At 58.6% G+C, this 57,671-nt stretch carries 46 protein-coding genes and 1 pseudogene (1 of these 47 running past the window's edge); 29 read left to right on the forward strand and 18 right to left on the reverse strand.

The window, feature by feature from the left end:
- Both ACP7A4_RS16915 and ACP7A4_RS16920 read right to left on the reverse strand, forming a co-directional pair.
- Positions 1–98: pseudogene (locus ACP7A4_RS16915) on the reverse strand (Hcp family type VI secretion system effector); the annotation flags it as partial.
- A gap of 397 nt (positions 99–495) precedes the next feature.
- Positions 496–1,890: a PhoH family protein gene (locus ACP7A4_RS16920; RefSeq protein ID WP_048363238.1), complete on the reverse strand. Its 1,395-nt coding sequence runs from the start codon at positions 1,888–1,890 to the stop codon at positions 496–498.
- Between the two features lie 599 nt (positions 1,891–2,489).
- Here ACP7A4_RS16920 and ACP7A4_RS16925 point away from each other — a divergent pair.
- A complete protein-coding gene (locus tag ACP7A4_RS16925) occupies positions 2,490–2,810 on the forward strand; it encodes a hypothetical protein (protein WP_059761893.1) in 321 nt (106 codons plus the stop codon).
- A gap of 42 nt (positions 2,811–2,852) precedes the next feature.
- Here the strand turns inward: ACP7A4_RS16925 and ACP7A4_RS16930 are convergent, their stop codons facing one another.
- Positions 2,853–3,980 (reverse strand): polysaccharide deacetylase family protein, encoded by a 1,128-nt coding sequence (locus tag ACP7A4_RS16930; protein ID WP_426247832.1) that lies wholly within the window; start codon positions 3,978–3,980, stop codon positions 2,853–2,855.
- A 230-nt stretch (positions 3,981–4,210) separates the two neighbouring features.
- Between ACP7A4_RS16930 and yaaA the strand changes: the two genes are divergently transcribed.
- From yaaA to ACP7A4_RS17005, 15 genes are all read left to right on the forward strand, one after another.
- Entirely contained in the window at positions 4,211–4,990 is a 780-nt protein-coding gene (gene yaaA / locus ACP7A4_RS16935; protein WP_048363235.1) for a peroxide stress protein YaaA, read from the forward strand.
- Between the two features lie 703 nt (positions 4,991–5,693).
- Positions 5,694–7,010 (forward strand): nucleotide sugar dehydrogenase, encoded by a 1,317-nt coding sequence (locus ACP7A4_RS16940; RefSeq protein ID WP_048400125.1) that lies wholly within the window; start codon positions 5,694–5,696, stop codon positions 7,008–7,010.
- 90 nt (positions 7,011–7,100) lie between these two features.
- Positions 7,101–8,582 carry a mannuronan synthase gene (alg8, locus tag ACP7A4_RS16945; protein WP_048363233.1) on the forward strand — a complete coding sequence of 494 codons (1,482 nt, stop codon included), beginning with the start codon at positions 7,101–7,103 and terminating at the stop codon, positions 8,580–8,582.
- Between the two features lie 35 nt (positions 8,583–8,617).
- Positions 8,618–9,787: a PilZ domain-containing protein gene (locus tag ACP7A4_RS16950; RefSeq protein ID WP_426247833.1), complete on the forward strand. Its 1,170-nt coding sequence runs from the start codon at positions 8,618–8,620 to the stop codon at positions 9,785–9,787.
- A gap of 2 nt (positions 9,788–9,789) precedes the next feature.
- Positions 9,790–11,295: an alginate biosynthesis TPR repeat lipoprotein AlgK gene (gene algK, locus ACP7A4_RS16955; RefSeq protein WP_426247834.1), complete on the forward strand. Its 1,506-nt coding sequence runs from the start codon at positions 9,790–9,792 to the stop codon at positions 11,293–11,295.
- Positions 11,292–12,764, forward strand: coding sequence for an alginate export family protein (locus ACP7A4_RS16960; RefSeq protein WP_203303910.1), 1,473 nt, complete (start codon positions 11,292–11,294; stop codon positions 12,762–12,764). Before algK ends, ACP7A4_RS16960 begins: the two co-directional genes overlap by 4 nt.
- Before the next feature lie 26 nt (positions 12,765–12,790).
- Positions 12,791–14,362: a mannuronan 5-epimerase AlgG gene (gene algG, locus ACP7A4_RS16965; RefSeq protein ID WP_059761896.1), complete on the forward strand. Its 1,572-nt coding sequence runs from the start codon at positions 12,791–12,793 to the stop codon at positions 14,360–14,362.
- Between the two features lie 11 nt (positions 14,363–14,373).
- Positions 14,374–15,822: an alginate O-acetyltransferase gene (locus ACP7A4_RS16970; protein WP_059761897.1), complete on the forward strand. Its 1,449-nt coding sequence runs from the start codon at positions 14,374–14,376 to the stop codon at positions 15,820–15,822.
- A gap of 8 nt (positions 15,823–15,830) precedes the next feature.
- The gene (locus ACP7A4_RS16975) at positions 15,831–16,949 is read left to right on the forward strand and encodes a mannuronate-specific alginate lyase (RefSeq protein ID WP_059761898.1); all 1,119 of its coding nucleotides are present in this window, start codon (positions 15,831–15,833) and stop codon (positions 16,947–16,949) included.
- Between the two features lie 163 nt (positions 16,950–17,112).
- Positions 17,113–18,552 carry an MBOAT family O-acyltransferase gene (locus ACP7A4_RS16980; RefSeq protein WP_059761899.1) on the forward strand — a complete coding sequence of 480 codons (1,440 nt, stop codon included), beginning with the start codon at positions 17,113–17,115 and terminating at the stop codon, positions 18,550–18,552.
- Between the two features lie 12 nt (positions 18,553–18,564).
- Complete coding sequence (locus ACP7A4_RS16985) at positions 18,565–19,743, forward strand: alginate O-acetyltransferase (RefSeq protein ID WP_203303913.1); 1,179 nt, start codon at positions 18,565–18,567, stop codon at positions 19,741–19,743.
- A 31-nt stretch (positions 19,744–19,774) separates the two neighbouring features.
- Positions 19,775–20,431 (forward strand): alginate O-acetyltransferase AlgF, encoded by a 657-nt coding sequence (locus tag ACP7A4_RS16990; protein ID WP_059761943.1) that lies wholly within the window; start codon positions 19,775–19,777, stop codon positions 20,429–20,431.
- A gap of 108 nt (positions 20,432–20,539) precedes the next feature.
- Positions 20,540–21,991, forward strand: coding sequence for a mannose-1-phosphate guanylyltransferase/mannose-6-phosphate isomerase (locus ACP7A4_RS16995; protein WP_059761901.1), 1,452 nt, complete (start codon positions 20,540–20,542; stop codon positions 21,989–21,991).
- A gap of 147 nt (positions 21,992–22,138) precedes the next feature.
- The gene (locus tag ACP7A4_RS17000; protein WP_203303914.1) at positions 22,139–22,603 is read left to right on the forward strand and encodes a multidrug transporter; all 465 of its coding nucleotides are present in this window, start codon (positions 22,139–22,141) and stop codon (positions 22,601–22,603) included.
- Positions 22,604–22,630: 27 nt separating this feature from the next.
- Positions 22,631–23,455: an SDR family oxidoreductase gene (locus ACP7A4_RS17005; protein WP_426247835.1), complete on the forward strand. Its 825-nt coding sequence runs from the start codon at positions 22,631–22,633 to the stop codon at positions 23,453–23,455.
- Between the two features lie 14 nt (positions 23,456–23,469).
- Here the strand turns inward: ACP7A4_RS17005 and ACP7A4_RS17010 are convergent, their stop codons facing one another.
- Positions 23,470–24,354 (reverse strand): LysR family transcriptional regulator, encoded by an 885-nt coding sequence (locus tag ACP7A4_RS17010; protein WP_426247836.1) that lies wholly within the window; start codon positions 24,352–24,354, stop codon positions 23,470–23,472.
- Between the two features lie 109 nt (positions 24,355–24,463).
- On the opposite strand from ACP7A4_RS17010, the gene ACP7A4_RS17015 reads away from it, so the two are divergent.
- On the forward strand, positions 24,464–25,666 hold the full coding sequence (locus ACP7A4_RS17015) for an MFS transporter (protein WP_203303917.1): 1,203 nt from the start codon (positions 24,464–24,466) through the stop codon (positions 25,664–25,666).
- Positions 25,667–25,680: 14 nt separating this feature from the next.
- A complete protein-coding gene (locus tag ACP7A4_RS17020; protein WP_203303918.1) occupies positions 25,681–26,076 on the forward strand; it encodes a DUF4440 domain-containing protein in 396 nt (131 codons plus the stop codon).
- Between the two features lie 82 nt (positions 26,077–26,158).
- Here the strand turns inward: ACP7A4_RS17020 and ACP7A4_RS17025 are convergent, their stop codons facing one another.
- The 4 genes from ACP7A4_RS17025 to ACP7A4_RS17040 all read right to left on the reverse strand — a co-directional run bounded on the left by ACP7A4_RS17025 (position 26,159) and on the right by ACP7A4_RS17040 (position 31,054).
- Entirely contained in the window at positions 26,159–27,043 is an 885-nt protein-coding gene (locus tag ACP7A4_RS17025) for an efflux RND transporter periplasmic adaptor subunit (protein ID WP_048363219.1), read from the reverse strand.
- A gap of 10 nt (positions 27,044–27,053) precedes the next feature.
- Entirely contained in the window at positions 27,054–27,254 is a 201-nt protein-coding gene (locus ACP7A4_RS17030; protein WP_016781859.1) for a DUF1656 domain-containing protein, read from the reverse strand.
- Entirely contained in the window at positions 27,244–29,430 is a 2,187-nt protein-coding gene (locus ACP7A4_RS17035; RefSeq protein WP_426247837.1) for an FUSC family protein, read from the reverse strand. Before ACP7A4_RS17035 ends, ACP7A4_RS17030 begins: the two co-directional genes overlap by 11 nt.
- A 112-nt stretch (positions 29,431–29,542) precedes the next feature.
- On the reverse strand, positions 29,543–31,054 hold the full coding sequence (locus tag ACP7A4_RS17040; protein ID WP_426247838.1) for an efflux transporter outer membrane subunit: 1,512 nt from the start codon (positions 31,052–31,054) through the stop codon (positions 29,543–29,545).
- A gap of 220 nt (positions 31,055–31,274) precedes the next feature.
- Here ACP7A4_RS17040 and ACP7A4_RS17045 point away from each other — a divergent pair, with 220 nt between their 5' ends.
- Positions 31,275–32,207: a LysR family transcriptional regulator gene (locus ACP7A4_RS17045; protein WP_059761910.1), complete on the forward strand. Its 933-nt coding sequence runs from the start codon at positions 31,275–31,277 to the stop codon at positions 32,205–32,207.
- Between the two features lie 112 nt (positions 32,208–32,319).
- On the forward strand, positions 32,320–33,309 hold the full coding sequence (locus ACP7A4_RS17050; protein ID WP_203303920.1) for a 2-hydroxyacid dehydrogenase: 990 nt from the start codon (positions 32,320–32,322) through the stop codon (positions 33,307–33,309).
- A 45-nt stretch (positions 33,310–33,354) separates the two neighbouring features.
- Here the strand turns inward: ACP7A4_RS17050 and ACP7A4_RS17055 are convergent, their stop codons facing one another.
- Together ACP7A4_RS17055 and ACP7A4_RS17060 are read right to left on the reverse strand one after the other, a co-directional pair.
- A complete protein-coding gene (locus tag ACP7A4_RS17055; protein WP_426247839.1) occupies positions 33,355–39,804 on the reverse strand; it encodes an NEL-type E3 ubiquitin ligase domain-containing protein in 6,450 nt (2,149 codons plus the stop codon).
- Positions 39,805–39,889: 85 nt separating this feature from the next.
- The gene (locus ACP7A4_RS17060; RefSeq protein ID WP_426247840.1) at positions 39,890–40,795 is read right to left on the reverse strand and encodes a DMT family transporter; all 906 of its coding nucleotides are present in this window, start codon (positions 40,793–40,795) and stop codon (positions 39,890–39,892) included.
- 134 nt (positions 40,796–40,929) lie between these two features.
- Here ACP7A4_RS17060 and ACP7A4_RS17065 point away from each other — a divergent pair, with 134 nt between their 5' ends.
- A complete protein-coding gene (locus ACP7A4_RS17065; protein WP_059761914.1) occupies positions 40,930–41,805 on the forward strand; it encodes an AraC family transcriptional regulator in 876 nt (291 codons plus the stop codon).
- Positions 41,806–41,838: 33 nt separating this feature from the next.
- Here ACP7A4_RS17065 and ACP7A4_RS17070 read toward each other — a convergent pair whose 3' ends face one another.
- The 3 genes from ACP7A4_RS17070 to ACP7A4_RS17080 form a co-directional block, all read right to left on the reverse strand.
- Complete coding sequence (locus tag ACP7A4_RS17070; RefSeq protein ID WP_426247841.1) at positions 41,839–44,274, reverse strand: TonB-dependent siderophore receptor; 2,436 nt, start codon at positions 44,272–44,274, stop codon at positions 41,839–41,841.
- 178 nt (positions 44,275–44,452) lie between these two features.
- Complete coding sequence (locus ACP7A4_RS17075; RefSeq protein ID WP_426247842.1) at positions 44,453–45,442, reverse strand: FecR family protein; 990 nt, start codon at positions 45,440–45,442, stop codon at positions 44,453–44,455.
- The gene (locus ACP7A4_RS17080; RefSeq protein WP_203303925.1) at positions 45,439–45,993 is read right to left on the reverse strand and encodes an RNA polymerase sigma factor; all 555 of its coding nucleotides are present in this window, start codon (positions 45,991–45,993) and stop codon (positions 45,439–45,441) included. The genes ACP7A4_RS17075 and ACP7A4_RS17080 overlap by 4 nt, the downstream gene beginning before the upstream one ends.
- Before the next feature lie 184 nt (positions 45,994–46,177).
- On the opposite strand from ACP7A4_RS17080, the gene ACP7A4_RS17085 reads away from it, so the two are divergent.
- From ACP7A4_RS17085 to ACP7A4_RS17100, 4 genes are all read left to right on the forward strand, one after another.
- Positions 46,178–46,666, forward strand: a complete 489-nt coding sequence (locus tag ACP7A4_RS17085; protein WP_059761918.1) for a sigma-70 family RNA polymerase sigma factor — start codon at positions 46,178–46,180, stop codon at positions 46,664–46,666.
- The gene (locus ACP7A4_RS17090; RefSeq protein WP_426247843.1) at positions 46,663–47,628 is read left to right on the forward strand and encodes a FecR domain-containing protein; all 966 of its coding nucleotides are present in this window, start codon (positions 46,663–46,665) and stop codon (positions 47,626–47,628) included. Before ACP7A4_RS17085 ends, ACP7A4_RS17090 begins: the two co-directional genes overlap by 4 nt.
- A 110-nt stretch (positions 47,629–47,738) precedes the next feature.
- Positions 47,739–50,075, forward strand: coding sequence for a TonB-dependent Fe(3+) dicitrate receptor FecA (gene fecA / locus ACP7A4_RS17095; RefSeq protein WP_203303927.1), 2,337 nt, complete (start codon positions 47,739–47,741; stop codon positions 50,073–50,075).
- Between the two features lie 203 nt (positions 50,076–50,278).
- Entirely contained in the window at positions 50,279–50,707 is a 429-nt protein-coding gene (locus ACP7A4_RS17100; protein ID WP_426247844.1) for an HPF/RaiA family ribosome-associated protein, read from the forward strand.
- 77 nt (positions 50,708–50,784) lie between these two features.
- Here ACP7A4_RS17100 and ACP7A4_RS17105 read toward each other — a convergent pair whose 3' ends face one another.
- A complete protein-coding gene (locus tag ACP7A4_RS17105; RefSeq protein WP_048363205.1) occupies positions 50,785–51,285 on the reverse strand; it encodes a phosphate-starvation-inducible protein PsiE in 501 nt (166 codons plus the stop codon).
- 257 nt (positions 51,286–51,542) lie between these two features.
- Here ACP7A4_RS17105 and ACP7A4_RS17110 point away from each other — a divergent pair, with 257 nt between their 5' ends.
- The 3 genes from ACP7A4_RS17110 (at position 51,543) to ACP7A4_RS17120 (ending at position 52,916) form a co-directional block, all read left to right on the forward strand.
- Positions 51,543–51,800, forward strand: coding sequence for a YebG family protein (locus ACP7A4_RS17110; protein ID WP_048363204.1), 258 nt, complete (start codon positions 51,543–51,545; stop codon positions 51,798–51,800).
- 78 nt (positions 51,801–51,878) lie between these two features.
- Complete coding sequence (locus ACP7A4_RS17115) at positions 51,879–52,454, forward strand: NAD(P)H-dependent oxidoreductase (protein ID WP_426247845.1); 576 nt, start codon at positions 51,879–51,881, stop codon at positions 52,452–52,454.
- 36 nt (positions 52,455–52,490) lie between these two features.
- Positions 52,491–52,916 carry a MerR family transcriptional regulator gene (locus tag ACP7A4_RS17120; RefSeq protein ID WP_082706736.1) on the forward strand — a complete coding sequence of 142 codons (426 nt, stop codon included), beginning with the start codon at positions 52,491–52,493 and terminating at the stop codon, positions 52,914–52,916.
- Between the two features lie 85 nt (positions 52,917–53,001).
- Here ACP7A4_RS17120 and ACP7A4_RS17125 read toward each other — a convergent pair whose 3' ends face one another.
- The 4 genes from ACP7A4_RS17125 to hmgA form a co-directional block, all read right to left on the reverse strand.
- Positions 53,002–54,024, reverse strand: coding sequence for a Glu/Leu/Phe/Val dehydrogenase dimerization domain-containing protein (locus tag ACP7A4_RS17125; RefSeq protein WP_426247846.1), 1,023 nt, complete (start codon positions 54,022–54,024; stop codon positions 53,002–53,004).
- A 216-nt stretch (positions 54,025–54,240) separates the two neighbouring features.
- Positions 54,241–54,879: a maleylacetoacetate isomerase gene (gene maiA / locus ACP7A4_RS17130; protein ID WP_426247847.1), complete on the reverse strand. Its 639-nt coding sequence runs from the start codon at positions 54,877–54,879 to the stop codon at positions 54,241–54,243.
- Positions 54,880–54,891: 12 nt separating this feature from the next.
- Complete coding sequence (gene fahA, locus ACP7A4_RS17135) at positions 54,892–56,196, reverse strand: fumarylacetoacetase (protein WP_059761924.1); 1,305 nt, start codon at positions 56,194–56,196, stop codon at positions 54,892–54,894.
- Positions 56,197–56,198: 2 nt separating this feature from the next.
- Positions 56,199–57,503 carry a homogentisate 1,2-dioxygenase gene (gene hmgA / locus ACP7A4_RS17140; protein WP_059761925.1) on the reverse strand — a complete coding sequence of 435 codons (1,305 nt, stop codon included), beginning with the start codon at positions 57,501–57,503 and terminating at the stop codon, positions 56,199–56,201.
- A 164-nt stretch (positions 57,504–57,667) separates the two neighbouring features.
- Here hmgA and ACP7A4_RS17145 point away from each other — a divergent pair, with 164 nt between their 5' ends.
- Positions 57,668–57,671: the 5' portion of an IclR family transcriptional regulator gene (locus ACP7A4_RS17145; RefSeq protein WP_059761926.1), read on the forward strand. 791 nt of this gene lie beyond the right edge of the window; only the first 4 of its 795 coding nucleotides appear in the window; its start codon is at positions 57,668–57,670; its stop codon lies beyond the right edge, outside the window.

Raw genomic sequence — 57,671 nt, forward strand, 5'->3', positions numbered from 1 at the left:
TCCTGATAGGTATTGCCCACTGAGTCCGCGGTAAACGCACCGGCAGTGATCAGACCCTGTTTGGTGCCCGTGATGGACATATACGCTGGCGTCGCCATGGATGCTCTCCTTGCTGAAAATGTGCTGACAAATAAGCACTTGGCACGACCCAATGCCGCCCAAGTACTGATTAGACACATCAAGGTTCGTGCCACAGCGTAGAAAAGCCATTAAGGACAAAGAGTTAACTCAATCATGGCGTCTGGAAGACTGATTTACAGGTAGGAAACATCGACAAAGTGCGCAAGAAGTTGCGCAGTACTGCGCAACTTCTTGCGCACTCGCCTACAGACCAATAGCTCTATGAGCTACACAAATGTATGCACAGGTTTATCCACAGATGAGTGCGCAACTTCTTGCGCATAATGGCCATAGGCTGCTATCCGTTGATGCTTGCGACCTCACACACAAAACGGGCGGCTCAAGGCCGCCCGGATCAGAGGTGTAAACGCAGGTTTAAAGGTGCGATTCGGCGTACTCGGCGAGTATCGAACGCGGCACCCCTTGCAGGGCAATGTGAACACCGTTCGGGAAGTCTTTGAAACGCTCCGTCAGGTACGTCAACCCAGAACTGGTGGCTGACAGGTAGGGTGTATCAATCTGCGCCAGGTTGCCCAGACACACGACTTTGGAGCCCGCCCCCGCACGGGTAATGATGGTTTTCATCTGGTGCGGCGTGAGGTTCTGGCACTCGTCGATCAAAATCAAACTCTGCTGGAAGCTACGGCCCCGGATGTAGTTCAGGGATTTGAACTGCAATGGCACCTTGCTCAGGATGTAGTCGACGCTGCCGTGGGTGCTTTCATCCTCCATGTGCAACGCTTCGAGGTTATCGGTGATGGCGCCCAGCCAAGGCTCCATTTTCTCGGCTTCGGTGCCGGGCAAGAAGCCGATTTCCTGGTCCAGCCCTTGCACACTACGGGTACAAATGATGCGCCGGTAACGTTTGCTGACCATGGTTTGTTCAATCGCCGCCGCCAGCGCCAGGATGGTTTTACCCGAACCCGCCGCACCCGACAGGTTGACCAGATGAATGTCCGGGTCGAGCAAGGCATACAACGCCAGCCCCTGGTAGATATCGCGAGGTTTAAGCCCCCAGGCTTCCTGATGCAGCAACGGTTCCTGATGCATGTCGAGGATCAGCAGGTGATCTTTACGCACCTCTTTGATCCAGCCGACAAACCCCTGTTCATCAATGATGAATTCGTTGATATGCACCGAGGGCAGGTTCTCGATCATCTGCACTTGATGCCAGGTACTGCCATGGCCCTGACGGGTTTCCACCTTGCTGACACGGTCCCAGAAGGAACCGGTCATCGTGTGGTAGCCACGCGACAGCATCGACACATCATCGACCAACTGGTCGGTGCTGTAGTCCTCGGACTCGATCCCGCACGCGCGGGCTTTGAGGCGCATATTGATGTCTTTGGTCACCAGCACCACCTGAATTTCAGGCGAGCGGGCATGCAAATCAATCAACTGGTTGATGATGATGTTGTCGTTAAGGGTTTCGGGCAGCAGCGCGTTGGGTTCTCGGCGCTTGTTCATCAAAATCGACAAAAAGCCTTTAGGGCCACTTTTACCGCGCTGAATGGGCACGCCCTTTTCAACGTTTTCCGGCGAAGCCACGCCCAGCACCTGGTCAATCAAACGAATGGCCTGACGGCATTCGGCGGCGACCAACAGCTTGCCGGTTTTGAGTTTGTCGAGTTCTTCAAGCACCGTCATCGGGATTGCGACGTGGTGTTCCTCGAAGTTGAGCATGGCATTTGGATCGTGAATCAGAACATTGGTATCGAGTACATAAAGGATTGGCTGGTTGGAAGAAGGAGTGCGTCCGTGATCATCCATACTCGGTCACCTTTGTGGGAGCCATTCGACGCAATACCGCAACAGTGCTGCGCCTCGATGTGACTGCCGGCTCATCTGCCCATGTCAGATGAATCCCTGCCCGATGGGTCTTGGAAGACGCCACCTGTGTGGCAGGTTTCGGCGGTCTGTCTTCGTAATACTCCAAAACGTGTGACAAGAAAAAGTCTTTTTAGCGGTTTGGCACTATTTTTTTCTGAATGACGAACAGCCCTTGGCGCAATGCCAAACCGCTACTAGGCTGAGGGATCAACCTGTAACAAAAAAGTATCAAAACCGATTAAACACACACACCGCAAGCTTGCAGTCCCCCCCAAAACAAAGCGTTGAATTCTCGCTACCAAAGACCGGCCCGCGCCGACAGCAAGCAAAGATCCGACCTACACCCCCGTCCTTTTGCCCGCACTAAGCTTCACCTCGCACCTGCCAAGAGTGCGCAATGCGCCACGCCGTGGTGGTTGTGCCGACACAGGCCCGTGCAACAACTTTCATTTATGACCGTATTCGTGTCGTGACATGCCCTGCAAAAACACAGGGTACGCGCCAATACGCCGACCGCGCTCATACAAAAGGACGACGCTATGACCCCTATTTCCAAAACGCTCGAACAGATGCTGCTGGAGATCTATAAAGACGACAGAGTTTCATTTACCGAGTTCAGGCAACTGCGCGACAGTGCCGACGAACGTATGGACAGGGTTATCGAACACTTTGGTCAACACAACAATATGACGGCCTTTCAAAAGTCGATGGACGTGACCATGCAACTGCTGCAACTGTCGGTCATTGACGCTAAAAACGGCAAACTGTCTGACACCGGCGAAGCCATCGTCAAAGACGCCATCACCGCCCAGGTCGAATACCTGCGTGCAGGCAGCGAACTGGCGCTGCGGCTTTTGTAAGACTCTTCACTGCCCGCCCTGATCCAGTGCGGGCTATCGACGCTACGGCTGAGCCAGCGCCGAACACTCCTGCCACCCCAGCCCGCTTTGCGCAGTGGCTTTCATCAGCCAGGGCAAAGCGCTACGCACCTTGCTTTGAGTGTCGTGAAAACTGATCACGCCGTGGCGCCATAACAGCATCAGGCTCAATACGCGTTGCGCAGACTGTTCAGCACTCAGGCTGCCGGCCAAGTCCTGGGAGTCAATGTTCCACAGCGCCACCTGCATGCCCTGGGCCTCAAAAAAAGCCCCGCTGTCGGCGCGGCGATGCCCGTAGGGCGGCCGGAATAAAGGCACGTAATTGTCGGGCAATACTTTTTTGACCAGCGCCGAGCTGCGCACAATCGAATCTTGCCAGTCGGTCCAATGGCTATGCGAGCGGTACTCCCAGCCTTGCACTCCTAAGCATTGCCCTTTGTAGAGCGCTTGCAGTGCCTGCACGGACTGTTTGTCCAACCGCGCCTGAACGCTGTTACCCAAGACAAAAAACGTCGCACTCACCGATTGCTTGCGCAGATAGTCAGTCAACCAATCGGTGGTGCCTGGCAGCTGAGTAGGACCACTGTCGAAGGTCAGCATAAACAGTCGGTCATTCATACCGCCGCCATTGAACTCACGGTCGCTGAACAGCTCGATTTCGCTGCCGATTTGCGGGAACAGCGCAGCAAGGCGCAACTGCTCATCCAGGTAGCGGCGGTGAAACTCGGCACTCGGTTCAGCCCAATCGACGTAGAACGAGTCAGGGGCGATTTCAAACTTGCCTGCTTGCTCACGCAAGCTGTCCATGCCGTCCACGTAATAACAGAACGAGGCATCCTGATCGCAGCTTTGCTGGGCGAAGTTGTAATTGGCCAGCAGACGCTGCCACATACGCTGACGGACCGTATCAACCGCGTCCATGTTGATGATTTTCAAGCCCAGCCGCTGGCTGAGCGCACGCTCGTCCAGCGCTTCACTGCTCAACAGGGCATGGGCGAAGGTCAGAATTTCTGCCCGTGACGCCACATCAAACAGCGCCGGGCTGATCAATTGCTCGGGCCATGTGCTGCGATCCAGCGTCGCTGGCTCAGTGGGCGCAGCCACCGCGCTCAGGCACACCAGCCAGGCCGACAAAAAAAGAGCAATACGCACGGGTCAATCTCCCTGTAAAAACTGTGCGCACTATAACCTGCAACCCGGAAAATACCTGTAGTCGCTGCCGCAGGCTGCGATAGCGCAGCAAAACCTGCTGCCATCCATCGCAGCCCCGCCCCTCGACGGCGACGACTCAATCGCGCGGCATACGTGCTATCAGCGTGATAGGTGGAGTCAAACCGCCCAACCCCCTAGAATCCCTCCCACGCTAAAAGGAGACGATACCCATGCTGATGGTGATTTCACCCGCTAAAACCCTCGACTATGAGACGCCGCCGGCCACCCAGCGCTTCACTCAGCCGCAATACCTGGATCATTCCCAAGAGCTGATCGGGCAACTGCGCGAATTAAGCCCGCAACAGATTGGCGAGCTGATGCACCTGTCCGACAAGCTGTCCGGCCTTAACGCCGCACGCTTTGGCTGCTGGACCCCGGCCTTCACGCCCGACAACGCCAAGCAAGCATTGCTGGCCTTCAAGGGCGATGTGTACACCGGATTGAATGCCGTGGATTTCAGCGAAGCGGACTTTGACTACGCGCAAACCCATCTGCGCATGCTCTCCGGGCTATATGGCCTGCTGCGCCCGCTGGACCTGATGATGCCTTATCGCCTGGAAATGGGCACCAAGCTGCAAAACCCGCGCGGCAAAGACCTCTATGCCTTTTGGGGCACGCGCATCAGCGACTGGCTCAATGAAGCACTGGCCGAGCAAGGCGATGACGTGCTGCTCAACCTGGCCTCCAACGAGTACTTCTCGGCGGTCAAAAAGTCAGCCTTGAACGCGCGCATCATCAACACCGAATTCCGGGACTTTAAAAACGGCCAGCACAAAATCATCAGCTTTTACGCCAAAAAAGCGCGCGGCATGATGAGTCGTTTCGTGATCAAGGAACGCATCAACGACCCTGAGCAGCTCAAGCAATTTGACGCCCAGGGTTACTACTACAGCGCCGAACACTCCAAACCGGACCTGTTGGTCTTCTTACGCGATCACACCCCCGAATAAACCCCCGCCTTTTTGACGCCCTCGGCCTGATCGAGGGCGCGTCGCGCTGTGAACCCCTTCACACTCTCGCCCGAACAGCCAAATAATTGACGCCAAAAATACGACTTGAAATTTCCATGAACATAAATTCACTCGACAAATGTGACTTTTTTTCATAGTGGCACCTAATTTTTTTATCAGTAGTGGCACTTAACTATCTACGCCGACGAACGCCCTTAAATTAAAGGACGAAACCTTAAGTGCTATCAATATGGAACCAGTGCCATCTTTTTCCATTTTGTTAATTTTCGTCGAAAACGGGATAAACGGCCCGGAACTATGTTTGGTACGACCGCTCATACAACCCGTAACGATTCTTACAGAGTTTGTGAGACATCACTTACAACGATAAACCTAACTTTCAGGTTTTATCCGCTGCACTCAGGCCCAGGCAAAGGTGATCGAAATCCAGCTATAACCCTTTGTTTATAAAGGCTAAAAAATAAGAAACATCGCGGCGCACAGCGCCCGCCCAAGGCCGTCCCCATCATCTGACATGCCTTAGTAATAGTGATGAGCTGCACTTTAACTGTGCAACTTTCAACAACTTGAAACTTAACGATGCCTGCACTGGGCATTGCGGCTTATATGCGCCGTAGTTCCCTGTGCGCCCACACTTTAAGTCCGGTCATTAATTGGCCTATACACGACAGAGGTAATTGCGATGCGCATCAGCATATTTGGTTTGGGTTACGTCGGTGCAGTGTGCGCCGGTTGTCTTTCCGCTCGCGGCCATGAAGTCATCGGCGTTGACATCTCACAAGACAAGATCGACCTGATCAACCTCGGCAAGTCGCCCATCGTTGAACCGGGGCTTGGCGAACTGCTGGCCCAAGGCATCCAGAACGGCCGCCTGCGAGGCACCACCAACTTTGCATCGGCCATTCGCGAAAGCGACCTGTCGATGATTTGCGTCGGTACGCCGAGCAAGAAAAACGGCGACCTGGAGTTGAACTACATCGAAGCCGTGTGCCGCGAAATCGGCGCCGTACTGCGCGATAAAACCTCGCGCCACACCATTGTGGTACGCAGCACCGTGTTGCCGGGGACCGTGAAAAATGTGGTGATCCCGATCCTCGAAGAGTGCTCGGGCAAAAAAGCCGGCGTCGACTTCGGCGTCGCGGTCAACCCTGAATTCCTGCGTGAAAGCACGGCCATTGCCGACTACGACCAGCCGCCGATGACCGTGATCGGTGAACTCGACACAGCCTCGGGCGATGTCCTGCAATCGCTGTACGAAGAACTCGACGCGCCGATCATCCGCAAGGACATCGAAGTGGCCGAGATGATCAAGTACACCTGCAATGTGTGGCACGCCACCAAAGTTACGTTCGCCAACGAGATTGGCAACATTGCCAAGGCCGTCGGCGTTGATGGTCGCGAAGTCATGGAGGTGGTGTGCCAGGACAAAACCTTGAACCTGTCGCAGTACTACATGCGCCCCGGCTTTGCCTTTGGCGGCTCCTGCCTGCCCAAAGATGTGCGTGCCCTGACTTACCGTGCCAGCTCGCTGGACGTGGACGCCCCGTTGCTCAACTCGCTCATGCGCAGCAACGTGTCGCAAGTGCAAAACGCGTTCGACATCGTCGCCAGCCATGACAAACGCAAAGTTGCCCTGCTCGGTTTGAGCTTCAAGGCCGGGACTGACGACCTGCGCGAAAGCCCGCTGGTGGAACTGGCCGAAATGCTGATCGGCAAGGGTTTTGACCTGAGCATCTACGACACCAACGTCGAGTACGCCCGCGTTCATGGTTCGAACAAAGACTACATCGAATCAAAAATCCCCCACGTCTCCTCCCTGCTCAATTCGGATTTCGACGCGGTGATCAACAACAGCGACGTGATCATTTTGGGTAACCGCGACGAGAAGTTCCGCGCACTGGCCCAAAACGCGCCGCATGGCAAACAGGTCATCGACCTGGTGGGCTTCATGTCCAAAGCCACCTGCACCGTAGGCCGTACCGAAGGCATCTGCTGGTAACACGCCGCCCACTGCAGGCACTGGCGCAGGCTGCGCCAGTGCCTGCAGAGCTTGTGCACCACAGCCTTCATGCTCACACGGAACCTCATTATGCTCAGGCTAAAACACGGCCTTCTTCAAGCCGCCGGTTGGCTGTTTTACCTCACGTTGTTGATGGGCCTCGCGCTGGCGCTGCCAACATCGACCTTCGACGCCGAGTCGAAAAACTTTATTTTCCTGATTGGCGCCGTGGGTATCTGGCGCTACTCAATGGGTGCCACGCACTTTTTGCGCGGCATGCTGTTTTTATATGTGGTGTACCCGCATCTGCGACGCAAGGTGCGCAAACTGGGCAAGGCCGCTGACCCTTCCCATGTATTTTTGATGGTCACCAGCTTTCGTATCGACGCACTGACCACCGCTCAGGTGTACAGCTCGGTCATTCGCGAAGCCATTGACTGCGGCCTGCCCACCACCGTGGTCTGCTCGCTGGTTGAGATGTCCGATGAGTTGCTGGTCAAGAGCCTGTGGGAGCGAATGAACCCGCCAGAGCGGGTCAAACTCGACTTCGTGCGTATCGCCGGCACCGGCAAACGCGACGGTCTGGCCTTCGGTTTTCGCGCCATCTCACGCCATATGCCGGACAGCCGCGCCGTGGTTGCCGTGATCGACGGCGACACCGTGCTGGCACCCGGCGTAGTACGCAAAACCGTGCCCTGGTTCCAGTTGTTCGGCAACGTCGGCGGCCTGACCACCAACGAATTCTGCGAAGTGCGCGGCGGCTACATCATGAGCGAGTGGCACAAACTGCGCTTCGCCCAGCGCCACATCAACATGTGCTCGATGGCCCTGTCCAAACGCGTGCTGACCATGACCGGACGCATGTCGGTGTTCCGCGCCAACGTGGTGACTGACCCCGACTTCATCGCCGACGTCGAAAGCGATTCGTTGCAGCACTGGCGTCTGGGCCGTTTCAAGTTTTTGACCGGCGACGACAAATCCAGCTGGTTCAGCCTGATGCGCCTGGGCTACGACACTTTTTATGTGCCTGACGCAGCCATCCACACCGTGGAGCACCCGCCGGAAAAAAGCTTCATCAAGGCCAGCCGCAAACTGATGTTCCGCTGGTACGGCAACAACCTGCGCCAGAACGCCCGCGCCCTGGGCCTTGGGGTCAAACGCCTCGGCCTGTTCACCAGCGTGGTGCTGTTCGACCAGCGCGTGTCGATGTGGACCTCGTTGCTGGGGCTGACGGTTGCACTGATTGCCAGCCTCAAATACGGCATCACGTTCCTCATCGCTTACCTGCTGTGGATCGGCATTACCCGCCTGATTCTGACCCTGCTGCTGGCCTGCTCGGGACACACCATCGGCCCGGCCTACCCGGTGATTCTTTATTACAACCAGATCGTCGGTGCGCTGGTGAAGATCTACGTGTTCTTCCGCCTCGACCAACAGTCCTGGACCCGTCAGGACACCAAATTGACCCGTGATCTGGCCAGCTTTCAACGTTGGTTCAACACCTGGTCGTCTCGAACCATGACCTTCTCAGCCGCCAGCATCTTTGTGGCCGTGCTGCTGACGATGGTCTGAACCGACACGATCGAATTAACCAGGAACAAGACCTTATGAACACTCAAGTAAACACCAACGTTGTCCACGAATCCGAAGCCCAGCGCCAACACGCACGGGTCAAAATCCCGGCCAAATTACGCTTTACAGGCAAAGACCGCACGCCGATGGACGTCAACATCATCGACCTGTCAGCGGGCGGCCTGAGCTTCTACGCGGCCAATCAGCCACTGAACGTGGGCGAAGTCCATAAAGGCCGCTTGCAGTTTGTGATCGACAACCTCGGTCTGGCGATGGACGTCGATCTGCTGGTGCGCAACGTCGACCGACAGTCCGGGCGGGTCGGCTGCCAGTTCCAGAACCTCGACCAGCAAGACATCTCGACCCTGCGTCACCTCATCACCTCGCACCTGAGCGGCGACCTCGTGACGATGGGCGACGTGCTCGCCACCTTGCAGCGCGATAACTTCACCAAGGCGCGCAAGGTCAAGGACGGCGGCAGCGGTATGACCCCGTTCGGGCGCATGAAAGCCGTGGTGTTGAGTGCGGGCGTATTTGTCGTCGGTCTGGTGGCGTTCGGGTTTGTCGTCAAATCGGTGTACGGCCTGTATTTCGTCACCCACGCGCAGTCGGCGCTGGTCAGTGTGCCGGGCATGAACATCACCATGCCGCGTGACGGCACCGTGCAAAGCCTGGTCAAGGACGACAATCTGGCAGCCAACGGCGCGCCCATTGCCACCTTCAGCACCAGCATGCTGGACGTGCTCAAAGGCCATCTGGACGAAAACCAGTTGCAGCCGGCCAATATCGAAACGCTGTTTGGCAAGCAAATGACCGGCACCCTGACCTCGCCGTGTGACTGCGTCGTCGCCGAGCAAGTGGTTGCCAACGGCCAATACGCCAGCAAAGGTGACGTGATCTTCAAACTGGTGCCGCGCACCAGCGAAGCCAACATCGCCGCGCGCTTCAGCTATCGCCAGTTTGACAACGTACTGCCCGGCACCCCGGTCAACTTCAAAGTCGCCGGTGAAGACTACCTGCGCACCGGCAAGATCATCAGCAGCACCAGCCTCAACAGCGATGACCTGTCCTCGGACATCCGCGTGCAGATCAAGCCCGATGCACCGCTGGACAGCGCCCTTGCCGGCCGCCCGGTGGACGTGCGCAGCGACCGTGGCCCGTCGATGAACTGGCTGATCAGCAAAGCCTCGGCGGCAGGTCTGTAACCATGAAAAACTCATTCCCGGTAGTCGCTGGCGCAGGCTGCGATCCCGAGCCAGGCGCTCGCCAACCACGCGACGGTTTTTTTCGCATTCACAGCGGTTTCGCAACCGCTCGCAGCCTGCGGCAACGACTACAAGGGCCAGCGCTTTGCTTGTTGTCCCTCGCACTCGCCGGTTGCGCGGGCCTGCCCGATCAGCGGCTGGCCAATGAAGCCTTGAAAAACGGCGACACCGCCACCGCACAGCGTAACTATCAGGCACTGGCGGATTTGGGTTACACCGAAGCGCAGGTGGGGCTGGCCGATATCTGGATGCAAAGCCCGGACGCCGAGCAGTTGAAACAGGCCGAAGCCACGTACCGTGAAGCCGCAAAAACCTCGCCCCGCGCTCAAGCGCGCCTGGGGCGTCTGCTGGCCAGCAAACCCGGCGCTACCGAGGCCGAGTTGCACGAAGCGCAAGCCCTGTTGCAGCAAGCCTTTGCCAATGGCGACGCGAGCAGCCTCACGCCGCTGGCGATGCTGTATTTGCAACACCCGCAAAGCTTCCCCCAGATCAATGCCCAGCAGAAAATCAGCCAGTGGCGCGCCGCAGGTTATGCGCAAGCAGGCCTGGCCCAAGTGGCGCTGTACCGCCTCGACGGTACGTACGATCAGCATCTGGATGAAATCGCATCCATCTGCCGTCAGGCGCTGTCCGCCAACGACAGTTGTTACGTCGAGCTGGCCACGGTGTATCAGAAACAAGGCAACACCCAACAGCAGGCCGAGCTGATCCAGCAACTGCAAAGCGCTTACAGCCGTGGCAGCGCCTCGGCGCAAAAGGTCGATGGCGTGGCCCGCGTGCTGGCCGATGCCACCTTGGGCACCCCCGACCCGGACACCGCCAAGTCGCTGCTGGAACGCATTGCACCGGCCTACCCCGCAGCTTGGGTCAGCCTTGCGCAGCTGCTCTATGACTTTCCCGATCAGGGCGACGTCGCGCAGTTGCAGGAATACCTGGACAACGGTCGCGCCGCCGACCAGCCGCGCGCCGAACTGTTACTGGGCAAGCTCTATTACGACGGCAAATGGCTGACCCCGGACGCGCAAAAAGCCGAAGCGCACTTCCTGCGCGCCGTGGACCAGGAAGTGGCTGCCGATTACTACCTTGGCCAACTCTACCGTCGCGGTTACCTGGGCCAGGTGTACCCGCAAAAAGCCCTCGACCACCTGCTCAAGGCCGCGCGCAACGGTCAGAACAGCGCCGATTTCGCCATCGCCCAGTTGTTCTCGCAGGGCAAAGGCACGCAGCCCAACGCCATGAACGCCTACGTGTTCAGCCAACTGGCCACGCTGCAAAACACCCCGCAAGCCAACGAACTGGCCGCCCAACTCGACGAGCAATTGCCCGCAGAGCAACGCGCTGGCGCCCAGCGCCTGCTGCAAAAAGAGCAAGCCTTGCGCGCCACCCTGAGCCAGAACGCCGTGGCCGTACAGGCACTGCAAGCAGAAAACGGCGAGGAAGCCCTATGACCCTCAATCCTTTTGTAAAAGCCGGCATCGGCCTGACTTTCGCATTGCTGTGGTCATGCCCGACCCTCGCGGCCCTGACCGATGAAAAAAACTTCGGCCTTGAAACCAAAATCACTGCGCAATCGGAAGACGACCGTGACCTTGGCACCCGCGATGGCGGCGACGTCAACGGCATCGGTCTGGACCTGCGCCCGTGGGTGTACGGCGAACGGGGCAACTGGAGCGCCTACGCCATGGGCCAGGCCGTGACCTCCAGCGACATCATCGAAACCGACACCTTGCAACAGTCCGACCTTGAGCAAAACAGCAGCAGCGATGCGCGCAAACAAGACAAAAGCTACCTGGCCCTGCGCGAGTTCTGGGTCGGCTACAAAGGCTTTACCGCCTACCCCGGCGAACAGCTCAAGTTCGGTCGCCAACGCCTGCGCAATGACGACGGCACGTGGCGCGACACCAACATCGAAGCGCTGAACTGGACCTTCGATACCACCCTGCTCAAGGCCAATGTGGGCGCGGCTGAACGTTTTAGCGAGTACCGCACCGACCTGACCGAACTGGCCCCGGACGACAAAGACCGGCTGCACCTGTTTGGCGATATTGCCGCGCAATGGACACCCGGCCAATGGGTCGGCCTGCGCGCCCACCACAGCCAGGACGATGGTTCGCTCAAACATCAGGGCGAAGAAGTCGATGCGCTGGACAAAACCCAAAACGGCGACCTGACCTGGCTCGGTATCGAAGCCAACAGCGACGCCTACAACTACCGCAACACCCACACCGTGAATTACTGGGCCAGCGTCACCGGCATGAGCGGCACGCGCGACAAACTCGCCACCTCAACCGTGGGCGGGCGCAACATCGCCGGAGCCAAAACCCGTGACGATGTGGATGGCTGGGCCACCGATCTGGGCGTGCGTTTGCGCCTCGATCCCAACTGGCAAGTCGGCGCTGCCTATTCGCGCGCCAGTGCCAACTATCAGCAGACCGGACTTGAGAGCAACCGCTCCAACTTCACCGGCACGCGCTCGCGGGTTCACCGTTTTGGTGAGGCGTTTCGTGGCGAAATGCAAAACATCCAGAGCGCCAGCCTGTTCGGTTCATGGCAACTGCGCGACGACTACGACGCCTCGCTGGTCTACCACAAGTTCTGGCGGGTCGATGCCAGCAAGCCGATTGGCAGCAACGGCATCAATGCCGTGCAAAACAACGAAGACCCTACCAGCGGCCTGCTCTCCAGCACTTCATTACCGATGATGGATGGCAAAAAAGACCTCGGTCAGGAGATGGACCTGGTCGTCACCAAGTACTTCAAGCAAGGCCTGTTACCGGCCGCGCTGAGCCAGTCCATCGACGAGCCTTCAGCGCTGGTGCGCTTTCGCGGCGGGGTATTCAAGCCCGGCGATGCCTACGGTAAAGGCGTGGACTCATACATGCACCGCGCGTTCGTTGACGTGATCTGGCGCTTTTAATGACAACGCCAACGGGAGTGCGTGACATGAATCATCCTGCCTATCGCGGCGCGATCAGCCTGCTGGCCGGCGCGCTGCTGCTGGCCAGCGCCCCGGCGTTTGCCAGCGCCGAACCGGTAAAACCGAGCGTGGCCAAAGAACTGCAACACGCCAAAACGTACACCGTCAGCACAGCGCCCACCGCCCCGCTGAATATCGCGAAACCGGCGTTGCCCGACCTCTCGGGCTACACCGCCGAGGCGGCAGCGGCCAAGATCGTGCGCAGCACCGCAGGCAAGGTCAGCGTGCGCCGCATGATGCAAGAAAACGCGCTCAAGGACTTTATCGGCGGCGACAACAAAATGGCCGAATGGGTGGTGCGCCAAGGAGGCATTCCGCAGGCGATTTTCATCGACGACGGCTATGTGAACCTCAAGGATTTGGCCAAGCGCCTGCCCAAACAGTACTTCAGCGAAACCGCGCCGGGCGTTTACCTGGCACGCTTGCCGATTGTGGTCGGGCACAAGGGCATTCTGGAAATCGACGCCAGTACCCAAGAGTTGCGCTTGTCCCAGGAAGCCGGTTCGTTTCTGGTCAACGATGGCCAGTTATTCGTGCGTGATACCCGCGTCACGGGCTGGCGTGAAAAAGCCAACGGCCCGGCGACCTTTCGCGATGCCAAAGAGTTTCGCCCGTTCCTGCTGTCGTGGGGCGGCACCGAGACGTACATCATCAACAGCAAAATGGCGAGCTTCGGCTATGCCAACAGCAAGTCGTATGGGGTGAGTATTTCCCAGTACACGCCCAACATGGCCAAGGTGGTCAAACGTGACGAACCCACCGGCTGGATTGTCGGCTCCGAGTTCTCGGACATGTGGTACGGCTTTTACTGCTACGAAACCCGCGACTTCGTGGTCAAGGGCAACACCTACCGCGACAACATCGTCTACGGCATCGACCCGCATGACCGTTCCCACGGCCTGATCATTGCTCAAAACGACGTGTTCGGTACTCAGCGCAAACACGGGATCATTATTTCCCGTGAGGTCAACGACAGCTTCATCTTCAACAACCGCAGCCACGACAACAAACTCTCGGGGCTGGTGATTGACCGTAACAGCGTCAACAACCTGATCGCCGACAACGAGATTTTCCAGAACCACACCGACGGCATCACCCTCTATGAGAGCGGCGACAACCTGCTGTGGGGCAACAAAGTCATCAACAACCGTCGTCACGGTATTCGCGTGCGCAACAGCGTCAACATTCGCCTTTACGAGAACGTGGCGATGGCCAACGGCCTGACCGGCGTGTACGGCCACATCAAAGACCTGACGGACACCGACCGTGACATTGACCTCGACCCGTTCGACGCCGAGGTGTCGCTGATCATGGTCGGCGGTGAGCTGGCCGGGAATGGCAGCGGCCCGCTGGCGATTGACTCTCCGCTGAGTATCGAGCTGTACCGGGTGTCGATGCTGGCCCCGACCAAATCCAGCGGCATCAGCTTCAACGGCATTCTGGGTGAGCGTCAGGACGAAATTCTCGACCTGATGGTGCGCCAGCAAAAAGCCGTGCTGATCGACCCCGTTGAACGCCAGACCGAATTGCGCCACTGAGGATGACTGTTATGCCCCCCCATCTGATCAAGATCTTGAGCCTGTCGGGCCTGACAGCCGCCATCCTCGGCGCAGCCGCAGGCGCACAGGCAGACGCCATTCAAGCGCCAGCCTTTACCGCCCAGGCGTGCTGCAACCTGTGCCCCGAAGCCCACGACGCCAAAAACTACACCACGCGCTATCAGCAGAACTTCACCACCCTGGTGCAGGCTGAAGGCGACTGGTTGTTCCGCACCCAAGAAGACCTGCGCACCGAGTTTGACACCACGCCTGCCGGATACAAACGCATGCAGCAGTTGCACGACGCCTTCAAAAGCAAAGGCGTGGAACTGGTGGTGGTGTACCAACCGACTCGCGGGCTGGTCAATCGCAACAAACTGATGCCCACCGAACGCGATAAGTTCGACTACGACAGCGCGCTGAAAAACTACCAGGCCATGCTCGGGCGCTTCGCCAAGATGGGCTACTACGTACCCGATTTGTCGCCCCTGACCGATGAGTCTGATGCCACGGGCAACAGCGCCCACGATTTCTACTTTCGCGGCGACCAGCACTGGACACCCTACGGTGCCCGGCGCACGGCGAAAATCGTGGCGCAGACGGTAAAAAAAGTGCCGGGCTTTGCCGACATCCCGCAGCGTGAATTCGAAACCAAAATCACCGGGCGCATGGGCAAAACCGGCACCTTGCACAACATGGCCGGCCAACTGTGCGGCACCAGTTACGCGGTGCAGTACATGGACCAGTTCAGCACCGAGCCAAAAGGCGAAGCGGCTGACGGTGACCTGTTCAGCGACGCGGGCAACCCGCAAATCACCCTGGTGGGCACCAGCCACAGCGGAAAGAACTACAACTTTGCCGGTTTTCTGGAGCAATACATCGGCGCTGACGTGCTCAACGTCGCCTTCCCCGGCGGCGGCCTGGAAGGCTCGATGTTGCAGTACCTGGGCAGCGACGAATTCCAGAAAACCCCGCCCAAAGTATTGATCTGGGAGTTTTCGCCGCTGTATCGCCTCGACCAGGAAACCATCTACCGCCAGATGATGGCCCTGCTCGACAACGGTTGCGAAGGCAAGCCTGCGCTGATGAGCAGCAGCACCACGCTCAAACCGGGCGCAAACCAGATGCTGGTCAACAGCAGCAACAAAGACCTGCGCAACGCCAATCACCAAATCGACATCCGCTTCGCCGACCCGTCGGTGAAAACCCTGCAAGCCACGCTCTGGTACATGAACGGTCGGCACGAAGATTTGAAAATCGACAAACCGACCACGTCCGACACAGACGGGCGCTTCGCCTTTGAACTGCGTACCGATGAAGACTGGGCCAGCCAGAACCTGCTGGCCATTGAAATTCAAGGCCCGCAAGACGCGGGCGACGTACAAAAAGTCGACGCCAAAATCTGCAAACGCAACGTTTTCCCCACCTCTGCGCAGCTCAATGCGCAGGCCGGACGATGAGGTTTCTGATGCCTACTGCACCGATCAATTTGCGCACCTTGCTGGCGCCGACGTTGCTCGGCCTGGCGATGTTTGCCAGCACCGCCCATGCCGCCGCGCCCTTGCGCCCGCCCCAGGGCTACTACGCCCCGGTCGAAGCCTTCAAGACCGGCGATTTCAAAAACGACTGCGAGTCGATGCCCCAGCCGTACACCGACAAGCTGGAGTTTCGCAGCAAGTACGAAGGTTCGGACAAAGCCCGCTCGACCCTCAACGTGGCCTCGGAAAAAGCCTTTCGCGACGCAACGTCCGGCATCACCACGCTTGAGCGCGGCACCAGCAAACGCGTGATGCAGTACATGCGTGACGGGCGCCCGGAGCAGCTCGACTGCACCCTGAGCTGGCTGACTGCGTGGGCACAGGCCGACGCACTGATGAGCCAGGAGTTCAATCACACCGGTAAGTCGATGCGCAAATGGGCGCTGGGCAGCATGGCCTCCTCGTACTTGCGCCTGAAATTCTCCGCGTCGCAGCCATTGGCGCACCATGCGCAGCAAGCCCGCGAAATCGAAGCCTGGTTCAGCAAAATGGCCGACCAGGTGGTCAGCGACTGGGACAACCTGCCGTTGGAAAAAACCAACAACCACTCGTACTGGGCTGCGTGGTCGGTGATGGCCACGTCCATCGCCACCAACCGTCGCGACCTGTTCGACTGGTCGGTAAAAGAGTTCAAGGTCGGCGCTCATCAAGTCGACGCCCAAGGCTTTTTGCCCAACGAACTCAAGCGCCAGCAACGCGCCCTCGCCTATCACAACTACGCCCTGCCGCCCTTGGCGATGATCGCCAGCTTTGCGCAGGTCAATGGTGTGGACCTGCGCAACGAAAACAACGCGGCATTGAAACGCTTGGGTGAGCGCGTGTTGAGCGGGGTGAAAGACCCTGAAACGTTTGAAGCTAAAAACGGCAAAGCACCAGACATGACGGATTTGAAGATCGACGCCAAGTTTGCCTGGCTGGAACCGTTCTGCACGCTCTACACCTGCGCGCCCGAGGTGATTGAAATGAAGCGCGGCATGCAGCCGTTCAAAACCTTTCGACTGGGCGGGGACCTGACCAGGGTCTACGACCCGGCGCACGAAAAAGGCTGAAAGCGTCCCCACCCCTGACCTCTTCCGCAGGCTCAGGGGTGGGGTGAGGGTCGATCAAACGACACCCAAACCGCAAAAGATAGACGTACACCTCCCCACTTTTTCTCGGGGGGGGGTTGGGGGGGCTGAGCCCTTTATTGTTGGTCCACACGGAGAGGTCAGGATGGTTTTTTCATCCAATGTGTTCCTGTTTTTATTCTTGCCGGTGTTTCTCGCCCTGTATTACTTGAGCGGGCAACGCTATCGCAACCTGTTATTGCTCATCGCCAGCTACGTGTTTTACGCGTGGTGGCGCGTGGACTTTCTGGCGCTGTTTATCGGGGTCACGGTCTGGAACTACTGGATCGGCCTCAAAGTCGGTGCCGCAGGTGTTCGCACCAAACCCGCGCAGCGTTGGCTGCTGCTGGGGGTCATCGTCGACCTCGCCATTCTGGGCTATTTCAAGTACGCCAATTTCGGCGTCGACAGTATCAACGCGATGATGGGTTCGGTCGGTCTTGACCCCTTCATCCTCACCCACGTGCTGTTGCCGATCGGGATCTCGTTCTACATCTTCGAGTCCATCAGCTACATCATCGACGTGTACCGCGGTGACACCCCGGCCACCCGCAACCTGATCGACTTCGCCGCCTTTGTCGCGATCTTCCCGCACTTGATCGCAGGCCCCGTGCTGCGTTTTCGCGACCTCGCCGATCAGTTCAATAACCGCACCCATACCCTCGATAAATTCAGCGAGGGCGCCACGCGGTTCATGCAGGGCTTCATCAAGAAGGTGTTTATCGCCGACACCCTGGCGGTGGTTGCCGATCACTGTTTCGCGCTGCAAAACCCGACCACCGGCGATGCCTGGCTCGGTGCGCTGGCGTACACCGCGCAGCTGTATTTCGACTTCTCGGGTTACAGCGACATGGCCATCGGCCTGGGCTTGATGATGGGTTTTCGCTTCATGGAAAACTTCAAACAGCCTTACATCAGCCAGTCGATCACCGAATTTTGGCGGCGCTGGCACATCAGCCTGTCGACCTGGCTGCGTGACTACCTCTACATCACCCTGGGCGGCAATCGCAAAGGCACGCTCATTACTTACCGCAACCTGTTCCTGACCATGTTGCTGGGCGGTCTGTGGCACGGCGCAAACATCACTTACATCCTGTGGGGCGCCTGGCACGGCATGTGGCTGGCCATCGAAAAAGCACTGGGCCTTAACACTAACCCGCGGGCGCTGAACCCGATCCGCTGGGCACTGACCTTCTTGATCGTGGTCATCGGCTGGGTGGTTTTCCGCGCCGAAAACCTGCACGTAGCCGGGCGTATGTACAGCGCCATGTTCAGCTTTGGTGAATGGTCGCTGTCGGAACTCAACCGCGCCAACCTCACCGGTTTGCAAGTCGCCACGCTGGTGGTGGCCTACCTCACGCTGGCGTTCTTCGGCCTGCGTGATCTGTACCGCAAGCCCACAGAACTGGACCTGAGCAAGGATCAAACACTGCCCGCTGACTGGTCACGTTATGCACTGCGCAGCGTGATCGGGCTGTTGTTTGTGGCCTCGATTTTCAAACTCTCGGCGCAAAGCTTCTCGCCGTTCCTGTACTTCCAGTTCTAAGGGGAGCCGACCATGAACCGAACATTACGCATCGTCTACGTCACCAGCTTCTGCGGCCTGCTACTGGGTTTGGGCGCGGTCTCGCTGCGCAGCTTTATCGGCTTTGACACGCCAGCGCAAACCACTGTGCTTAATGGCCATTGGAGCAAAGCCGTCGAAACCCATTACGACGACGAGTTCCCGATCAAGCGCCTGGGCACCAATCTGTGGGCCGCGCTGGATTTCACCCTGTTCAACGAAGGCCGTCCCGGCGTGGTGCTGGGCCGCGATCAATGGCTGTTCAGCGACGAAGAGTTCAAACCGTGGCCCAACGCGCAGCAGAACGTGGCCGACAACTACGCGCTGGTCGAAGGGGTGCGTAAAACCCTCAAAGAACATGGCGTGAAACTGGTGATGGCGGTGGTGCCGTCCAAAGTGCGCTTGTACCCCGAGCACATGGGTGAGCAGCGCCCTGCCCGCATTCATGCCGATCTGTACCGCGACTTCCACGCGCAACTGGCTGCCAGCCAGATCATCGCCCCCGACTTGCTTGGCCCGCTGCAACAGGCCAAACAGGGCGGCGCGCAGGTGTTTTTGCGCACCGATACGCACTGGACGCCAGACGGCGCGCAAGTCGCGGCCCAGCAACTGGCCGCGGCGATTGGCAGCCAGTTCCCGCTCAGTGGCGAACCGCAGCAATTTGTCACCCAAGCTCAAACAACCGAACAGCACAACGGCGACCTGGAGCGCTTCCTGCCGCTGGACCCGTTGTTCAGCCACCTGCTGCCACCGCCCGAGCCGCTGGAAAAACGCAACACCCGCGCCGCCGATACGGTCGCCGACAGTCAAGACGCGCTTTTCGCCGACAGCGAAGTGCCCGTCACGCTGGTGGGCACCAGTTACAGCGCCAACCCGAACTGGAACTTCGTCGGCGCGCTGAAACAAGCGCTGCGCAGCGACGTGATCAACGATTCCAAGGACGGCCACGGGCCGATCCTGCCGATGCTCGCTTACCTGAAAAGCGATGCCTTCAAGAACACCCCGCCCCAAGTGCTGATCTGGGAGTTTCCCGAGCGTTACCTGCCCGTGGACAACGAGATCGGTGACGCCGACCCCGCGTGGGTCGCCACCTTGAAAGAAGCGGGCGCACGCCAACCGCAACTTGCACAAAACACTGCGAAATCCGAGACGCCCAACCGGGCGCAAAACTGAAAGAGAGGTTCGACTAATGACTATTAAAACCCTGCCGTTCACACCTGCTCCACGTCGTCTCGCCAAATCCTTCGCGCTGATCGCCGGCATGAGCCTGCTGTCACTGCAAGCGTGGGCCGGTGGCGATGCCGCCCTGTACGGCCCCACCGCACCAAAAGGCTCAAGCTTTGTGCGCATGTTCAACGCCAGCAATCAGCAAGTCAGCGCCACCGTGGGCAATACCGCCCTCAACGACATCGCGGCGCAAGGCAGCAGCGATTTCAGCTTCCTGCCACAGGGCGATTACAGCGCCAAAGTCGGCAGCCACAGCCTGCCCGTCAAACTAAGCGCCGATCACTACTACACGCTGGTCAACACCAGCAGCGGTCAGCCGCAACTGATCGAAGAACCGCCGTTCAAGAACAAGCAGAAATCATTGGTACGGGTGCAGAACCTGACCGACAAGGCGCTGACCTTGAAGACTGCCGACGGCAAGACCGACGTGGTCAAGGCCGTGGCCGCTCAAGGCCGTGGCGAGCGTGAAATCAACCCGGTGAAAGTCAGCTTCGCGCTGTTCGAGGGCGACAAAAAAGTCAGCGACCTCAAGCCGGTAGCTCTTGAGCGCGGTGAGGCGGCGGTGCTGTACGTCACCGGCAGCGGCAGCAACGTGTCACCGACCTGGGTCAAGCGCCCGGTTTCGACCCGCTAACCCTTTTTTGCTCTGTAGCCGCCAAGTGCTTTCAAGATCAAGAGATCGCAGCCTTGGGCGGCGCCTACAGGGAAGCCAGCAACCCATTTCAGTTTTTGGAGAGACATCATGATTCCGGTAATTCTTTCAGGTGGTAGCGGTTCGCGTCTGTGGCCTTTGTCGCGCAAGCAGTTCCCCAAGCAGTTTCTGGCCCTGACCGGCGATCAAACGCTGTTCCAGCAAACCCTGGAGCGTTTGGTGTTTGACGGCATGGACGCACCGATTGTGGTGTGCAACAAAGAGCACCGTTTCATCGTCAACGAGCAGTTGGCCAACCGCAACCTCGACACCCAGCGCATCCTGATGGAGCCGTTCGGCCGCAACACCGCACCCGCCGTGGCACTGACCGCGATGATGCTGATCAATGAAGGCCGCGACGAGCTGATGCTGGTGCTGCCGGCCGACCACGTGCTGGAAGACCAAAAAGCCCTGCAACGCGCACTGGCACTGGCCACCGTGGCAGCTGAACGCGGCGAAATGGTGTTGTTCGGCGTGCCTGCGCTCAAGCCTGAAACCGGCTATGGCTATATCAAGTCCACTGCCGATGCCTTGCTGCCCGAAGGCGTGAGCCGCGTGGCTTCGTTTGTCGAAAAACCCGATGCCAAGCGGGCCGCCGAATTCGTGAAAAGCGGCGGTTATTTCTGGAACAGCGGCATGTTCATGTTCCGCGCCAGTCGCTTCCTCGAAGAGCTGAAAAAGCACGACCCGGACATCTACGACACCTGCCTGCTGACCCTTGAACGCAGCCAGCAAGACGCCGACACCGTGGACATCGACGACGCCACCTTCGCCTGCTGCCCGGACAATTCCATCGACTATGCCGTGATGGAAAAAACCCAGCGTGCCTGCGTGGTGCCGTTGACGGCGGGCTGGAGCGACGTGGGTTGCTGGTCGTCGTTGTGGGATGTGAACGAAAAGGACGCCAACGGCAACGTCAGCAAAGGCGACGTGGTGATTCAGGACAGCACCAACTGCATGATCCACGGTAACGGCAAACTGGTGTCCGTGATTGGCCTGGACAACATCGTGGTGGTGGAAACCAAAGACGCGATGATGATTGCCCACAAGGACAAGGTTCAGGGCGTCAAACAGATGGTCAACACCTTGAACGCACAGGGCCGCAGCGAAACCCAGAACCACTGCGAGGTGTATCGCCCGTGGGGCTCGTACGACTCGGTGGACATGGGTGGGCGCTTTCAGGTCAAACACATTTCGGTCAAACCGGGGGCTTGCCTGTCGCTGCAAATGCACCACCACCGCGCCGAGCACTGGATTGTGGTATCGGGCACGGCAGAAGTGACGTGTGACGAAAATGTGTTTTTGCTGACCGAAAACCAATCCACTTACATTCCGATTGCCTCGGTACACCGCCTGCGCAACCCTGGCAAAATCCCGTTGGAAATCATTGAAGTGCAGTCCGGTAGCTACTTGGGCGAGGACGACATCGAACGCTTTGAAGATGTGTACGGTCGCTCGACGCCGATTGAGCGCGGCATTTCAATCAAGACCATTGCCCAGTAAACAGGTGATCGGGTGTGGCTGACTGTTGACCCAACCCTCGCCCACAGGGAGAGGGTTGGGTAGGGGCCGCACCTGGCGCATCACCAATTCGCCATTCCCACCTAAGCTTGAGTAGGATGTCCCTCCACTCTTTGCGAGGCGAGCGTCATGCTTATCGGCGTTCTACTGATCATCACCTGGCTGGTTCTTCTGTTGCGCTACCCGTCCAAGGCGTTGCCGGTTTCAATGGCCGCACTGGTGGGACTGGGCCTCGTGGCCGCCTCGGTCGCCTGGCTCGATCACCGTGAAGCCCAGCAACTGGCCCGCCTTGAGCTGCGTATGGTCTACGCGCCCGACCAATGCCCTGCCGATCGCCCCCTGCGCCTGACCCTGCGCAATGGCAACGACGTGCCGCTGCTCGCACTCGGCTGGCGCGTGGCCGCTTATGCGCCGGGGGACACGGTCAACCTCGCTGACAATTTGTACACCGCCCCGCGTTACCGTGGGCCGGGTGAACTGCAAGCAGGCGGCGTGTGGCAAGACTGTCTGCCAGTGCCGCCCCTGCGCGCCGGTTACCGCCCGCAAACCCTCGAATTTCGTGCTGAGCGCCTGCAAGGCAGCTTTTCCAACTGATTTTTTTGCTTTATCAAGGATGTTTTGATGCCTCTCGTGTTGATTACTGGCTGCTCCAGCGGCATTGGCCGCGCCCTTGCCGATGCCTTCAAACAGGCCGGTTACGAGGTATGGGCCACGGCCCGTAAAACGGCCGATGTGGCACAGCTCAGGGCCGACGGCTTTGTGGCGGTGCAATTGGACGTGAACGACAGCCTTGAGATCGACCGTTTGAGTGCGCGGCTCAAGCAGCATGGCAAAGGCCTGGATGTGTTGATCAACAATGCCGGCTATGGCGCGATGGGGCCCCTGCTCGATGGCGGCGTGGCGGACCTGCACATGCAGTTTCAAACCAATGTATTTTCCGTGGTCGGCCTGACACAGGCGTTGTTTGAACCGCTGCGCAGCAACCGTGGGTTGGTGGTCAATATCGGCAGCGTTTCCGGTGTGCTGGTGACGCCGTTTGCCGGGGCCTACTGCGCGTCCAAAGCCGCCGTGCATGCCTTGAGCGAGGCAATGCGCATGGAGCTGGCTCCCTTTGGTGTGCGGGTGATGGAAGTGCAGCCAGGCGCCATTGACACCTGTTTCGCGAAAAACGCCAGCGCTCAGGCCGAAGTGCACATTGGCCAAGACTCGCCCTGGTGGCCCATGCGCGAGGGGATTCGCGCACGCGCCAAGGCCTCGCAAGACAACCCCACGCCGGTCAGTGCGTTTGCCAACGCAGTGTTCAAAGCCACCCAAAAAGCCCGCCCGCCTGCACTGTTGCGCTACGGCAATGGCAGCCGCGCCATGCCGCTGCTGGCTGCGCTGTTGCCGCGCACGTTGCTGCAAAAAATCTTGATGAAACGCTTTGGCCTGAACACGCCCGCATAACGCCCCTACGTTGATCAGGCATGGCGTTTCATGAAGTCGATAAACACCCGCACTTTGAGCGGCAGGTGACGGGTGTCGGGGTACAGCGCGTAAACCCCTTGGCGGGTGAAGTGCCAGTGGGGCAGCAAACGCAGCAGTCGCCCTGCGCGCAGGTCGTCTTCAATCAGCCAGTCAGGCAGGATCGCCACGCCCTGACCGGTCAGTGCAAAAGCACGCAGCACCGACGAGTTATCGGCCTTGATCCGTGCCCTGCCCGGATTGGGCTGATAAGGCCGCACGCTGGTCGTGCCGACCTCGGTCACACTCAACTCCCCGACGCGCCCATGTTCAAGCCACGGCGTTTGCTCAAGGGCATGCACGCTGTCGATGGGCGGCTGGCCCTGCACAAAGCCCGGTGAGGCCACGGGCACAATCTCGAATGTACTTAACTGCACGGCGCGATGGCTGGAGTCCAGAATGCGGCCCAAACGCAGGGCCACGTCAAAGCGCTCGGAGATCAAGTCGGCGTGGGTCGATGAGGTCGAGAGGTGCACATTGAGGTCAGGGTGCAGGGTACGAAACACCTCCAGCGCTGGCACCACTTTGGCCAGCGCATATTCCACCGTGGTGGTAATGCGCAGCGTGCCCTTGAGTTCGGTGTGCTCGCTGCGCGCCTCGTCAATGGCGAGTTGCGCCGCTTCAAGCATGCTCAGGCAGCGCTGATAAAACCGCTCGCCCGCTTCTGTCAGGGCCAGCCTGCGGGTGTTGCGCGTGAGTAAAGTAACGCCCAGCTCAGCTTCCAGGCGTTTGATATTGAAGCTCACCACCGCCCGGGTTTGCCCCAACAAATCGGCGGCCGCAGTGAGGGAACCGGCCTCGACCACGGCTTTGAAGGTGTCGAATCGGTCCAGACTGACCATGCTGAATGCCGCCCATTGTCAAAATAATTTTGACAATCTAGCAGCGTCGGCGCCGTTCCTCCATTCGCAAAACCCACCTACTGTGCGGCTTCGTATCAAGGAGCCGGTCATGGCCTATCGCAACAAAATCGCAGGGGTGTACCTGTTGGGCTATGCGCTGGATCTGGTGAACATGTTTGCCGTTTCGATTGCCTACCCACAGATCGGCCTGGAACTGCACGCCTCTGTCACCCAACTGGCCTGGATCGGCAATGCCTACATGCTGGGTCTGATCGTGGTTATTGTGCCCAGCGTGTGGCTGGCGGCGGCGGTGGGTGAAAAACGCCTGCTGCTGATTTCACTGCTGCTGTTCACGGCGGCCTCATGGGGGGTGGCACAGGCCGCGTCGATTGAAACGCTGATTGGCTGGCGCTTGCTGCAAGGGCTGGGGGGCGGGTTGTTGATCCCGGTGGGGCAAGCAATGGTGTATCGCGAGTTTCGCCCCCATGAACGCGCTCGCCTGACCTCAGTCATTTTGCTGGTGGCGCTGCTGGTGCCCGCCCTTTCGCCTGCGCTGGGCGGCTGGGTGGTTGAGGCGCGGTCATGGCGCTGGGTGTTTTACGCCAATGTGCCGCTGGCCCTGCTTGCGTTGCTGCTGGCGCAGTGCTGGATCAGGGCGAAGGGGCAATCAACGCGCCCCACCCCCGTCAAATTCAGGCAAATGGCTCAGTTGCTCAAAAGCCCGTTGCTGCGCATTGCGATGCTGACGTACCTGTTTATTCCGGGGGTTTTTATTGGCACCCAACTGGTGAGTATTTTGTATTTGCATCAGTTGGGTTACACCCCTGCACAAACGGGTGCGCTGATGTTGCCGTGGGCATTGGCTTCGGCCCTGGGCATTGGCCTGAGTCGCTATCAATTCAACCGGGTGGGCCCCAAGCCGTTATTGCTGCTGGGCATGAGCGCTCAGGCGCTGGGCATCGCGCTGTTAATGCAGCTGGAGGCGGGGCACACGCTGCTGCCGATGGCGCTGTATGCCTTGATGGGGTTCGGTGGCAGCCTGAGCAGCAGTACCGCACAAAGCACCGCCTTTATTGATGTACCTGCCGAGCACATGACCCACGCCAGTGCCGTGTGGAACCTCAATCGGCAGTTGAGTTTTCTGCTCGGCCCGGCGTTGATGATGGCGCTGTTCGCGGCCTTGACCGCGATCACCTCGACGCCCCACGCCTTTGCCCTATGCTTTGCCATCGGATGCGCGTTGACGCTGGTGCCGCTCATGCCTGCGTTACGCCTCGATACTCCACGCGTGCTGGCCTTGCTGGCACCCTGACTCAAGAGAAAGTGATGACTGATTATTCGCGCTACTTCGACCTTGTAAAAGAAACCCATGTCGAGATTGAAGGCTGGTTCAGCGGGCTGCAACCGGGGATATTGCCGACGTTGCTGGCCCGTTTTTCAGCGCAATTTACGATGATCACGCCCCACGGCAAGGTCCTGGACATCGACGGTGTAGAACGCCTGTTCGAACCACTGCGCGGTGCCCGGCCGGGTCTGGCCATTACGCTCAGCGAGTTCAACGGCATTGCCCTGCACGCAGGCGGCGCGGTGGTCAGTTACCGCGAGGTGCAAGAAGAACACAACGGCAACCGTACTGATCGGCGTGCGACCGTGGCATTTGAAGTGGACGCGGCAGGCAACGTGCTATGGCGCCATTTGCATGAAACCTTCTGCGCGGTTTGATCCTGCACCGCAGTTGTCGCTGAGATGCAGCGCGAGGCGGCGATCTTCCACTGGTGATCGCCGCCTCGTTCCTCGACAGCGACTACAAAGAATGTCCCGGATGCGCGTCAACTTCATCCTGCTGCACGATCACGGTGCAGGTGGTGCCCGCCGCCAGCAAGAAGCCGTCCGGAATTTCGTCGATGTGGATACGCACCGGGACCCGCTGCGCCAGACGCACCCAGTTGAATGTCGGGTTGACGTCAGCCACCAGCTCGCGGCTCTCAGGGTTATCACGGTCATAAATGCCCCGCGAGATGCTCTCGACGTGACCTTTCAACACTTCGCCACTCATCATTTGCAGGTCAGCTTTGTCGCCCACGCGGATATGCGGCAACTTGGTTTCTTCGAAGAAGCCGTACACCCAGAACGAGTCTTTATCGACCACGGCCATTTTCGGGTCACCGATGCGCGCATAGTCACCGCGATGCACATTGAGGTTGGTGACGTAACCATCGACCGTCGCCAGCACACGCGTGCGCTTGAGGTTGAGCTGCGCGCCATCCAGTTGCGCCAGTGCGTGCTGGTAATCGGCCAATGCGGAGTCCGCGATGTTGCTCGCGTCGTCACGGTTTTCTTTGGAGATGACCAAGTTGTCCAGGTCCGCCCGGCGATGGGCATTGAGCTTGCGCATCTCCCACGTGGCCTTGCGTGAGGCCACCAGCGACTGAGCCTGTTTGACCGCAATTTCGTAGTGCTCGGGGTCGATTTCCAGCAGCACGTCGCCCTTTTTCACCAGTTGGTTGTCTTTGACCGGCACGTTGACCACGTAGCCGTTGACGTCGGCCGCCACGTTAATGATGTCGGCACGCACGCGGCCGTCGCGGGTCCAGGGGGTGTTCATGTAATGCACCCACAGGGTTCGGCCGATCCATATCGCAAGGGCCAAAACCAGCAAGGTGGCAAGCAGGCTGAAGAACTTTTTCATCGGATCGGTCTCAACGGTAAACAGTGAGCGCCATGGCGCCAAAAAGACAAGCAAACAGGCTCAGGCGCAGCAGCGCCGGGTGCCAGAAGAAGCGGTACAGGTCGTAGCCGGAAAACAGTCGGTCAAAGCCCCACGCCAACCCCGCCGCGATAAAAAACATCAGGGTCATGGTGGGCATATAGACGCCGTGGAAGGCGATTTCACGAGGCATGGTTCAGTCCTTGCGGCTGCGCGTAGGCCGCCAGTGGCGATTGCGGGTCAAGCAGTGAGGTACGAATGAAGTGCAGGTAGCTTTGCACCCGCACCAGCGCCGAGGTGTCGAAGTTGCGGGCAAAGGGTTCGTCGGTGGCCTGCACGCGGCTGATGGCGTGGTCAACGGCGATCAGGGCGCGTTCAAGGTTGCTTTCGCCGGGGCTGATAAACAGTCGCACCAGGGCGCGGCCCATGACGCGGATCGCCTGTCGCCAAGGCTGAGATTCGGCATAGGCTGGGTGAATCGGCAGAATCGCCTGCTCTTTGCGCAGCTCAATAATCGCGTGGCCCACTTCCAGCACGACAAACATCCAGCGCAGCAGCTCGCGTTGCACCTTGGGCTGACCAGCGGCCAAGCCATACGCCTGGTTCATCAGGTCGCGGGTGCGGCTTTCAAGGGTGGAACTCAAACCTTTGAGCTTGCCGCTGATGGCGTACACCACTTGCTCACGCAGGTCTTGCTCCAGGCGGCTCCACAACCAGCGGCTGTTGGGCGGCAGGATGATTGCGCCCGCGGCGGCGCACACCAGCATGCCAATCACCATGGCGATGTAGTCATTGATGAACTGGTACGGGTTGTAAATAGTCAGGTTGTCCGGCACCGAACCGGTGCTGAAAAAGATCAACAACCCCAGCCCCACGCCCGCGTAGTTGGCCCGCGAGGTCAAGAATGAGCCGAACATGATCACCGGCGTCAGCACCAGGCACAGCAACGGGAAGCCGTCGATGTGCGGCAAGACGAAGAACATCTCGAAAAAACCCACCAGCGCACCGATGAACGTGCCGCAGGCCATTTGAAAGGCCATGCGTTTAGGGTTTGGCGTGGCGGCAGACAGGCCCACCGTCGCCGCCGCAATCAAGGTCATGGTGGCGCCGCTCGGCCAGGCGGTCATGACCCAGTACGTGCCCAGCACCACCAAAATGAACGACGCGCGAATACCCGACGCTGCCGCCGACCACCAGTTGGTTTGCGAAATAAACGGCTGGTCCCAGCGCTCCCGTTCGTGAGTGTGGTCGGCCAGCGAGGCATGGGTCAGCGCGTAGCTGTGCATGTCGTCGACAAACCGGTACAGCAGTTCATAAGCGGTGTTGAAGTCCAGAAAGTCCGAAGGGCTTGGCTCGGTTTGCAGAAATTCAACGCGCAAACTGCGCACATGCTCGGGCAGGCCCGCTTTGAACGCGGCCAATTGCTCGGCCAGTAAGGCGGCGTCTTTGTCCGTGAGCGAGCGCGCGTTGTAGGTGTCGAGCAGTTGCGCCAGCAGTTCCAGCTCTGGCTCGATGGCAGACACCACTTGCACCACGCCCCGGCTGCGCAACCGCGCGAGCAACTGGTGCAAGGCGTTGAAGCGTGTGGTGATGGCCATGAACTCACTGTTGAGGCGGCTCAGGCGACCGCTGCGCCGACGCATGTGCGGGTCTTCAAACACGGTCACGCTGCGCATGCCTTCAAGGCCCACGCTTTCACCGATAAAGCGCACGTTGCTGGCTTCGTAGTCTTCCTGGGACGACTGGCCGCGCAAACCCTGGGCCACAAAACCGGCGAACACGCCGAAGCGCTGGTACAAGGCGTTGTGCATGGCCGCGCCTGCGGTTTTGGGCAGGATCGCGGCACTGATCACCGTCGAACAAAGAATGCCGAGGGAGATTTCCAGCACCCGCCACACCGCCGCCATGAATGCGCCATCGGGATGCGCCAGCGCAGGCAAGCCCACCATCGCGGCGGTGTACCCGGCCAACACAAACCCATAGGCACGAAAGTTACGGCAGCGCGCCGCACCGGCCGAACAGAGACCGACCCAGATCGCCATTGAACCGAGAAACAGCACCGTGTTTTGCGCGAACAAGGCGATCAGCGCCACCATCACTGCCGAGCCGGTCAGGGTGCCTAAAAAACGGTAGAAGCTTTTGGCGAACACCTGGCCGCTTTGCGGCTGCATCACGATGAACACAGTGATCATCGCGGTACGCGGTTGCGGCAATTCCAGGCGCATGGCCAGCCACAGGGTCAAGAACGCTGCGACCAGCACTTTGAAGATATGCACCCAGGTCACGCCATCGCTGCGGACCCAGTCAAAAAAGCCCCGGCGCCATTCCAGCGAATACAGCCAGCGTACCGGGGCGGGCAAATGGTTCATCTACAGGCTCTCAAAATTAGCCATCAGGGGGTATGGGCTGTTGCAGGCCGGGATCCAAGCATAAAAAGATCGCAGCCAGCGCCAGCGCCTACGGGGGTTCTTCATCCGATCGTTAAGGGTTGAAAATCGCCATCACGGCGGGCGGTTTGTCCGGCACGTAACGGTCGTCTTTGGGCACATCGTTGCCTGCCCCCAGACCGCCACCCAACGCCGTCACCAGTTCAGCGTGAGCACTCAGGCGCGCTGCCTGCACCTGCTGCTCAATTTGCTGCTGCTTGAACAACAGGGTTTGGGCGTTGAGCACGTTGAGGTAATCGGTCAGGCCGCGCTGAAAGGCGACCATGGCGATGTCGTAGGTTTTTTGCGCTGCTTGCACCGACTCAACGGCGAAGGCCTGCTGTTTTTCCATCGACTCACGCTTGATCAATTGATCGGAAATGCCCTTGAGCGCGGTGACCAGGGTTTGGTTGTACTTGGCCACGGCCATGTCATAACCGCCTGAAGCCACGCCCAGTTCAGAGCGCAGTCGACCGCCGTCGAAGATCGGCAACGAGATGGCCGGGCCGACGTTGTAGTTAAGCTTTTTACCCGTCAGAAATGACAGTGCGCCGCCACCCGTGGCCATAAAGCCGATGCTGCCCACCAGGTCGACGTTGGGGTAAAAACCGGCGTGGGCGACGTCAATTCCGCGCGCTTGTGCGGCCACTTGCCAGCGGCTGGCGACCACGTCAGGGCGCTGACCCAGCAGCTCGGCCGGCAAGGACGAGGGCAAATTGAGGGCGGTGCCCAGCGCCAGCGTTGGACGCTTCAAGCGCGCACCTTCACCCGGCCCTTTACCCGCCAGTGCTGACAATTGGTTACGGGTCAGGGCGATTTCTTCTTCCTGAGCGTCGATCTGACGATGAATTTCGGGCAACGGCGCCTGCGCCTGGCTGACTTCAAAGTGCGTACCGATGCCGCCGTCCAGACGTTTTTGCGCCAGGTCGAGGATCTGTTCCTGCTGGTGCAGGGTCGACTCAATGATATCAAGCTGGGCGTAATGCAGCGACAACTGGATATAGGCGCGCACCACGTTGTTCTGCAATTCGAGCTGGGCCTGACGCGCTTCGGCGGCGCTCATGTGGGCCATGTCCACGGCCTGTTCGGTGGCATTGCTTTCGCGGCCCCACAGGTCGAGGGCAAAGCTCAAGCCCAGCGCGGCGTTGTTATCCCAGGTCGTGGAGTTGTCGAGTGCGCCCGGCCCATAAAACTGATCGGACGGCCAGTTATGGCGTTTGAGCGTGGCGTCAGCATTGATCTGCAACGACTCGGCAGACTCGGCCACGCCCGCCATCGCCTTGGCCTGACGCACCCTGGCGGCGGCCATGGCCATGCTCGGGCTGCCCTGCACCGCGAAGCTGATCCAGGCATCCAGCTGGGGGTCGCCATAGGCATGCCACCATTGGGCTTTGGGCCAGTTTGCGTCTTTCGCGGCGCTTGCAATCGCCTCGTCAGTGGCCAACGTATTGGCGGTCAACATCTGGCTTTTGGGACCGATGCCACCAAAACCGATACAGCCGTTTAATGCTAACGATAAAGCCAGAACACTGAGGGCTTTAAGCTCTCTGCTGATGCGACGCGGCACTGCTGCAAATTCCTGCATGAGGGGAAGGAGGCTTGAGTCGGATAAGTCTATGGGTTGGCAGGCGCAACGATAAGCTGGCATAACTGTGAATCTTTATTACCGTTATCAGGATAATCCGTTGGTCGAATGCATAACCCTCGGTAAACACTGAAACTTCATGTCACAATTTGTTGCTGTCTACTTTGTTGCTGTCCCTTTTATTGCCCTCTGAGAGCACCCCATGGACACCTTGCAAAACATGCGCGCGTTCAGTTGCGTGGCCGAAGCCGGAAGTTTTACGGCCGCCGCCGCCATGCTGGATACCACCACCGCCAACGTGTCGCGCGCGGTCTCAAACCTTGAGGCCCACCTGCAAACTCGACTATTGAACCGCACCACCCGGCGCATCGCTTTGACTGAGGCCGGTAAACGTTATTTGCTGCGTTGCGAGCAGATTCTGGCTTATGTAGAAGAAGCCGAAGCCGAGGCCAGCGACGCTCATTCGCGTCCTGCCGGGCAGTTGAAAGTACACACCATGACCGGCATCGGTCAGCACTTTGTGATCGACGCCATTGCGCGCTATCGCAAGACCCACCCGGACGTGACGTTCGACCTGACCCTGGCCAACCGCGTGCCGGACTTGCTCAACGAAGGCTATGACGTGTCCATCGTGCTGGCCAGCGAACTGCCGGACTCGGGTTTTGTGTCCCAGCGTCTGGGCATTACCTACAGCATCGTGTGCGCCTCGCCGGGTTACGTAAAAGCCAACGGCACCGCCACCAAGCCCAGCGACCTGCTCAACCACGCCTGCCTGCGGCTGGTCAGCCCGGTGATTCCGCTGGATAAATGGGTGTTCGACGGCCCTGAAGGTCAAGAAATGGTGTTGATCAACACCTCGCCGTTTTTGGTCAACTCGGCGGACGCGATGAAAACCGCGATCACCAGTGGCATGGGTGTGGGCGTGTTGCCGGTGTATGCGGCTATCGACGGTTTGCGCAACGGCACACTGGTGCGCATGCTGCCCCAATACCGCTCCCATGAACTGAACCTCTACGCCATCTACCCGTCGCGCCAATACCTGGATGCGAAGATCAAGACGTGGGTGGAATACCTGCGTGGCTCGTTGCCAGAAATCTTGACCGCGCACCAGACAGAACTCGCGACATATAGCTGAGTCGCGGCCCTCACCCCAACCCTCTCCTGCGGGAGAGGGGTTGAGGCGCTGCAATCTTCAGCCATGAATGTTAGCGTGCTTGCATTCCCGACAGCCGATGAGTCTTGTTCCGATGAGCCTTCCCAGCACCAAAAAAACTGTTCTCGCCTTTAGCCGTGTGTCCCCCGAGATGATCGAGCGCCTGCAACAGGACTTCAACGTCATCGCACCCAACCCCAAACTCGGCGATATCAACCAGCAGTTCAACGACGCCCTGCCTCACGCCCATGGCTTGATCGGCGTCGGCCGCAAATTGGGGCGCCAGCAACTGGAAAACGCCAAACAGTTGGAGGTGGTGTCCAGCGTGTCGGTGGGTTACGACAACTACGACGTCGATTACTTCAACGAGCGCGGGATCATGCTCACCAACACCCCGGATGTGCTCACCGAAAGCACCGCCGACCTGGCTTTCGCCCTGATCATGAGCAGCGCCCGCCGGGTGGCTGAACTCGACGCCTGGACCAAGGCCGGTCAATGGCAAGCCAGCGTTCCGCCCGCTCTTTTCGGGTGCGATGTGCACGGTAAAACCCTGGGCATCGTCGGCATGGGCAACATTGGCGCCGCTGTGGCACGCCGTGGCCATTTCGGTTTCAACATGCCCATCCTCTACAGCGGCAACAGCCGCAAGACGGCGCTTGAGCAGGAGTTGGCCGCGCAATACCGCAGCCTCGACCAACTGCTGGCCGAAGCTGATTTCGTGTGCCTGGTGGTGCCATTGAGCGACAAAACCAAACACCTGATCGGCCAGCGCGAATTGGCACTGATGAAGCCAAGCGCGATTCTGGTGAACATTTCCCGTGGTCCGGTGGTGGACGAACCGGCGCTGATCCAGGCCCTGCAAAACGCTACGATTCGCGGTGCCGGGCTGGATGTGTACGAGAAAGAGCCACTGGCTCAATCGCCATTGTTCCAGCTCAAGAACGCCGTCACCCTGCCGCACATTGGTTCGGCCACCCATGAAACCCGCGAAGCGATGGCCAATCGCGCGCTGGCTAACCTGCGCAGCGCATTGCTCGGTGAGCGTCCGCAGGATCTGGTGAACCCGCAGGTGTGGACAGCCTGATACGGTTGCGGCGCCTTGATATCAAGGCGCCGGGGTTGGTTTAAATCACGTCAGCCTGGCCAGCGCGGAGTGAGTCAAGCCATTAAGCAAGACCTGGCGCTCTCGCTTCCAACTCTCGAAGTTGTCCACGGTCGCGGTGTAGCGCTCATTCTCGATATCGCCCATTGCCTCAAAATCAATTTCAGCCTTTGCGCTATTCAACGCCTCAAACTGATCGGCGTAACGCGTCTCCAAAAAGCCGACCCAAAACTGATTCAGGGTCATGTAATGGATCATCAACTCGCCCCCCTCCAGGACCAGCACAGCATCTCGCGCCCGTTCAATCACATGGGTTTCTACGGCGCCAAGGGTATTGAACCGCATGTGTTTGGGTTGCGCTGGCAACTGCAACTCATCGGTTAATTGAAGTCGGTAAAAAAGGGCTATTTCAAGCTCATCCACCGCTTCGGCCCCGCCTCTTTTTCTCACTTCCTCGCCTGCCAGGCGATCCAGCTGATGCCCGCGAAACTCCCCGCGTATGAGGCGCGCAAGATTGAGTTCAGCCTGCACCGGATCATCAGAGGCCAGGGCAGCACTGACGTGTACTTGCAGCTCCAGCCTGCTAAATAGCATCGCAACTGAATCACAGCACTGCCTGGGCTCGGCTGCCAACTCAAAGAGTGCGCTGCGCAGGCCCTCGTCAAGGGCGGCTGCGTGGAGCAGTGACTGAACACGCAGGGCCAGATCGTGCGGGGCATTGGTAAAGTCAGCCGTAGTGGTCAACCGGCCAAGCAATTCAAAAAAGGCCTCTGCCTGGGGATCCGCTTGCAGCAACTCGCATTCCTGCTGCCGGACTGTCCTTACGCGTGGATCAAGCCCATTGAGCCAGACTTGGCGGTCAAACGGCAGCAGTGACGGGTGATCGGCAATGTGATGCAGGCCAAAACTGATACCGGTGCGTCTCTGGTAAGCGTGCAACTCACGCAAAGCGGCAGGTTCCAACCGGTTGCCTTGCAAAAAGGTAATGCGATTGATGGCCTCAGAACCTTGCAGTACAGCGGGCGGTAGCACGCGAATGTGGTTATCGGTTAAATCCAGGCGCGTGAGGTGGGCCAATTGCAAAACACCCAGTGGCCAGGTCTCCGTTTCGGTATTGGCGAGGTTTAATACGCGCAAGGCGGTCAGATTTCGAGCATCGAATCTTGTCGATAACCTGCAGCCTTTAAGGTTCAGACGCTGCAACCTGACCAGCCTGGTTAACGCGTTTAGATTGGCTTCATCCAAACGGATAGCATTGTAGGAAAGTGACAATTCAATCAGGTTTTCAAGCTGGCCAATGGCCTCAGGAAAGCCCGACAGGAGGCAGCGCTCCATTTTCAATACGCTCAACTTTGGGAAGCAACGCAGGAACTGATTGATATTTTCATTCACCCCCAGCCCCACTCCGGCACCCACCCGCGAATCGTTCAGGACCAACTGCCTGATATGCCCAAAGCCCGCAGTCGGGACCGGCAAGGTGGCAACCCGTGTTCCTTCCAGCACCAGGGTGTACCCCACAATCGCCCCGGCTTCATTCGTAAAGGCAGGGGTTTCTTTACGCCACGCGCGCACCAGTGCTTGGGCAACTCCGGCCTTATGATTGCGGGTACCTGCATCCCCCGTCTGAGTGTCAGGCGTGTGTGACACCCATTCTTTGAGTTGCTGCTCCAACACCGTGAACTCGGCTTCGAGTCGAGTAAATTCGGCGCCGATGTTCAATCTGCGTTCACGCATCCTGTTAATGGCCCGCTGCGCCTCGTCTGGGGGGCTGGCGGGGTAGAGGTTTTGATAGCGCCTGATTAATGGAAGGTCGCCTAACCAACGCTCGCTTGCTTCTCCCCGGCCACTGAGTGTGTAGCCGATACGCCCGTCGGCCAATCGCCGGGGAGGCAAAAACCACGGTTGAGGTAAAACCATGCCAAGGGCTTGAAACGCCGAATCACGATTCTCGGCAGCTTTTAACGTCAACTGCTCCTTGAGCAATACGGCTGCGCTTTCATCGGTATAACCCAATGCTTGACGCTCGTGAGTGGGCAGGGCCGCCAACAACACGCTGAAAAAATCGTGCCCCCGGACACTCTCAGCGTTATCTGAAGCCCGTGATGCGTGCCAGCCCTGCTGTGTTTTCAAAATCGTAACCTGCACAGCCGCACTGTCAGGCCCCAACGTACTGATCAAGGTCCCGCCAGGAGAGCCCTCATGCACGTTGATCTTGACGCTGGCTGGCCACCCTGGATGCTTTGCGAGCCAGTGCATCATTAACTTCACACTGTCGTTATTTTGCAGGCCCGGTAGATAAAAGCCTTCAATGGCCCGGTTGATCCGTAGCTCGCGCGCATACCATCGTGCTTCTTGCGCCAGGCGCAAGGGCACCCGCCCCTGCTCTTTCATCTGGGCCCGTTCAAAGGGGCTCGCACTCTGCACCAGGTCTGTGGCGATGCAGCCTGGCAGGCTTGGGAACACACGCATGATTAACGCCACCGAAGGGTCAGGCTGGCGCTCGGAAAGCTCAGCGATGAGGTCGAACAGAACAGGCGTCACGAGGCCTTCAGACCGCGTCAAATGGTGGTAAAGCACGTGCGCATACACCACGTCATCCGGGGTTTGGCTCAGTACGTCATAAAAGCGCTCACCCGGTTTTAGTAACGGCCTGAATGCCTGTAACTGCTCGACGGTTAAAGGCGCCATCACGCCCTGCTGTTCCGGCCCTTCAAACGCGTTTTTGATGTCATTGAAAAAGGAACCCTCAGCATCGCTCGCCCGCTTGGACAGCAAGATTTCAAGGCTGCGTACGAGCTTGAAGCGTTGCTGTGTATCGAGCAGTAACGGCGGGGGTTGTTCGTCGTTGACATGTACTCGCCTCAGCCTCTCTTCAGTCGTACCGCTGGTGTGCAAAATGGCCGTGATTTGATCGGCGTCAAAGTGCGAGGCGCCATACCCCAGGCGCCTGAACAAATACTGTCCGTCCCACTCCAGAGGCCGTTCAAATTGATGGCGCCATGCGCCAGCACCATTGCCATACGCACGTATCGGTGCCTTGGCAAAACAGGTGGCATCAATGATTGAGGCGACAACGCCATTGAATGGCGATTGCACTTGATAGCAATGACCGTCAATGACGATGGCCGGGGCATTATTGAGGGTGTACCTGCCTTGGGCGTCAGGGCGGACATCCGCTACGGCGCGTGGGTCCTTTAATGCATAGCTCTTGACCTGCGGGCGCTTGGGATCAAGGAACCCCTGCGCTGATCGTTGTGCCATAAGCCGCTTGCACACAAATGTGCGCCAGCCGTGTGCCGTCAATAAAAAATCGCTGAGCCGTGTGTCGTGTACCGGGGAGGCTTTATACCCTGCGATCAAAGCTTCAAAAAAACTGTCCGGGCCCTCTATCGCCGGGATAGGCGCATAGGTGTGGGTGTCATATGCCGAGTACTTGCCTTGACCATGGGCGGTGAGCACCCATGCCGTGTTGCTGTACCTGTAGGCCGCTGCCCCCCCGTCTATACCGCTCACGTCAATGATCAGATCAGCACCCAGCCACTCTTTGATCAAACCTGCGCTGACGATACGCGACCATTGATCGACATCCGGGTTAAACGCCCGCGGGTGGTAAATACCATCCAGCATGCGTTCGACACGGGCCGTGAAGATGGCCTGGCGGATCGCGTTGTATAGCGTGTCAGGCAGGTGGTAAACCTCAGAGGCGACACGCGGTGCACGGCTCTCATCAAGGTGGGCCATGTAGCGTACAAGCTCGGGATAAGCGCGTATCAATTCGCCACATCGAGCCTGTGACAGGCCCGCATGCAAATCCCGCAGCCGGTGCATGACGGGTAACGGCGGTGCCTTTCTTGGCGACTCCAGCGCAAGGAAGTTGAGGTCCAGGCTACTGGCCACACCGCTCGCCGGGAGGCGATCAGCGTTGAGGGTCAGGGCATTAAATAATGCGGCCTTATGGGTTTGGAGTTGTGTCGAGAGTAACGTGACCATCTGCGTTTTAGTGATCGGTAACGAGAGTTCCCGGATGACTGCGCTAAAAAAAACCTCATCAAACGCTTTCAACACCGAAGGCCGGTTCAATACCAGCACGCCATCATCCAGACGCCTGATGTCCAACGTGTTTGAAGCACTGCCCTCCCGCCATGACTGTCCATACGTATCGTTCAAATGGCCGTCGTGATCAAACACACGCAAACGCTTGTCTTTAGGCCAATCGTCGAGTTGGGTCATTAGCGCCAGCACAGGCCGCTCAATGACGGAGGAAGACTGCACATCATGACTTAAACGTTGCGCGCAACGTTCAAGCAACGTGTCTGCAAGGGCCCTGGTCACCGCATCCGCCAGCGAAGCCGGGGCCGCATCTCCTGCCCACATGCCTTGCAACTGGCTTCGCGTCACAGCGCTGATACCCAACGCGACCTGGGCCGACTGCTCAGTCAAACCAGGGGTGAGCATGGATAAAAACTGAGCATCGCTTAAATTGCTTGGGTCATAGTTTTTGAGAGACCAACGCTGTTGCGTGGCATCCCACTCCACCTGCGGCCGATATGACGCCGCATTTACGCTGGTGATCGCGCGCCAGGTGCCATCCGGATTGCGTACAACTTCCACGACCGATTGGCGCCCGTCTTTTTCGAGAAATACATAATCACGCGCCTCGTGCCGGTAAATGCCGCGCTCATCGAGCGCCATATTCTGAGTGACGTCCTGAGGCACGGGGGCAAATCGGGCGGGGTCGCTCATCCATACATCGGTGGTCCCGTCACTGCGAACATAGGGTCGGGGCTGCCCCATGCTGTGCAACAGCTTTAACTGCCTGCGGTGTGCCAGTCGGCCTGCCTTTGAGTTCAACCATGGCGTAATCAGAATATCCAGCGCATCGACCAGCGTCTGTGCCAGCCCCGCAGAGTCGCTCTGACTGGCTTGCTGCAATGCGCTGAATGCACTGCGGGCGGTCGCCCCGAGAAACAAAAATTGAATCGCCCGCGATAACCCCTTTGTGGCGCCGGGGACCGGTATCAATAAGAGGCTCGACACTTCGTCAAGGAATACGCTGGCCACCGTCCTCACGTCCTCCCAGTCCTTGACCGACTTCTCTACCGCCATTTGCTTGAGGCGGTAGAGGTATTGCTCGCAGGTGAAGGTGTGCAGCGTATCTTCCAGCGACGTACGGACACTCATTGGCTTGAAGCCCAATTCGTCGAAGGGGATCCAGCCACGTTTGAGGTGGGGCAGTCGGCCAATGAAGTTGAAGTTGGTCGCGTCAATGACGTCAGGAATAACCGCGGTCAGCTTCTCGTAGAAGGGAGCGGTCAAATGCGCTTCAAACCAGCCCAGCGTATTGTCAGCCCGCGCCTTGAGCAGTTGCGCCCTGAAATCAGCAATCAAATGACTTTGACTGTCGTGCAAACGCAACTCGCCGTCGGGTCGCCCCGGAAAAAAGCTGAACAGACCCTGCCCGCCCACGTACTCAATCTGATAGAGCGGAATATGAATGTGATGCTCTTCCCACTCAAATTCAGGCGCGGGACGATTCGAGAGAGTCAGTCCGGTTTGCACACGAAAACCATGACCCAGCCAATACTCCGAGGCTTTGAATTTTTTTGTCAGCACAATTGGCGTAACACGCAAACGGCCCAATGGGTGATCAAGCACTTCACTCAGGGCCCGGATATTTGCGCGCACGCTGGGGGGGCGAGCGGACCTTCGGTATAAGTCCAGCAAACAAAACTGTAGGTGGGCTTTTGTATAGGTGCGCAAAAGCGTCTGCAACACAGCACCTTCGGCCATTGACGCTTCAAGTTGCTCGCGAAGTTTGACCCCCAGATTCAGCTCACGTGCCACGTCAACAAATGTTCTGACGGAAATGATTGAGGTTGAATCAATGGACTCGGGAATTTGAGGTTGCCGCAAGTCGGTCCCGGCAGAGGCATTGATATAGCTGGCGTTTATCAAACTGCCACTTCTGAAACTGGCGAAATAAGACAAAAAGCCAAAGTTCACACACGCGGCTTGCCACAGGCTCATGCTAAGCACATGAACCAGGGGAGCATGTTCATCTCGAATCGCCTGCGGCTCAGGCAAGACCTCTGCTTCACCGCCATCCTGCGGCGCTGCGACAGAGCGTTTTAATCGCGTCGCCAACGCAGAAGAGCGTTGTGGCAGGGCGAGAAACCGGGTGTGTATAAAGACTTGATGGGGGTCCAGGTCTTTGCCCGTCAGCGCTAACAGCCGAGCCCGGATCAAGCCCGTGCCTTGGGTTTTAAATGCCTCCTTGATCGCGCTGTCTTCGTTTTCAAGGTTCTTTAACGCCGCCAAATGCTGACGCACCAGTTGACGGTATCGAAGTTGCTCGGCCTGTGTGAGTGAGGCCAGTTGACCCGTGATTGACTGACGCAAACTATCCAGCACACGGCCATCTACCCATTCTGACGCAGAGGTAAACAGGGAGAGAGCTTCATTATCTGACGGGTTCATAGGCCGTACTCTGGGTGGTAAACCTTGAGATTAACGACCTGACCCGGTTTAAAACGTTAGATATGTACTACCTCGCTCAACCCCGTTACGCCAACTGGGCCGCCTTGTCGTCGGGCAGGACACGCCTGGGTTTGCGAAACACCAGCACGTTGCCGAGCATCACCAGCACCAGCCCCGCCAAGGCCGGTGCTGTCCATTGATAGCCTTCGGCGAAGGCCGACACGTTCAGCGCCACCAACGGGAACAGCACCGTGCAATAGGCGGCCCGCTCCGGCCCCATGCGCCCGACCAGGGTCAAATACGCGGTAAAGCCAATCACCGAACCCGGTATCACCAGGTACAACAACGAACCGATGTAACGCGTGTTCCATTCCATGGTGAAGGGAATGGCGCTGAACACACAGTACAGCGCCAGCAGGCTGGCACCGTAAAGCATGCCCCACGCGTTGGTGGTCAGCGGTTTAAGCCCGGCCTTTTGTTGCAGGCTCGACAACATATTGCCCGCCGAAAAACACATCGTACCGAGCAAGGCCAGGCCCAACCCGAGCAAGGTGTCCGGGGTCGCGGTGTGGGCACTCAGTTCCGGCCAGAATAAAAAACCCAGCCCCAGCAACCCCAAACCACCGCCGAGCAATACGTTGCGGGCGATTTTTTGCTTGAAGAAAATTCGCGCATTCAACGCGTTCCACAGCGTGGCGGTAGAAAACACCACAGCGATCAAACCGGTGGTCACCCACTGACTGGCCGTTAAAAAGCACATGAAGTTGACACAAAACAGGCACACCCCCTGCGCCAGGCAAATCAGGTGCCCGCGCCGGGTCATCACCTGCAATTTGCGTGTGAGCAGCAGCAACACAAACAGCACCAGCGCCGCCAGACCGAAGCGGTACACAATCGACACGGGAATCGCCACCACCCCCAACTGCAACTTGAGCGCCAGCCAGGTGGTGCCCCAAATCAGCACGGTCAAAAGATACAAAGATAGGTTCATGGCACGCTCCTGAAGATGACCTTCAGTGTGAATCGCGCCCTGCCGAGGCACTTGCAGATTCTTGCGCTTTTGTCGCTCGGGGGCTGGCGGCGCTGACGCGGCAGAGTAGGATGCAAGACGTTGGAGAAATGACCATGACCGCGTTCGACACCCTGCAAGTGTTTCAGTCCATGAGCCGCTCGCCCAATGCTCGCCTTGAGCACTGCGCCGAGCTGGGTGACGGCATGGCCGCCGCTTTGTGGACCAACCATCACGATGCCCGCGACTATGAAGCGCCCACCCATCACACCCTGTCGTGCTACATCTCGGGCGGCACCGGTACGTTTCGGCGTGAGCAACCCAGCGCCCGGGGCGCACCGGGCAAACTTTGCGTGTTGCCTGCCGAGCACCAATCGGCATGGGTCATCAATGGCGAAATCCGTCTGGCCCATGTGTATGTCAGTCAGGCGCAATTCGCCCTCGGTTGCATCAGCCTGCTCGATAAAGAACCGCGCACGCTGCAATTGCGTGAGTACACGTTTCTGGACGATGCGCAGCAAACCATGCGCTTTCATCAATTGCTGCAGATGAACTGGACTGAACCGGGCGAGCGTATGCTCACCAGCAGCCTGGCCAACGAATTGCTCGACCACGCTGTACTGAGCCAGGTGGGGTTACGCGAGGGTTTGCAACTCAAGGGCGGACTGGCGGCGTATCAGCGCCGCCAGTTGGTGGACACCATCGAACAGCAACTGGCCGAGCCGTTAAGCATCGGCCAGTTAGCGGCGCAGTGCGCGCTGTCGCCTTATCACTTTGCGCGCATGTTTCGTGAAAGCTTTGGTGTGGCACCGCATCAATACGTGCTGGCGCGGCGCTTGAGTCGAGCGCGCTCATTACTGCGGCACAGCTCGCTGGCATTGGGCGAAATCGCACTGAGCTGCGGTTTCGCCAGCGCCAGCCACTTCACCAACCGGTTTAAACACACGCTGGGCGGTACGCCGGGCGAATACCGCGCGGCGTTCAGGCCATAAACCCGCAGTCGCAGCCCAAGGCGGCGCAGCGAGTTAAAACTCCAGCGTGCTGGCCACGGACACTTGCCGCGAGTCGCCCATCGAAACGAAGGTGCGACTGGCCGCCGAGGTGTAGTACGTGCGGTCGAACAGGTTTTTGATGTTGAGTTGCAATTTGACCTTTTGCCCTTCTACCTGCGTGTCGTAGGTCGCAAACGCATCGGCCACCGTGTAGCCCGGCAGGTCGAAGTCGTTGAGGGCGTCCCCTGCACGTTCGCCGACATACCGCGCACCCGCACCGAGACGCAATTTATCGCCGCCAAACACGCTGCCGACCTCATACACGGCCGACAGTGAACCGCTATTTTTGGCCACGTTTTGCAGGCGCATACCATTGTAGACAGGGTCTTTGGTCACCTCGGCATCGGTGTAGGCGTAGCTGCCAATCAGGCTCCATTGGTCGCTGAGCTGGCCACTGACGTCCAGCTCCAGGCCCCGCGAGCGAACTTCGCCCGCCGCTGAATACACCGTGTCTTCGCCCACGGTGGTGGACACCAGTACGTTGCGTTTTTTAATGTCATACAACGCCACGGTGCCGGTGATGCGCCCCGGCATGTCCAGCTTGGCCCCCACTTCCCACGACTTGGACTGCTCAGGTGCGATGGCCGAGTCCAGCACCACGCCGCCGGTCAGCGGGGCGATGGTGGAGTTGGGTTTGAACGATTCGGTGTAGCTGGTGTAGAACGACAGCTCGTCGGTGTAGCGATACACCAGCCCGGCACGCGGGATCCACTTCTGACCGTTGTTGTCGGTGTTGGCGGTAAACGGGCGACCTTTGCCCGCCAACTGGTCGTACTTCTGGAACCGCCCGCCTGCCACGAAAATCCATTGGTCGGTAAGGTGAATCGAGTCCTGCATAAAGAGCGAATCGCTGCGCAGCAGGTCGGTCTGGTTACTGTCGCTGGCGCTGACGGTGGTGCCGGCCACTTCACGGCCATACACCGGGTTGAGGTAGCTGAAGGGGTATTGGCTGTTTTGGCGGATTAAATCGGCGCGGTAAATCTTGCGGTATTCATCGTCCAGCCCGAACACCACGTCATGCTGCATACCTGCCGCCTGCACCTTGCCTTGCAGGCTGAGCGTGGCAAAACGGTCAGTGGTGATTGCGCCTTGAGTGCCGTCCATTTTGCGCGTGAGGGTGCCGGTCTTTGGGTTGACCGCCGTGACCCGCACTTGGCTGGCGTCGTAGGTTTCGCGGTTCCAGCTGTAGCCGAAGTGGGTTTTCCAGTCATCGTTAAGGTCGTGATCGACCTCAAAACGGTACAGGTCCGAGCGTCCTTGCATGTTGTTGAACGGCTCGTCCAGACGACGTGTGGCCGGAATGTCCAACGGGTGGTTGGTCGCAGGATCAATGGCGGAGCCCCGGTCAAACGGCGACAGGAACTCGCGGTGTTCGTAAGCCAGCAACACTTGGGTCGTGTCGCCGTACCACGCCAGCGACGGGGCAATCAGGGTCTCGCGGTGCGTGCCGAAATTGCGCCAGTAATCCTCATCTTCGTGGTCAACGATCATGCGATACGCCAGCCCCGAATCCCCCAGCGCGCCGGTGCTGTCAAAGCTGCCACCGCTGCCGTTTTTGCCCGAGCCGTAAGTTGAGCCGCGCACCGTCAGGGCGTTGTACTGCTCCAGTTGCGGTTTTTTGCTCACCACGTTGACCACCCCGCCGGGGTCCTGGATGCCATACAACAACGAGGCCGGGCCTTTGAGCACTTCGATTCGCTCGGCGGTGGCATTCAATGCGCGCCCCTGCACCAGCGGCATGCCGTCGCGCATGATCGAGCCATCGCGGTTGTCGCCAAAGCCGCGTTTCATCACGGAGTCCTGGGTGCTGCCCAGCGTGTTGCCCTGGGTGATGCCGCTGATGTTGTTCAGTGCATCGTCCAGATTGCGCGGCACCTGATCGCGGATCACCTGCGCTGGCACCACGTTAATGGTCTGCGGGATTTGCAGCGTGTCGCCCTGCCCGCGCATCACCGAGGTCACGGCGGGGGGCTGATAACGGGTGTCGTTTTGCGCCAGCGAAGTGATGCGGGTGGCGCCCAGGTTCAAGGCACCTGCGGTCGGCGCGGGTTCGAGGGCGAAGGTGTGGGCGTCTGTGCGTCGGGCCGTGAAGCCAGACTGCGCGAGCAAGGTAAGCAATGCCTGTTCGGCACTCATGCGGCCCTTGAGCGCGGGGGCTTGCAAACCATACGGTGCTTCGTCGGTGTAGACCACGCTCAGGCCGGTCAGCCGACTGAAGTCATTCAACGCCTGAGGCAAGGATTGGGCAGGCAGGTTGAAGGCAAATTCACGCTCGGTGTGATGGGCGGTGGCCTCTGCGGCCACAGCCACGCTCAACGGGGCCAATGCCATACCGGCCATCAATAACGCAGACGCACCTAACCACTGTTTAACCGAACCGCTTGGCGCTGACATTGCCTTGGACTTCATGCTCATGACCTGTGTGTCGACCTGTTACGTAATGCGAATTTTTCGCATTTTCAAGCACTACACGGATCGGCGAGGGGTTTACCTCACCCTGGATTGAAAAATAATCGCGGTGACGGTTTTTCCCTCATCCCAACCCACTCCCGAAAGGAGAGGATGGGGATGGGGATGGGCGAAGGCGTCAACGCAACACAATCACCCGTCCAAGCAAGCTGTGCTGCTCAAACCCCAACACGCTCTGCAAAGAATCCAGCACCGCTTGCGGGTCGCGGCTGGGGAAATTGCCACTGATACGCCGACGCCCCAGCTCGGCGTTGAGCAACACAATGTGCCCCGGAAAATAACGTTCGAGGTCCGCCACTACGTCTACCAGCGGCGTTTTTGCATACGTCAGCCACCCGGTTCGCCACCCCAGCTGACTTTTAGCGTGCGCGGCATGCAGCGTCTGCGTAACGCCGGCACCGTATGCCACTTGCTGGTCAGCGGTAAGAATTTGCTGCGGCGCGCCTTTGCCAGCCGTCACACCCACCCGGCCGGACAACACCGTCACTCGCGCACCTGTGGGCTGCAAACGCACTTCAAACTCAGTGCCCAGCACCCGCGCTTGCCCCTCATGGGCATCGACTACAAACGGCTCGCCCGTGTGCGTGACATGGAAAAAAGCCGCGCCACGGCGCAACTGCACATGGCGCTCGCCAGCGCTGAAATTCACCGCGAGGGCGCTGTCGGCATCCAGTGTGATGTGCGAGCCGTCCACCAGCGTGATGGTGCGCACTTGCCCCGGCGCACTCACATAGTCGGCGCCCAAATCATCGACCCAGCGTGCTGGCTGCCACCCGGCAAACACGCCAACCATCAGCAGCAGGCATGCGGCTACGGCCAGCCCACTGGACCACTGCCACACACGACTGCGTTTGGATTCATTCATGGCTGACAGGTAACGCTGCATCGCCAACGCGTCTTCATCAGCCAACTGGCGGCCTGCGACTTCGGTCAATTCCCACACCACTTGCGCCTGAGCGTAGGCCTCGGCATGGGCTGGGTCTGCCTGTAACCAACGGCTGAAGGTGGCCTGGTCGCCGCTGTCGGGCTGGTCGTGCAATACGCTCAACCACGCCAGCGCCGTACGCTCTTGTTCAGCGGTAATGGGGATGTTCGAACGGTTGATCACGGCGCTGTCCCTGTCGGTGGCTCACGCAAGCTGGCCTTGCAGGCTTCAAGGGCGCGCATCATATGTTTTTCGACGGCACTTTGGGACACGCCCATGACCTTGGCGATGTCGGCGTAGGTACGGCCATGAATGCGATTAAGCAAAAAGATATGCCGCGTGCGCTCGGGCAAGGTGCGCAACGCGGCTTCGACCTGACGTAAATCGTTGCCCGCCTCAAGCGCTGCCTGCGGCTCACCGCCGTGGCTATCGGGTTCAGTCTGCCACTGCTGGTTGATTCGCCCGCGCGAGCCTTCACTGCGTAAGTGATCAATTGCGATGTTGCCCGCGCACCGCAGCAGGTAGGTGCCCAGCTCTTCGACCTGCACCAGAGGGCGGCGCCAAAAACGCACAAATAAATCCTGTACCAAATCAGCTGCCGTCGCGCGACAACCCACGCGGCGGCTGACCAGTGCTTCCATTTGCAGGCGTTGGGATAAAAAAACCTGTAGGAAATGCGCACGTCCATGGCGCGATTCGCTGTCGGGGCCTTCCTGAAGGTCGGGAGGATTCATGGGCGTCGCAAGCTGATGTTCAAAAGGAAAGCGATACTAATGATAAATATTCTCATATGCAAAAGCAGATGACGGCCTGCACGCACGTTGCTGATCAAGGGTGATTGCCCAATGCAATCACACACCCCTACAATGCGAACAATTCTTGTTCTCTAAAGCGTTTTTAGCGCAGTCGGAGTGTTGGTTGTCGCAGTCAAATCACGTTGAGGTCCTGTATGTGGACCACCACAGCTGGCTCACAGGCTGGTTGCGGCGCAAGCTTGGCTGCCCGCAAAGCGCCGCTGACCTGGCTCAGGACACGTTCATGCGCCTGCTCACGGCGCGCGAAACCCCGACCCTGACCGAGCCGCGCGCGTTTTTGACCACCGTCGCCAAGCGCGTGCTGTTTAATCACTACCGTCGCCAGGACCTGGAGCGCGCCTACCTGCAAGCCCTGGCCGATCTCCCCGAAGCAGTCGCGCCGAGTGAAGAAGAACGCGCAATCATCCTGCAAACCCTGGTGGAGCTGGACCAATTGCTCGACGGCCTGCCCTCCCCGGTCAAACGCGCGTTTTTGCTGGCGCAACTCGATGGCCTGAGCTACGCGCAGATCGGCGCGCAACTGGGCATTTCCATTGCGACGGTCAAACGCCATTTGAACAAAGCTGCCCTGCGCTGCTATTTCGCCTTATGAACGGCACATTCAATAATCCCCCGGATATCGCGCCGCAGGTGGCTGAGCAAGCGGTGAGCTGGCTGGTCGAAATGCAGGGCGGGGCGCTCAGCCCGCGTCGTCAGCAGGCGTGGGAGCAATGGCTCGACGCTCACAGCGAGCATCAGCGTGCGTGGGATCACATTCAACGGGTCAATCAGCGCCTGCGCGGGTTGCATTCGCCCCTCGCCCACGCCGCCCTGAACGCCCCTAAAAGCAGTACTCGGCGCCAAGCCCTCAAGCTATTGCTGCTAGTGGGTGCAGGCTCGGCCGTGACTTATGGCCTGCGCCAACAACTGCCCATCACGCCTCTGTTGGCCGATTACAGTAGCCCGGTGGGTCAACGCCGCACGGTGAAGTTGCACGATGGCAGCCAGATCCAGCTCAACACCGCCAGCGCGGTGGACGTGACCTTTGACGCACAACAGCGGCTGATTCGTTTGCTTGAAGGCGAGATGCAACTGACCGTGGCTGACGATCCGCGTCCGTTGCACGTTGTGACCGCGCACGGTCTTTTACAGCCCCAAGGCGCGCGCTTCAATGTGCGCCAGTGGCGTGACCACACTCAATTGGCGGTCTTTGCAGGGCAGGTAAAACTATCGCCTGTGGCGCACAGCGGCGGTGCGCTGGTGGTCGAGGCTCGCCAGCAAGTGAGTTTCACCGCAAAGGCATGGAATGCGACGCACGCACTGGATGCAGGCAGTGGCGCCTGGGTCGACGGCATGCTGGTGGCCGCGCATATGCGTTTAGGCGACTTTCTCGCCGAGCTGGGGCGCTACCGTCGTGGTCAGCTCAACTGCGACCCTAAAGTCGCCAACCTGCTGATCTCCGGCACTTACCCGATTGACGATACCGAGCGCGTGCTCGATGTGTTGCCCCTCAGCCTGCCGGTACGGGTCAGGCGCTTTACCCGCTATTGGGTCACGGTTGAATCCAACGTTTAGCCCCTCATTGGCGCACGGTGCGATTTAATTTTGCGCGGTTGAGCTGATTTCACATCTGGCGTGACAGAGAAGGTAAGCCACTTCGATTCTCATCTTCTCAGGACCACTTCATGCCCGTTCAGCCTACGCGTCTCACCTGCCTGGCCCGTTTAGTGTTAGGTGCCAGTCTCACTCTGGGTGCCTTACCCATGGCGTTTGCCGAGGCCAGGGCCTATCACATCGCGCCCACTTCACTGGAAGCGGCCTTGAACCAGTTTGGTCGCGAAGCCGGCGTGCTGATCTCATTTGGTTCGTCCACCGCCAGTGGCATTCAGAGCCGTGGCCTGGAAGGCAACTACAGCCCGGAGCAAGGCTTGCAAGCCTTGCTCGAAGGCACTGGCCTGCAAGCCCGCGCTGAGGGCCAAGGCGCGTTCAGCCTGCAACCGGTGACCCGCGCCAGTGCTCCAGCCAGCATTGAGTTGGGCGCCTCCAGTGTGGTCGGCGACTGGTTGGGTGACGCCGCACAGACGGACGTGTTCGAACACCCCGGTGCACGTGACGTGATCCGCCGCGAAGACTTCGAGCGCCAGGGCGCCACCTCGGCCCGTGAGGTGCTGAACCGCATCCCCGGCGTCAACGCCCCGGAAAACAACGGCACTGGCAGCCATGACATGGCCATGAACTTTGGCATTCGTGGCCTCAACCCGCGCCTGGCCACCCGCTCCACGGTGCTGATGGACGGCATCCCCGTGCCGTTCGCGCCGTATGGCCAGCCGCAACTGTCGTTTGCGCCCGTGAGCATGGGCAACATGGACGCCGTCGACGTGGTGCGCGGTGGTGGCGCGGTGCGCTATGGCCCGCAAAACGTAGGCGGCATCGTCAACTTCGTGACCCGCGCCATTCCCGACGAGCCGACGGTCAAGGCCGGTTTCCAGACCGAGACCAGCCCGTCTTCCAGCCATGACGGTTTCAAGACCACCGGCAACCTGCTGGCTGGCGGCACAGCCGACAACGGACTGGGCGGTGCATTGCTGTATTCCGGCACACGCGGCGGCGACTGGCGCGAACACAGCGACACGCGCATCGATGACTTGATCCTCAAAGGTAATTACCAAATCGATGACGCCAACAGCCTGCACGCGATGGCGCAATACTACGACGGCGAAGCCGATATGCCGGGCGGCCTGAGTACAGCGGCCTACAAGGCAGACCCGTATCAGTCGACACGCCCGAACGACAAATTCTGGGGCCGTCGCACGTTGGTCAATTTCGGTTATCGCTATCAGCACGATCGCCGCGAATTCACGGTCAACAGCTTCTTCACCAAAACCCTGCGCAGCGGCTATCTGGATCAGGGTTCATTCCTGTCCTTGTCGCCCCGCCAATATTGGGTGCGCGGCATTGAAACCCGCTTCTCCCAAGGCTTTGATCTGGGCAACACGGCCCATGAAGTCGGCGTGGGTTATCGCTATATCAGCGAGGCCGGGCATGAGTTGCGCTATCGCACTCCGATTGCGGCCAACCAGTTACCGACCACCAACAGCCGCAACGACCGCGACACCCGTGGCGCCACCGAAGCCCATGCGTTCTTTATCGATGACAAGATCGACATCGGTCAGTGGACATTCACCCCCGGCATTCGCTACGAAATGATTGAGCAAGAGCAAACCAACCTGCTGACCCACGTTAAATACAAAGGCGACTACAACACCCCGCTGCCCGCCTTGAATGTGCTGTACCACGTGACAGACAGCTGGAACATCTACGCCAATACCGAAAGTTCGTTCGGCAGCGTGCAATACAGCCAAATGCCGAACCGGGTCAGCGGCGGCGAAGTCAAGCCGGAAAAAGCCCGCACTTGGGAGCTGGGCACACGCTACGACAATGGCAACCTGCGGGCGGAGATCGGCGCGTTTCTCATCAACTTCAACAACCAATACGACAGCAACCAGACCACCGACACGGTGATCGCCCGCGGCAAAACCCGTCACCAGGGCATCGAGGCCAGTGTGAACTACGCACTGGACGGCCTGACCCCGGCGCTGGCAGGTTTTGACGTGTATGCCACCTACGCTTATGTCGACGCGACCATCCGCGAAGACGGCCCGAACAAGGGCAATCGTGTGCCGTTCTCCTCCAAAAACAAAGGCACATTGGGTATCGGTTACACCCAGGGCCAATGGAAAGCCAACCTCGACAGCAGCTACCAGACCGACCAGTTCGCAGATAACGCCAATACCCGTAAAGAAAGTGCTGACGGCAGCACCGGCAAAATCCCCGGCTACATGGTATTCAACAGCCGCGTGGGCTATGACTTCGGGCATCAATTGTCGGACCTGAACGTCGCGGTCGGGGTTAAAAACATCCTGAATCACGAATACTTCACCCGCTCATTTGACGACAACAACAAGGGCAAATACGTGGGAGAGCCGCGCACGGTGTACGTACAGACATCTGTCGCATTTTGATATAAATCGGCAAAAGTCCGCACCCACGGGCCTTTCCTACAAACCGAAGACTGACGCCGAACACGGCATATGATCTTTCCTGAAAATAGAGCTTGAAATATTTGCCCATCGGCTCAAACACTGTGACTGAGCAATGACGATGAACCTTTGTCCACTCAAGGCCGTCAGACCTCACACGAGCACGCTGAAATAAGGGAAGCACTATGCAAATCCAGGTCCATTGCGATAAACACATCAAAAATGACGTTCGACTGGAGGAGTGGGTAAACACCACTGTTAAAGATAGTCTCGACCTTTACAAGGATGACATCACCCGTGTCGATGTTTTCCTGAGTGATGAGAATGGTGGCAAGTCAGGGCCAAACGACAAGCGCTGCAAAATGGAAGCGCGCCCAAAAGGCCATCAACCACTGATCGTCACTGAAGACGCCGACTCCGTAGACCGAGCCGTCGAAGGCGCTGCCGAAAAACTGCAACACGCACTTGAGCACTTGTTTGGCAAACTGCGAAACAAACCTTCGGCGAAACTGCCCGCTGAAGGGTTTGGTGAAGAAGAGTTAAAAGAAAGCGCTGACGACTTGCTCGAAGAAGAGTTTTTGGAAAAAGAAAAAGAACTCGACAAAATCAGCTGATTCAGCTGGCAAGACGCACAAAAAAAGGGCGGGACTACTCAGGTAGTCCCGCCCTTTTTTGTACGGCTGCGCCGGGTTTACAGCTCGCCCTTCTCGACCTCAGGATGTTCCCCGGAGCCAGCACCGGTCTTGCGGTGCGGGTTTTCGATCTTCACCGACGGAAACTGCGACGAGGCATAGCGCACCACCAGAATCGCAAAGGCCAGCAGCAAAATGGCGCCGGTCAAATACACCACACCCATGTCTGGCGGGTTGTGATGCGACACGTTGGAAATCAGCAAACGGGTCAACGCCGTAATCGCCACATAAATCAGGAAGCGCACCGGCATGTGGTTGGTCTTGAAATAAATCCCGACCATGGCGCCCAATTCGAGGTAGATAAACAGCAGCAGGATGTCATCGATGGAGATATTGCCCTTCTCCACCATGCCCAGAAATTCCATCACGGCGGCCCATGCCGTGACCGCACCAATGGCGAACAACGCCAGGTAGTGGAAGGTTTCGACAAACAAATTGCCCATCGACTCAGCCAGTTCATGCACTTGGCGCCGTAGCTTTTCGGCTTTATTCACTTTCACGATGCAGCTCCTTGAAACGACTCGAACGGATCATCCGCGATGCTCATGACACTTTCTGCATGCAGAAAAAAGGCCAGCACCACGAATGAGAAGATGGCAGGCCGCCATTAGACACGTCGTGTACCCCGCTTCACACGCCAATTGCAGCTAGAGTAAAAAAGCCGCTATTCAAATGCTGGCGATTGGCTTATCCTTTTAGCTGTATATAAATACAGTAATCGCAAGACAACTTATCGTGAAGGCATATGAGGTGGTAAATGGCCGTCGAAGTGGTATACCGCAGCAGCCGAGATCTGGAGCGTTTGTTCATGGATAAAGCCGAAGCTGACCGTCATGACAAAATGCTTGAACTGGCAGAGTTGCTGGCTGAAGTGTTGCAAAAAGCGGTGCCGTCCTTGAGCGAGCAGCAAGTTGAAGAAGCCGGTATCTACATGGCGAAAAACCGCGATGTGTTTGCCAAGGCGTTCAAGAGTCAACCCGATGCACTCTCCGAGTTGCTGGTCGCAAGCGAGTAATCGCCCACGGCACTCGCTTGACTCTCCCCCTAGGGGCAGGCTCTACGCTGCAAGACCCTCTTTGTGGTTGGTGTCTTAATGAGCAAGCGAGTGCTGGTGATTCTGGGCCACCCTTCTACCCACAGTTTTTGTAGCGCGCTGAGCGACTGTTATGTCGCGTCGGCGACAAGCGCAGGCCACGAGGTACGTGTACTGCGCCTTGGTGCGTTGCGCTTTGATCCTGTGCTGCATGAAGGGTATCGACAGGTTCAGCCGCTGGAGCCTGATCTGCTCCATGCGCAAGCCGACATCACCTGGGCCGAGCATCTGGTGTTGGTTTTTCCCATCTGGTGGGGCGGTGTTCCTGCCCTGTTGAAGGGCTTTCTTGATCGCGTGCTGCTGCCTGGCTTTGCCTTCAAATACCAAAAAGGCAACCCCTTCCCCGCCAAACTCCTCACCGGTCGTACGGCCCATTTGCTGGTGACGATGGACACCCCGCCTTGGTACTACACGTGGGTTTATCGAATGCCCGGCCTGAATCAAATTCGCAAAACCACGCTGGCGTTTTGCGGTATCAAACCGATTGCGACCCTGACGTTCGGTCCTCTGCTCGACTCCACCCCCGCAAAAAGACAGACTTGGCTGCAACACGCCCGCGCCCTGGCATTGCGTTAAGCGATACCCGGCGCTTCGATTGGAAAGGGACTTTTCATGTACATCGGCAAAGCCGCTCAGTTGTCGGGCACCACCATCAAAACCATTCGTCACTACGAAGCCATCGGGTTATTACCCAGCCCACAACGCCGTGGTGCCTACAGGGTGTACACCGAGCACAGCGTTGAACGCCTGAGCTTCATCAAATGCGCGCAACAACTGGGCTTCAAGCTTAAAGAAATGCAGGCGATGCTAAAAAACCAGCCAGACCAGACACTGCCGTGGGACGTAGTAAACAAGGCCATTGCGGATAAAAAAATGGCTGTGATGCAGCACATACAAGCCCTGCAAACCGTGTATGAGGGGCTGCAAGCATTTGAAGCCTTTTACCAAGAACACCCGACCCAGAGCCTCGGTTTTGCTGACGACACGCGCTGCCCGCAGCGCCCGATTGAACTGCAATCACAGCACTTGCCGCGCTGACCAACGGGTGTAGCGAGCATTAACAGAGCAAACCGCAGGTTCGCAGGGGAGGCTGTTTGACGTCACAGGCTGACACGGCCGCGCATCACTCGCCGTACAGCAACTTTTTCGCCAGTTCATCCGACACGCGCGCCGGTGAGCGTTTTTCTGCCTGCGCATGGGCATAAATGCCTGTCAGACGCTCACTGATACGCAACAGTTGCAGGTTGATTGCTTCGGGTTGCGCGCCTTGATGGGTGAGCGCCATGTAAATCAGACCGCCCGAATTGATCACATAGTCAGGCGCATACAAAATGCCGCGCCGTTCGAGTTGGTCGGCCACTTGCAGGTTGGTCAACTGGTTATTCGCACACCCCGCCACCGCTGAACAGCGCAGTTGCGCCACGCTGTGCCAATTGAGCACGCCACCCAAACCACAGGGCGCGAGGATGTCACACGGCGTGCTGAGCAAGGCTTCTGGCGCAACCGGATGTGCGCCCAATTGCTCCATCGCCAAGCGCACCTTACCGGGGTCCGTGTCGCTGACCAGTAACTCGGCACCCGCTGCGTGCAACTGCTGCGCCAGCGCAAACCCCACCTTGCCCAAACCCTGTATCGCCACCCGCAGACCTTCGAGGTTGTCACTGCCCAAGCGTGAAGACGCCGTGCTGCGGATACCCGCAAAAACGCCCATTGCCGCGTGGGGTGAAGGATCTCCCGCGGCCGTGGTGCTGGTGACGTGCCGGGTGTATTGGGCAATGCAATCCATGTCGGCCATTGATGTACCGCTGTCGATAGCGGTGATGTAGCGGCCATCGAGCTGTTCAACACATCGCCCGAAGGCTTCAAACAAGGCTGCGCGGCTTTCAACATGCGGGGCGCGCATGATCACCGCCTTCGCGCCACCCACAGCCAAACCTGCCAGCGCCGCCTTATAACTCATGTCTTGCGCCAGGCGGACAGCGTCGGTGACAGCGCTTTCGTCATCGGAATAGGCCAGATAACGGCAGCCACCCAGTGCAGGCCCCAGGCGACTGCTGTGAATGGCGATGATGGCTTTTAGACCCGTAACCGGGTCGACGGTGAGGTGCAGTGACTCCACATGAGCACTTTGCATGAGAGCAAACATTATCCAGCCCTCGAACGGTGACAGGTAATCGCCAGTATAGGCGTCGCCTGAAAAGTCGTTGAAGTGAGCAGGCATAAGCCTGTGTGGCATTCGTTACTTCGGGCATATCTGCGCAAAGACAGAGAATGCCTTGGCTGTTTAAAGAGCCAAAGCCCCCTTGGAGCCAGCCCCCGATCAACGGACAGGCTCAAGGCAGACTTTTGGTCTTGCCGACGTTCAACCCGGTGTGTCGGGTTGCCGCGCCGGGTGTGCCTTGATGAATGCCGGGTGATCCTGCGCCAACCGCGCCACTCGCAAAATTCGCGGATACGCGGTCAACACCACGTTAAAGCGTTCGGCCGCATACAACTGAGGCATCAAATACACATCCGCCAGGCCTGGCTGAGGGCCAAAACAGTAACCACTGTCGCCAATCAATGGCTCGATGGCCGCCAAACCCTGTGTGATCCAGTGGCTGATCCACTGCACCACCTGCGGCTCGTCCTGCCCTAAAGCACGCAATTGATTCAAGACACTGACGTTATGCAGCGGGTGTATGTCGCAGCCGATCATGCTCGCCACCGCTCGCTCATGGGCCCGCGTTATCAGGTCGCTGGACAACAACGGCACCTGCGGATATTGCTCTTCGAGGTACTCGATGATGGCCGGTGATTGGGTCAGTACATCGCCATTGTCGGTGCGCAAGGCCGGTACACGGCCTTGCGGGTTTATTGCCAGGTACGGCGGTTGACGGTGTTCACCCCCATTGGCCGCGATCAGGTTGACCGCAACCGTTTGGTAATCCAGCCCTTTGAGCGCCAGCGCGATGCGCACCCTGTAGGAAGATGTCGAACGGTAGTAGGTAAAGAGCTCCATGACCCGCTCCTTCTAGCGCGCCGCGACCACGGTGCCACGGCACTCGCCGAAGCCGATGGAGGCATAACCTTCACGGACACAGCGGGCGCGCAGGATGATTTCGTCACCATCTTCGAGGAATTTACGCACCTCGCCAGACGGCAATTCAACCGGGTGTTTGCCACCTTCTGTGAGTTCCAACAGGCTGCCCAGCTGCGAACGCTGTGGCCCCGACAGCGTGCCCGAACCAAACAAGTCACCGGCTTGCAGTTGGCAGCCATTGACGCTGTGGTGCGTGACCAGTTGCGCAGCCGTCCAGTACATGTTCAGGCTGTTGCTCAAACCCAGTCGATGCGCTGGCAGTTTTTGCTCACGCATGGCTTGGGTCAACAGCAACACTTCCAGTTCGATATCCAGCGCGCCATTGGCTTGATCCTCAGGATCGAGCAAGTACGCCAGCGGTTGCGGATCACCCTCTGGACGTGGCGGCTGCGCACGGCGAAACGGTGCAAGGGCTTCGGCGCTCACCACCCACGGCGAGAGGGTGGTGATGAAACTTTTAGACAAGAACGGACCCAGCGGCTGGTATTCCCACGCCTGAATATCACGCGCCGACCAGTCGTTAAGCAGGCAAAAACCGGCAATGTGCTCACCCGCTTCACTCACGGGAATGCTGTCGCCCATCTCATTGCCCTGGCCGATCCAGATGCCCAGCTCCAGCTCGTAATCCAACCGGGCGCACGGGCCAAAGCTCGGTTCGGTCTGACCGGCCGGCAAGGTCTGGCCTTTAGGGCGACGCACCTCAACACCTGAAGGGCGAATGGTTGAAGCCCGCCCGTGATAACCAATCGGCACGTATTTGTAGTTGGGCAACAACGGGTTGTCCGGACGGAACAGCTTGCCGACGTTTTTTGCATGTTCAATGCCCACGTAAAAATCGGTGTAGTCACCAATTTTCGCTGGCAGATGCAGTTGGCAGTCCGCCGCCAAAGGCAGCAGTGTGGCGCCTTGGGCCTCGATTTTTCCGCGCAGCGTGCTGCCTTCGCTGAGCAGTTCGAGCAAGCGTTCGCGCAAGGCAATGCGGGCACTGCGACCCAAGGCAAAGTAAGCATTCAACGCACCGCCAATGGTGGCTTCTACAGCGACCTTGGCCTGACCTTCGAACAGACCCGCCGCCAGCGCCGCTTCCAGATCGAAGATGTGGTCGCCAATCGCAACGCCGCTGCGCGGCAGCGAACCGGCGAGGCTGAACACGCCCATAGGCAGGTTATGCAGCGGGAAATCGGTATGGCCGTTAGCAGAGGCGATCCAGCTACGGGTGAGAGTGGACTGGGTCATGCTTATCTCCGATTCGGGGTGAAGGTGGCAGGCAAGGAAGCCCAGCACGCGTCGTAATGGGGTTGCAGTTGCGGGCATTCGAGGGCAAACCGGGTGGGACGCAACACTTGGCTGGTTTCAAACATGAAGGCCATGGTGTTGTCGATTTTGCTCGGTTGCAGCTCGGCCGCAATCGCTTTGCTACAGGTTTCACCGTCCGGGCCGTGGGCACTCATGCAGCTGTGCAGCGAAGCGCCGCCTGGCAAAAAGCCTTCGGCCTTGGCGTCGTAGTTGCCCTGGATCAGCCCCATGAACTCGTTCATCAAGTTGCGGTGAAACCAGGGCGGGCGGAAGGTTTTTTCAGCCACCATCCAGCGTGGCGGGAAAATCACGAAGTCGAGGTTGGCCAGGCCGGGAACGCTGGTGGGCGAGGTCAACACCGTAAAAATGGAAGGGTCAGGATGGTCAAAACTGACCGTCCCAATGGTGTTAAAACGACGCAGGTCATAGAGGTACGGCACGTTGTTGCCATGCCACGCGACCACGTTCAACGGCGAATGATCCAGCTCACAGCCCCACAGTTCGCCCAGGAACTTTTGCACCAGAGCGGTGGGTTGCTGGCGGTCTTCGTAATGCGCGACCGGGGTCAAAAAGTCCCGTGGGTTGGCCAGGCCATTGCTGCCAATTGGCCCCAGATCCGGCAGACGCAAGGGTGCGCCGTGGTTCTCGGCCACATAACCGCGTGCCTGAGCATCGAGTAACTCGACACGAAATTTCATGCCACGGGGGATCACCGCGATCTCTAAAGGCCCGAGCTCCATACGCCCCAACTCAGTGGCAATCCGCAGCCGCCCTTGCTCGGGCACGATCAGCAACTCGCCATCAGCATTGAAAAATACGCGCTGCATCGACGTATTGGCGCAGTAGTTATAAATGCTGATCCCTGAAGGATTTTGCGCGCTGCTGTTAGCGACCATGCCTACTAGCCCGTCAACAAAATCCGTTGCCTCACTGGGAATTGGCAGTGGATTCCAACGCAGACGGTTCGGTGTGACTTGGCCCAATGAGCCACCGGCCAGTTGCCGCTCAAGTTTTTCAAACGCCGGGTGATTGGCCGATGGCTGAATGCGGTACATCCAGGTGCGACGGGCCTCACTGCGGGTCATGGTAAACGCAGTGCCCGATAACAATTCGGCGTACAGCCCATAAGGGGCTTTTTGCGGGGAGTTTTGACCGACAGGTAACGCACCGGGCAGTGCTTCGCTACTGAATTCGTTGCCAAACCCGGATTGATAATCAAGGGCTGACATAGGCGAGTCGAGGTTCATGGAGCCTCCAGCGTGGAGAATGCAGGTGACTGCGCCCTGCTCTGAATCCGCGTGCGCAACGCTGCGTTATTTTTATCGTAATTTGATTACGCATAACGTAATTTGATTGGTATTAAGCGTCAAGCTATAAAGACGCCCATTGATCCCGAGATGTAAGCGACACCATGG

The organism is Pseudomonas sp. TWR3-1-1 (assembly GCF_049896545.1).
GTDB classification, from domain to species: Bacteria; Pseudomonadota; Gammaproteobacteria; order Pseudomonadales; family Pseudomonadaceae; genus Aquipseudomonas; species Aquipseudomonas weihenstephanensis.

Excerpts from the sequence above, each read along its gene's own strand:
- ACP7A4_RS16920 (WP_048363238.1), bottom strand. The coding sequence starts at position 1,890 with ATGGATGATCACGGACGCACTCCTTCTTCCAACCAGCCAATCCTTTAT.
- ACP7A4_RS16925 (WP_059761893.1), top strand. The coding sequence starts at position 2,490 with ATGACCCCTATTTCCAAAACGCTCGAACAGATGCTGCTGGAGATCTAT.
- yaaA (WP_048363235.1), top strand. The coding sequence starts at position 4,211 with ATGCTGATGGTGATTTCACCCGCTAAAACCCTCGACTATGAGACGCCG.
- ACP7A4_RS16940 (WP_048400125.1), top strand. The coding sequence starts at position 5,694 with ATGCGCATCAGCATATTTGGTTTGGGTTACGTCGGTGCAGTGTGCGCC.
- alg8 (WP_048363233.1), top strand. The coding sequence starts at position 7,101 with ATGCTCAGGCTAAAACACGGCCTTCTTCAAGCCGCCGGTTGGCTGTTT.
- ACP7A4_RS16950 (WP_426247833.1), top strand. The coding sequence starts at position 8,618 with ATGAACACTCAAGTAAACACCAACGTTGTCCACGAATCCGAAGCCCAG.
- algK (WP_426247834.1), top strand. The coding sequence starts at position 9,790 with ATGAAAAACTCATTCCCGGTAGTCGCTGGCGCAGGCTGCGATCCCGAG.
- ACP7A4_RS16960 (WP_203303910.1), top strand. The coding sequence starts at position 11,292 with ATGACCCTCAATCCTTTTGTAAAAGCCGGCATCGGCCTGACTTTCGCA.
- algG (WP_059761896.1), top strand. The coding sequence starts at position 12,791 with ATGAATCATCCTGCCTATCGCGGCGCGATCAGCCTGCTGGCCGGCGCG.
- ACP7A4_RS16970 (WP_059761897.1), top strand. The coding sequence starts at position 14,374 with ATGCCCCCCCATCTGATCAAGATCTTGAGCCTGTCGGGCCTGACAGCC.
- ACP7A4_RS16975 (WP_059761898.1), top strand. The coding sequence starts at position 15,831 with ATGCCTACTGCACCGATCAATTTGCGCACCTTGCTGGCGCCGACGTTG.
- ACP7A4_RS16980 (WP_059761899.1), top strand. The coding sequence starts at position 17,113 with ATGGTTTTTTCATCCAATGTGTTCCTGTTTTTATTCTTGCCGGTGTTT.
- ACP7A4_RS16985 (WP_203303913.1), top strand. The coding sequence starts at position 18,565 with ATGAACCGAACATTACGCATCGTCTACGTCACCAGCTTCTGCGGCCTG.
- ACP7A4_RS16995 (WP_059761901.1), top strand. The coding sequence starts at position 20,540 with ATGATTCCGGTAATTCTTTCAGGTGGTAGCGGTTCGCGTCTGTGGCCT.
- ACP7A4_RS17000 (WP_203303914.1), top strand. The coding sequence starts at position 22,139 with ATGCTTATCGGCGTTCTACTGATCATCACCTGGCTGGTTCTTCTGTTG.
- ACP7A4_RS17005 (WP_426247835.1), top strand. The coding sequence starts at position 22,631 with ATGCCTCTCGTGTTGATTACTGGCTGCTCCAGCGGCATTGGCCGCGCC.
- ACP7A4_RS17010 (WP_426247836.1), bottom strand. The coding sequence starts at position 24,354 with ATGGTCAGTCTGGACCGATTCGACACCTTCAAAGCCGTGGTCGAGGCC.
- ACP7A4_RS17015 (WP_203303917.1), top strand. The coding sequence starts at position 24,464 with ATGGCCTATCGCAACAAAATCGCAGGGGTGTACCTGTTGGGCTATGCG.
- ACP7A4_RS17020 (WP_203303918.1), top strand. The coding sequence starts at position 25,681 with ATGACTGATTATTCGCGCTACTTCGACCTTGTAAAAGAAACCCATGTC.
- ACP7A4_RS17025 (WP_048363219.1), bottom strand. The coding sequence starts at position 27,043 with ATGAAAAAGTTCTTCAGCCTGCTTGCCACCTTGCTGGTTTTGGCCCTT.
- ACP7A4_RS17030 (WP_016781859.1), bottom strand. The coding sequence starts at position 27,254 with ATGCCTCGTGAAATCGCCTTCCACGGCGTCTATATGCCCACCATGACC.
- ACP7A4_RS17035 (WP_426247837.1), bottom strand. The coding sequence starts at position 29,430 with ATGAACCATTTGCCCGCCCCGGTACGCTGGCTGTATTCGCTGGAATGG.
- ACP7A4_RS17045 (WP_059761910.1), top strand. The coding sequence starts at position 31,275 with ATGGACACCTTGCAAAACATGCGCGCGTTCAGTTGCGTGGCCGAAGCC.
- ACP7A4_RS17050 (WP_203303920.1), top strand. The coding sequence starts at position 32,320 with ATGAGCCTTCCCAGCACCAAAAAAACTGTTCTCGCCTTTAGCCGTGTG.
- ACP7A4_RS17055 (WP_426247839.1), bottom strand. The coding sequence starts at position 39,804 with ATGAACCCGTCAGATAATGAAGCTCTCTCCCTGTTTACCTCTGCGTCA.
- ACP7A4_RS17060 (WP_426247840.1), bottom strand. The coding sequence starts at position 40,795 with ATGAACCTATCTTTGTATCTTTTGACCGTGCTGATTTGGGGCACCACC.
- ACP7A4_RS17065 (WP_059761914.1), top strand. The coding sequence starts at position 40,930 with ATGACCGCGTTCGACACCCTGCAAGTGTTTCAGTCCATGAGCCGCTCG.
- ACP7A4_RS17070 (WP_426247841.1), bottom strand. The coding sequence starts at position 44,274 with ATGAAGTCCAAGGCAATGTCAGCGCCAAGCGGTTCGGTTAAACAGTGG.
- ACP7A4_RS17080 (WP_203303925.1), bottom strand. The coding sequence starts at position 45,993 with ATGAATCCTCCCGACCTTCAGGAAGGCCCCGACAGCGAATCGCGCCAT.
- ACP7A4_RS17090 (WP_426247843.1), top strand. The coding sequence starts at position 46,663 with ATGAACGGCACATTCAATAATCCCCCGGATATCGCGCCGCAGGTGGCT.
- fecA (WP_203303927.1), top strand. The coding sequence starts at position 47,739 with ATGCCCGTTCAGCCTACGCGTCTCACCTGCCTGGCCCGTTTAGTGTTA.
- ACP7A4_RS17100 (WP_426247844.1), top strand. The coding sequence starts at position 50,279 with ATGCAAATCCAGGTCCATTGCGATAAACACATCAAAAATGACGTTCGA.
- ACP7A4_RS17110 (WP_048363204.1), top strand. The coding sequence starts at position 51,543 with ATGGCCGTCGAAGTGGTATACCGCAGCAGCCGAGATCTGGAGCGTTTG.
- ACP7A4_RS17115 (WP_426247845.1), top strand. The coding sequence starts at position 51,879 with ATGAGCAAGCGAGTGCTGGTGATTCTGGGCCACCCTTCTACCCACAGT.
- ACP7A4_RS17120 (WP_082706736.1), top strand. The coding sequence starts at position 52,491 with ATGTACATCGGCAAAGCCGCTCAGTTGTCGGGCACCACCATCAAAACC.
- ACP7A4_RS17125 (WP_426247846.1), bottom strand. The coding sequence starts at position 54,024 with ATGTTTGCTCTCATGCAAAGTGCTCATGTGGAGTCACTGCACCTCACC.
- maiA (WP_426247847.1), bottom strand. The coding sequence starts at position 54,879 with ATGGAGCTCTTTACCTACTACCGTTCGACATCTTCCTACAGGGTGCGC.
- fahA (WP_059761924.1), bottom strand. The coding sequence starts at position 56,196 with ATGACCCAGTCCACTCTCACCCGTAGCTGGATCGCCTCTGCTAACGGC.
- hmgA (WP_059761925.1), bottom strand. The coding sequence starts at position 57,503 with ATGAACCTCGACTCGCCTATGTCAGCCCTTGATTATCAATCCGGGTTT.